This is a genomic window from Variovorax sp. MHTC-1 (assembly GCF_003984645.1).
In the GTDB taxonomy this organism is placed as follows: Bacteria; Pseudomonadota; Gammaproteobacteria; order Burkholderiales; family Burkholderiaceae_C; genus Variovorax.
This window is the reverse complement of record NZ_RWKI01000010.1, coordinates 53626-108974: the sequence shown is the minus strand read 5'-3', so window position 1 is coordinate 108974 and position 55349 is coordinate 53626. Positions and strand designations below refer to the sequence as shown.

56 protein-coding genes, 4 tRNA genes and 1 pseudogene (2 of these 61 only partly in view) are annotated in these 55349 nt (G+C 65.6%); 39 read left to right on the top strand and 22 right to left on the bottom strand.

Features of this window, described 5'->3' with window-relative positions; translation table 11 throughout:
- From petA to dsbD, 10 genes are all read left to right on the top strand, one after another.
- Positions 1-224, top strand: partial view of a ubiquinol-cytochrome c reductase iron-sulfur subunit gene (petA, locus tag EJI01_RS18215; protein ID WP_126838537.1) — the 3' end only. Its footprint begins 373 nt before the window's first position; only the last 224 of its 597 coding nucleotides appear in the window; the start codon falls outside the window, past its left edge; the stop codon is at positions 222-224.
- A gap of 15 nt (positions 225-239) precedes the next feature.
- On the top strand, positions 240-917 hold the full coding sequence (locus tag EJI01_RS18210; protein ID WP_126838536.1) for a c-type cytochrome: 678 nt from the start codon (positions 240-242) through the stop codon (positions 915-917).
- The gene (locus tag EJI01_RS18205; RefSeq protein WP_260602507.1) at positions 914-1492 is read left to right on the top strand and encodes a TlpA family protein disulfide reductase; all 579 of its coding nucleotides are present in this window, start codon (positions 914-916) and stop codon (positions 1490-1492) included. The genes EJI01_RS18210 and EJI01_RS18205 overlap by 4 nt, the downstream gene beginning before the upstream one ends.
- A 3-nt stretch (positions 1493-1495) precedes the next feature.
- Positions 1496-2245 carry an SCO family protein gene (locus EJI01_RS18200; RefSeq protein WP_126838535.1) on the top strand — a complete coding sequence of 250 codons (750 nt, stop codon included), beginning with the start codon at positions 1496-1498 and terminating at the stop codon, positions 2243-2245.
- Positions 2143-3057: a F510_1955 family glycosylhydrolase gene (locus EJI01_RS18195; RefSeq protein ID WP_126838534.1), complete on the top strand. Its 915-nt coding sequence runs from the start codon at positions 2143-2145 to the stop codon at positions 3055-3057. Before EJI01_RS18200 ends, EJI01_RS18195 begins: the two co-directional genes overlap by 103 nt.
- A complete protein-coding gene (locus tag EJI01_RS29340) occupies positions 3050-3184 on the top strand; it encodes a hypothetical protein (protein WP_260602506.1) in 135 nt (44 codons plus the stop codon). The genes EJI01_RS18195 and EJI01_RS29340 overlap by 8 nt, the downstream gene beginning before the upstream one ends.
- 41 nt (positions 3185-3225) lie before the next feature.
- Entirely contained in the window at positions 3226-3582 is a 357-nt protein-coding gene (locus EJI01_RS18190; protein WP_185878964.1) for a thioredoxin fold domain-containing protein, read from the top strand.
- Positions 3579-4106, top strand: coding sequence for a peroxiredoxin family protein (locus EJI01_RS18185; protein ID WP_260602505.1), 528 nt, complete (start codon positions 3579-3581; stop codon positions 4104-4106). The genes EJI01_RS18190 and EJI01_RS18185 overlap by 4 nt, the downstream gene beginning before the upstream one ends.
- 41 nt (positions 4107-4147) lie before the next feature.
- The gene (locus EJI01_RS29335; protein ID WP_260602504.1) at positions 4148-4699 is read left to right on the top strand and encodes a PCYCGC domain-containing protein; all 552 of its coding nucleotides are present in this window, start codon (positions 4148-4150) and stop codon (positions 4697-4699) included.
- 109 nt (positions 4700-4808) lie between these two features.
- Complete coding sequence (gene dsbD, locus EJI01_RS18175; protein ID WP_126838532.1) at positions 4809-6698, top strand: protein-disulfide reductase DsbD; 1890 nt, start codon at positions 4809-4811, stop codon at positions 6696-6698.
- A 276-nt stretch (positions 6699-6974) separates the two neighbouring features.
- Here dsbD and EJI01_RS18170 read toward each other — a convergent pair.
- Together EJI01_RS18170 and EJI01_RS18165 are read right to left on the bottom strand one after the other, a co-directional pair.
- A pseudogene (locus tag EJI01_RS18170) lies at positions 6975-7379 on the bottom strand (copper-transporting ATPase); the annotation flags it as partial.
- A gap of 65 nt (positions 7380-7444) precedes the next feature.
- Positions 7445-7657, bottom strand: a complete 213-nt coding sequence (locus tag EJI01_RS18165; protein ID WP_126838531.1) for a hypothetical protein — start codon at positions 7655-7657, stop codon at positions 7445-7447.
- A gap of 571 nt (positions 7658-8228) precedes the next feature.
- Here EJI01_RS18165 and EJI01_RS18160 point away from each other — a divergent pair.
- Positions 8229-9086, top strand: a complete 858-nt coding sequence (locus EJI01_RS18160) for a methyltransferase, TIGR04325 family (RefSeq protein ID WP_185878963.1) — start codon at positions 8229-8231, stop codon at positions 9084-9086.
- Between the two features lie 196 nt (positions 9087-9282).
- Here EJI01_RS18160 and EJI01_RS18155 read toward each other — a convergent pair whose 3' ends face one another.
- On the bottom strand, positions 9283-12651 hold the full coding sequence (locus tag EJI01_RS18155) for a galactose oxidase-like domain-containing protein (protein ID WP_126838529.1): 3369 nt from the start codon (positions 12649-12651) through the stop codon (positions 9283-9285).
- A 1011-nt stretch (positions 12652-13662) separates the two neighbouring features.
- Positions 13663-14115, bottom strand: a complete 453-nt coding sequence (locus EJI01_RS18150) for a hypothetical protein (protein ID WP_185878962.1) — start codon at positions 14113-14115, stop codon at positions 13663-13665.
- A 533-nt stretch (positions 14116-14648) separates the two neighbouring features.
- Here EJI01_RS18150 and EJI01_RS18145 point away from each other — a divergent pair.
- The 3 genes from EJI01_RS18145 to EJI01_RS18135 all read left to right on the top strand — a co-directional run bounded on the left by EJI01_RS18145 (position 14649) and on the right by EJI01_RS18135 (position 16219).
- On the top strand, positions 14649-14924 hold the full coding sequence (locus EJI01_RS18145; protein ID WP_126838527.1) for a hypothetical protein: 276 nt from the start codon (positions 14649-14651) through the stop codon (positions 14922-14924).
- A 413-nt stretch (positions 14925-15337) separates the two neighbouring features.
- Positions 15338-15787, top strand: coding sequence for a hypothetical protein (locus tag EJI01_RS18140; RefSeq protein ID WP_126838526.1), 450 nt, complete (start codon positions 15338-15340; stop codon positions 15785-15787).
- 105 nt (positions 15788-15892) lie between these two features.
- The gene (locus EJI01_RS18135) at positions 15893-16219 is read left to right on the top strand and encodes a hypothetical protein (RefSeq protein ID WP_126838525.1); all 327 of its coding nucleotides are present in this window, start codon (positions 15893-15895) and stop codon (positions 16217-16219) included.
- 272 nt (positions 16220-16491) lie between these two features.
- On the opposite strand, the gene tnpB is transcribed toward EJI01_RS18135, so the two are convergent.
- The 8 genes from tnpB to EJI01_RS18090 all read right to left on the bottom strand — a co-directional run bounded on the left by tnpB (position 16492) and on the right by EJI01_RS18090 (position 22135).
- A complete protein-coding gene (tnpB, locus tag EJI01_RS29690) occupies positions 16492-16839 on the bottom strand; it encodes an IS66 family insertion sequence element accessory protein TnpB (RefSeq protein ID WP_221885688.1) in 348 nt (115 codons plus the stop codon).
- Positions 16812-16899 (bottom strand) — tRNA-Ser (locus tag EJI01_RS18120). The genes tnpB and EJI01_RS18120 overlap by 28 nt, the downstream gene beginning before the upstream one ends.
- Positions 16900-16937: 38 nt before the next feature.
- On the bottom strand, positions 16938-17600 hold the full coding sequence (locus EJI01_RS18115; RefSeq protein ID WP_126838523.1) for a TetR/AcrR family transcriptional regulator: 663 nt from the start codon (positions 17598-17600) through the stop codon (positions 16938-16940).
- A 10-nt stretch (positions 17601-17610) separates the two neighbouring features.
- Complete coding sequence (gene hemW / locus EJI01_RS18110; protein WP_126838586.1) at positions 17611-18828, bottom strand: radical SAM family heme chaperone HemW; 1218 nt, start codon at positions 18826-18828, stop codon at positions 17611-17613.
- 38 nt (positions 18829-18866) lie between these two features.
- On the bottom strand, positions 18867-19466 hold the full coding sequence (rdgB, locus tag EJI01_RS18105) for an RdgB/HAM1 family non-canonical purine NTP pyrophosphatase (RefSeq protein WP_126838522.1): 600 nt from the start codon (positions 19464-19466) through the stop codon (positions 18867-18869).
- Complete coding sequence (rph, locus tag EJI01_RS18100) at positions 19463-20197, bottom strand: ribonuclease PH (protein ID WP_126838521.1); 735 nt, start codon at positions 20195-20197, stop codon at positions 19463-19465. Before rph ends, rdgB begins: the two co-directional genes overlap by 4 nt.
- A gap of 28 nt (positions 20198-20225) precedes the next feature.
- Positions 20226-21131 (bottom strand): PP2C family protein-serine/threonine phosphatase, encoded by a 906-nt coding sequence (locus tag EJI01_RS18095; protein WP_126838520.1) that lies wholly within the window; start codon positions 21129-21131, stop codon positions 20226-20228.
- Positions 21128-22135: a serine/threonine protein kinase gene (locus tag EJI01_RS18090; protein ID WP_093109014.1), complete on the bottom strand. Its 1008-nt coding sequence runs from the start codon at positions 22133-22135 to the stop codon at positions 21128-21130. The genes EJI01_RS18095 and EJI01_RS18090 overlap by 4 nt, the downstream gene beginning before the upstream one ends.
- Positions 22136-22226: 91 nt before the next feature.
- Here EJI01_RS18090 and EJI01_RS18085 point away from each other — a divergent pair, with 91 nt between their 5' ends.
- From EJI01_RS18085 to EJI01_RS18070, 4 genes are all read left to right on the top strand, one after another.
- Complete coding sequence (locus EJI01_RS18085) at positions 22227-23144, top strand: YicC/YloC family endoribonuclease (RefSeq protein WP_126838585.1); 918 nt, start codon at positions 22227-22229, stop codon at positions 23142-23144.
- A gap of 15 nt (positions 23145-23159) precedes the next feature.
- On the top strand, positions 23160-23780 hold the full coding sequence (gene gmk / locus EJI01_RS18080; RefSeq protein ID WP_126838519.1) for a guanylate kinase: 621 nt from the start codon (positions 23160-23162) through the stop codon (positions 23778-23780).
- 31 nt (positions 23781-23811) lie between these two features.
- Positions 23812-24015, top strand: coding sequence for a DNA-directed RNA polymerase subunit omega (gene rpoZ, locus EJI01_RS18075; RefSeq protein ID WP_093109017.1), 204 nt, complete (start codon positions 23812-23814; stop codon positions 24013-24015).
- Positions 24016-24107: 92 nt separating this feature from the next.
- Positions 24108-26363, top strand: a complete 2256-nt coding sequence (locus tag EJI01_RS18070) for a RelA/SpoT family protein (RefSeq protein ID WP_126838518.1) — start codon at positions 24108-24110, stop codon at positions 26361-26363.
- On the opposite strand, the gene greB is transcribed toward EJI01_RS18070, so the two are convergent.
- Together greB and EJI01_RS18060 are read right to left on the bottom strand one after the other, a co-directional pair.
- Positions 26360-26932 carry a transcription elongation factor GreB gene (greB, locus tag EJI01_RS18065; protein ID WP_126838517.1) on the bottom strand — a complete coding sequence of 191 codons (573 nt, stop codon included), beginning with the start codon at positions 26930-26932 and terminating at the stop codon, positions 26360-26362. The two genes, EJI01_RS18070 and greB, sit on opposite strands and share 4 nt — an antisense overlap.
- 57 nt (positions 26933-26989) lie before the next feature.
- A tRNA-Arg gene (locus tag EJI01_RS18060) sits at positions 26990-27066 on the bottom strand.
- Between the two features lie 252 nt (positions 27067-27318).
- Between EJI01_RS18060 and EJI01_RS18055 the strand changes: the two genes are divergently transcribed.
- Entirely contained in the window at positions 27319-27597 is a 279-nt protein-coding gene (locus EJI01_RS18055) for a hypothetical protein (RefSeq protein ID WP_126838516.1), read from the top strand.
- A gap of 34 nt (positions 27598-27631) precedes the next feature.
- Here EJI01_RS18055 and EJI01_RS18050 read toward each other — a convergent pair.
- Positions 27632-27708 (bottom strand) — tRNA-Ile (locus EJI01_RS18050).
- A 34-nt stretch (positions 27709-27742) separates the two neighbouring features.
- Positions 27743-28747 carry a heat-inducible transcriptional repressor HrcA gene (gene hrcA, locus EJI01_RS18045; protein WP_093109021.1) on the bottom strand — a complete coding sequence of 335 codons (1005 nt, stop codon included), beginning with the start codon at positions 28745-28747 and terminating at the stop codon, positions 27743-27745.
- A 28-nt stretch (positions 28748-28775) separates the two neighbouring features.
- Between hrcA and EJI01_RS18040 the strand changes: the two genes are divergently transcribed.
- Genes EJI01_RS18040 through rapZ form a run of 3 tightly spaced genes read left to right on the top strand, consistent with a single transcriptional unit; the run spans position 28776 to position 32228 of the window.
- Entirely contained in the window at positions 28776-29672 is an 897-nt protein-coding gene (locus tag EJI01_RS18040) for an NAD kinase (RefSeq protein ID WP_126838515.1), read from the top strand.
- A gap of 1 nt (position 29673) precedes the next feature.
- Positions 29674-31356 carry a DNA repair protein RecN gene (gene recN, locus EJI01_RS18035; RefSeq protein ID WP_126838514.1) on the top strand — a complete coding sequence of 561 codons (1683 nt, stop codon included), beginning with the start codon at positions 29674-29676 and terminating at the stop codon, positions 31354-31356.
- On the top strand, positions 31353-32228 hold the full coding sequence (rapZ, locus tag EJI01_RS18030) for an RNase adapter RapZ (protein WP_126838513.1): 876 nt from the start codon (positions 31353-31355) through the stop codon (positions 32226-32228). The genes recN and rapZ overlap by 4 nt, the downstream gene beginning before the upstream one ends.
- Here rapZ and mutY read toward each other — a convergent pair.
- From mutY to mutM, 3 genes are all read right to left on the bottom strand, one after another.
- Complete coding sequence (gene mutY / locus EJI01_RS18025; protein ID WP_126838512.1) at positions 32225-33331, bottom strand: A/G-specific adenine glycosylase; 1107 nt, start codon at positions 33329-33331, stop codon at positions 32225-32227. The two genes, rapZ and mutY, sit on opposite strands and share 4 nt — an antisense overlap.
- The gene (locus EJI01_RS18020; protein WP_126838511.1) at positions 33282-35243 is read right to left on the bottom strand and encodes a dynamin family protein; all 1962 of its coding nucleotides are present in this window, start codon (positions 35241-35243) and stop codon (positions 33282-33284) included. The genes mutY and EJI01_RS18020 overlap by 50 nt, the downstream gene beginning before the upstream one ends.
- A 70-nt stretch (positions 35244-35313) precedes the next feature.
- Positions 35314-36129, bottom strand: coding sequence for a bifunctional DNA-formamidopyrimidine glycosylase/DNA-(apurinic or apyrimidinic site) lyase (gene mutM, locus EJI01_RS18015; RefSeq protein ID WP_126838510.1), 816 nt, complete (start codon positions 36127-36129; stop codon positions 35314-35316).
- An 81-nt stretch (positions 36130-36210) separates the two neighbouring features.
- On the opposite strand from mutM, the gene EJI01_RS18010 reads away from it, so the two are divergent.
- The 8 genes from EJI01_RS18010 (at position 36211) to EJI01_RS17975 (ending at position 42529) form a co-directional block, all read left to right on the top strand.
- The gene (locus tag EJI01_RS18010; RefSeq protein WP_126838509.1) at positions 36211-38034 is read left to right on the top strand and encodes a tetratricopeptide repeat protein; all 1824 of its coding nucleotides are present in this window, start codon (positions 36211-36213) and stop codon (positions 38032-38034) included.
- An 8-nt stretch (positions 38035-38042) separates the two neighbouring features.
- Positions 38043-38522, top strand: coding sequence for a lipoprotein insertase outer membrane protein LolB (locus tag EJI01_RS18005; RefSeq protein WP_260602503.1), 480 nt, complete (start codon positions 38043-38045; stop codon positions 38520-38522).
- The gene (gene ispE, locus EJI01_RS18000) at positions 38519-39379 is read left to right on the top strand and encodes a 4-(cytidine 5'-diphospho)-2-C-methyl-D-erythritol kinase (RefSeq protein WP_126838507.1); all 861 of its coding nucleotides are present in this window, start codon (positions 38519-38521) and stop codon (positions 39377-39379) included. Before EJI01_RS18005 ends, ispE begins: the two co-directional genes overlap by 4 nt.
- 68 nt (positions 39380-39447) lie before the next feature.
- Positions 39448-39524, top strand: a tRNA-Gln gene (locus EJI01_RS17995).
- Positions 39525-39603: 79 nt separating this feature from the next.
- Positions 39604-40578, top strand: coding sequence for a ribose-phosphate pyrophosphokinase (locus EJI01_RS17990; protein ID WP_126838506.1), 975 nt, complete (start codon positions 39604-39606; stop codon positions 40576-40578).
- A gap of 95 nt (positions 40579-40673) precedes the next feature.
- A complete protein-coding gene (locus EJI01_RS17985; RefSeq protein ID WP_126838505.1) occupies positions 40674-41333 on the top strand; it encodes a 50S ribosomal protein L25/general stress protein Ctc in 660 nt (219 codons plus the stop codon).
- Positions 41334-41412: 79 nt separating this feature from the next.
- Complete coding sequence (pth, locus tag EJI01_RS17980) at positions 41413-42045, top strand: aminoacyl-tRNA hydrolase (RefSeq protein ID WP_126838504.1); 633 nt, start codon at positions 41413-41415, stop codon at positions 42043-42045.
- Positions 42046-42076: 31 nt separating this feature from the next.
- Positions 42077-42529: a hypothetical protein gene (locus EJI01_RS17975; RefSeq protein ID WP_126838503.1), complete on the top strand. Its 453-nt coding sequence runs from the start codon at positions 42077-42079 to the stop codon at positions 42527-42529.
- Here the strand turns inward: EJI01_RS17975 and EJI01_RS17970 are convergent.
- Positions 42526-42786, bottom strand: a complete 261-nt coding sequence (locus EJI01_RS17970; RefSeq protein WP_126838502.1) for a YfhL family 4Fe-4S dicluster ferredoxin — start codon at positions 42784-42786, stop codon at positions 42526-42528. The genes EJI01_RS17975 and EJI01_RS17970 overlap by 4 nt on opposite strands.
- 147 nt (positions 42787-42933) lie before the next feature.
- On the opposite strand from EJI01_RS17970, the gene EJI01_RS17965 reads away from it, so the two are divergent.
- The 6 genes from EJI01_RS17965 to EJI01_RS17940 are packed head-to-tail and all read left to right on the top strand — an operon-like array spanning position 42934 to position 49561.
- Positions 42934-43884, top strand: a complete 951-nt coding sequence (locus EJI01_RS17965; protein ID WP_126838501.1) for an ABC transporter permease — start codon at positions 42934-42936, stop codon at positions 43882-43884.
- A complete protein-coding gene (locus EJI01_RS17960; RefSeq protein WP_126838500.1) occupies positions 43881-44762 on the top strand; it encodes an ABC transporter permease in 882 nt (293 codons plus the stop codon). Before EJI01_RS17965 ends, EJI01_RS17960 begins: the two co-directional genes overlap by 4 nt.
- Positions 44763-44770: 8 nt before the next feature.
- Complete coding sequence (locus EJI01_RS17955) at positions 44771-45757, top strand: ABC transporter ATP-binding protein (RefSeq protein WP_126838499.1); 987 nt, start codon at positions 44771-44773, stop codon at positions 45755-45757.
- Positions 45754-46557, top strand: coding sequence for an ATP-binding cassette domain-containing protein (locus tag EJI01_RS17950; RefSeq protein ID WP_126838498.1), 804 nt, complete (start codon positions 45754-45756; stop codon positions 46555-46557). Before EJI01_RS17955 ends, EJI01_RS17950 begins: the two co-directional genes overlap by 4 nt.
- 51 nt (positions 46558-46608) lie before the next feature.
- A complete protein-coding gene (locus tag EJI01_RS17945) occupies positions 46609-48099 on the top strand; it encodes an ABC transporter substrate-binding protein (RefSeq protein WP_126838497.1) in 1491 nt (496 codons plus the stop codon).
- A 55-nt stretch (positions 48100-48154) separates the two neighbouring features.
- Complete coding sequence (locus EJI01_RS17940) at positions 48155-49561, top strand: amidase (protein WP_126838496.1); 1407 nt, start codon at positions 48155-48157, stop codon at positions 49559-49561.
- 24 nt (positions 49562-49585) lie between these two features.
- Here EJI01_RS17940 and EJI01_RS17935 read toward each other — a convergent pair whose 3' ends face one another.
- Positions 49586-50452 carry a LysR family transcriptional regulator gene (locus EJI01_RS17935; protein ID WP_126838584.1) on the bottom strand — a complete coding sequence of 289 codons (867 nt, stop codon included), beginning with the start codon at positions 50450-50452 and terminating at the stop codon, positions 49586-49588.
- A gap of 107 nt (positions 50453-50559) precedes the next feature.
- On the opposite strand from EJI01_RS17935, the gene EJI01_RS17930 reads away from it, so the two are divergent.
- Together EJI01_RS17930 and EJI01_RS17925 are read left to right on the top strand one after the other, a co-directional pair.
- Positions 50560-50958: a tautomerase family protein gene (locus EJI01_RS17930; RefSeq protein ID WP_126838495.1), complete on the top strand. Its 399-nt coding sequence runs from the start codon at positions 50560-50562 to the stop codon at positions 50956-50958.
- 83 nt (positions 50959-51041) lie between these two features.
- The gene (locus EJI01_RS17925) at positions 51042-52400 is read left to right on the top strand and encodes a tetratricopeptide repeat protein (protein ID WP_126838494.1); all 1359 of its coding nucleotides are present in this window, start codon (positions 51042-51044) and stop codon (positions 52398-52400) included.
- Between the two features lie 27 nt (positions 52401-52427).
- On the opposite strand, the gene EJI01_RS17920 is transcribed toward EJI01_RS17925, so the two are convergent.
- Positions 52428-52793: an SPW repeat protein gene (locus EJI01_RS17920; RefSeq protein ID WP_126838493.1), complete on the bottom strand. Its 366-nt coding sequence runs from the start codon at positions 52791-52793 to the stop codon at positions 52428-52430.
- A 153-nt stretch (positions 52794-52946) separates the two neighbouring features.
- Between EJI01_RS17920 and EJI01_RS17915 the strand changes: the two genes are divergently transcribed.
- Positions 52947-55349: the 5' portion of a transglycosylase domain-containing protein gene (locus EJI01_RS17915; protein WP_126838492.1), read on the top strand. The gene runs 603 nt beyond the window's last position; the window shows 2403 of its 3006 coding nt (coding positions 1-2403); it begins with the start codon at positions 52947-52949; its stop codon lies beyond the right edge, outside the window.

Below are 55349 nucleotides of genomic sequence, written 5' to 3'. Positions count from 1 at the left end.
TCTGCACCCACCTGGGTTGTGTCCCGATCTTCAGGCCGGAACCAGGCGCCCCCGACATCGGCGCGGCATGGCCCGGCGGCTTCTTTTGCCCCTGCCACGGATCGAAGTTCGATCTCGCAGGCCGTGTCTTCAAGAACGTGCCCGCGCCCAGCAATCTCGAAGTGCCGCCGCATCGCTACACCGGCGAGTCGAGCCTGCTTGTCGGCGAGGGCCCGGTGGCCTGATCGAGGAGGTGCCAGATGATGCTTGCCAGCTTCGGCCACATCGTTCTTCTGGGAGTCGTCGGGGGCTTCTCATGGGTCGCTCCGTCCCATGGCGCCGGAGACGTCGAGCGCGGCGCGCGGGCATCGCGTGCCTGCATGGCCTGCCATTCGTTCGCGCCAGGGCGTCACATGACCGGTCCGAGCCTGGCCGGCCTGTGGAACAGCAGGGCCGGCACCGCCGCCGGGTTCGGCCGCTATTCGGAAGCGCTGAAGCGCTCGGAGATCGTCTGGAACGAGAAGACCCTGGATGCGTGGCTACGGAACCCGGCCGCAATGATTCCGAACAACACGATGCTCTTCGCCGGCATACCGGACCGCGGCACGCGCGACGATCTGCTGGCCTATCTGCAGGCCGTGTCCGAAGGCCGGGTGCCGGCGCCGGACCGAGGGCTGCCGAACCTCAAGCGCGTCGATGCGTCCCGCGAGGTTGCCGCGATCCGCTACTGCGGCGATGCCTACCGCGTCGTCACCGGCGACGGCAAGAGCCGCGTCTGGTGGGAATTCAACCTGCGCTTCAAGACGGACGGCAGCCCCGACGGCCCGTCGGCCGGCAAGCCGGTCATCGTCGCCAGCGGCATGCAGGGAGACCGGGCTGCGGTCGTCTTCTCGCGCCCCGAGGAGATCTCGGCGTTCATTCGCAAGGAGTGCCCGTGACGATCCGAAAGCGATGGTTCGTGCTCGCCGCCGTGGCGGCGATCCTCGGTGCCTTTCCAGTGCTGCGCCTGACGCGTGACGCACGGCCCGCCGATCCCGACCTCGTGCTTCATGCGCGTCCGAAGGAGATGGCGAATCTGCGGTTCTCGGACGGTGAAGGAAAGCCGACGAGCTTGGCCGCCTTCCGCGGCAGGTTCGTGCTGCTCAACGTGTGGGCCACCTGGTGCCCGCCGTGCGTGGAAGAAATGCCGACCCTGGATCGCCTGCAGGCCACGCTGGGCGGGCCGGGCTTCGAAGTCGTTGCACTCTCGGTCGATCGCAGCGGTCTGCCGGTCGTGCGGGACTTCTTCGATCGCACCGGCATCAAGCACCTGCAGCCGTACATGGACACCTTTGGCGACACGCTGTCGAATCTCGCCGCGACCGGGGTGCCGCTGACGCTATTCATCGATCGGGAGGGGCGCGAAATAGGCCGCAAAGCCGGTCCGGCCGCGTGGGACGACCCGCGGATGGTCGAGCTGATACGCGGCCGCATGGCGGCTGATTCAGCGCCATCGCAACCAGCACGAGGATAGGCCATGGTTCTGAGAGCATTTCTTGTCGTCGCGCTGGCGTTACTCGTGGCAGCCTGTGGCGAGCGCGCGAGCGGCCCGGCATCGCCGTTCAAGTCGACCGATATTTCGAAGGTCGAATGGGGACAGGACTTTCACCTGACCGACCACAACGGCCAGCCGAGGAGCGTCGCCAACTTCAGGGGAAAGGTGGTGCTGCTGTTCTTCGGCTTCACGCACTGCCCGGACGTGTGCCCGACGACGATGGCCGACATGGCACGCGTGGTCGACAAGCTCGGCCCCGACGGCCAGCGCGTGCAAGGCTTGTTCGCCACCGTGGATCCCGCGCGGGACACGCCGCAGGTGCTTGCGAAATACGTGACCACCTTCCACCCGAGCTTTCTTGGCCTTTACGGCGACGCGGGCACAACCGCGTCGCTGGCCAAGGAGTTCAAGTTCTTCCACGACGCGCAGGCCGCCGACGCCCAGGGCCACTACATGGTTACACACGGAAGCGCAGTCTATGTCTACGACCCGCGTGGCCGCTTGCACCTGCTGATGGGCGCCGAGAGGACCGTCGACACCATGGCGGCCGACGTCGCGCGGCTGCTGCGGGGGGTGACGAACGAGCCGATGGCCGAACAACACCTTTTCATCAACATCAAGGATTCGACATGCAGTTCATCAACAAGTACAGATTTCACGCTCTCCTGCTCATGCTGGTACTCGGCGTGTCCGCGGCGATTCGTGTCCACGCCGGCGAGCCTGTCACCCTGATGCACGTTCACGGCCTGGCCTATAGCGCGGACGGCAAGCGACTCATGATTCCGAGCCACCACGGCCTGGCCGTCTTCGAGAACGGACGTTGGTCGAAGGCCGCCGGGCCGGCGCACGACTACATGGGCTTCTCGGCCACGCGCGACACGCTGTACAGCAGCGGGCATCCCGCGCCGGGATCGGGCTTGACCAACCCCTTCGGCCTGATCAAGAGCAGCGATGGCGGCAGCACCTGGCAGAAGCTCGGGCTCGAGGGCGAATCGGACTTCCACACGCTGGCGACAAGCTACGGCACCAACGCGGTGTACGTGTTCAACCACGCACCGAACTCCCGCATGCCACGAGCCGGGATCCACCACACGAGCAACGACGGCCTCAAGTGGACGCGCGCCGCAGCCAGGGGACTGGGCCGCGAACTCAACAGCCTGGCCGTACACCCCACCGACGCCAGCATCGTCGCCGCCGGTACGGCCGACGGGCTCTACCTGTCCCGGGATTCGGCCGAGACCTTCGAGCGGTTGGCCGGCGGCCAGCGCGTGCTTGCCGAGGCCTTCGATCTCGATGGACAGCACCTGTGGTTCGGCACGTATTCGGGCAAGGCGACGTTGGCGCGGATCGCCTTGAAGGCCGGCTCCAAACCGGAAGAGCTGCCGATTCCGGCCCTGACCGAAGACGCGGTGGCGTACATCGCGCAGAACCCCGTGCGGCGCAGCGAAATCGCGATGGCCACCTTCAAGCGAAGCGTGTTTCTCAGCAAGGACCAGGGGCGCACCTGGTCGCGGCTTGCACAGAACGGGGTGACCCATGAATGACTCCAAGAAAGGTATGGCGATGAAGATCGTGGTGAACGTGCTTGCCGTCATCGGCGGCATCGCGGTGCTCAGCGTCATCGGCATGGCGCTGATGCATGCCGGAGTGATGGGCGGTCCGGGCTGCTGAGGGGCCAGTGTCCCCGCAGCCACGCTACATCGGAGACCACCGTGAATCGACTGGGCGATCAAGCGGGTCAAGGGCAGTGGTGCGGGCAGGATCGCCATCTTCGAGGATCCCGACTGTCCGTACTGCAAGGCGCTGGCCATCCGGACGCGACCGCGAGGTCCAGGGCGGTCTGGTGCGCCAGAGACCGAGTCAAGGCATGGGACGAGGTCATGCGCACCATCGCGCCCGCGGCGGCGGCGGCGGACTGCGACAACCCGATCGGGAAGATCGTCGAATTTGCGAAGCGGCACCGCATCACCGGCACACCGACGACGATTCTTGCGGACGGGCGCCGACTGGTCGGCGCCGTACCTCGTGCCGAGCTGGAAGCACAGCTGCAGCAGGCGGCGAAACGATGAGCCATGACGAGGAGCAGTCGATGAACGGGTTTGCCATGGGCCGCAGGGTGCTGGCGATCATGCTCGGCATCGCGTTAGTGGCCGGCGCTGCCTACGTGTTCCTTTCCCGGCCGTTGAAGGTCGCGTACGTCACGCTCGATGGCGAGGCAACGAGCACGCGGTGTCTGCGCGGCAAGGTCGTGTACGTCGTCTTCTGGGCCACGAGTTGCGCCACCTGCATCAAGGAAATGCCGGACCTGGTGAAAACGTACGAGCGCCATGCGCCGCGCGGCTTCGAGCTGATCGCCGTCGCGATGGCATACGACCCGCCGGAATACGTTGCGAACTACACGCGCAAGCACGGGCTGCCCTTCAAGGTGGTGCTCGACAAGGACGGTTCGATCGCCGCGGCGTTCGGCGGCGTGAACCTGACTCCCACCGCAGTGCTGATCGACAAGCGCAGGAGGATCCTGAGCCGATTCGTCGGCGAGCCCGACTTCGGCGGGTCGCTCCACGCCGCCATCGAGCGCGAGCTTGCCAGCTGATGGTCACCCCCGGCACAGAACCTCATGAAGGAGACGACACCATGAAACATCGCCGCAATCTATCCAAGGCTCGATCGCCAGAACCGCGCGCTACGCAGCGACCGCGACGCCACCGCGCGGTCATCGCGGCCATGATGCTGGGACTGGCCGGTGTTCTGCTGCTGGTGATCTGGCTGGTTCCGGTCCGGCCGGCGCCGCAACAGGCTGCGAATACCGACCGCGCACAGACATTGGCCGAGTCGGGCTGGACCGTGGGCATGCTGCGCCCCGACGGCTTGCGCATCATTCCGACCGGGCGGGAAGACGCGTCGACCGTCCTTGACCCGCAACACTTCTCGCAGGCGGAGGTCCGCCACGGCTATTGGATCGCCACCCAGATCCCGGCGGTGTTGAACAAACTCTATTGCTGGTGCGGCTGCGAGAACCGTGGCGTCCATCGGTCGAACCTCCAGTGTTTCGAGGATCGGATGGCCGAGGATTGCCCCGTGTGTCTCGGGACCGCCGAGATCGCATACGACATGACGAAAAAGGGCATCACCGATGCCGCGATGATTCAGGCCGCAGTCGACGTCCACTGGGGACCGAACCGGTGAACTCGAGGTCGATAGCAGCATGACACCCGGCACACATCGGCACTGCGCAGACTCGATCGCGCCGCCGGCACCCTCTGCACCGCTACTTCGCAGTGCTTGGGCAAGTGCGATGCGTGGCCTGGTCTGGTTGATTTTTGCCGCGTCCACCGTCGCGTTTGCGCAAGGCGAAACGCCCGGCCCCGGTCCAGCGCCGCAGTCCACCACGGCGCCAGCAGCGCCGGGCCCGCTGGATTCGATCCGGAAGTGGTTGGGCGGCTCCGGCGCGCAGCCTGAGCTGCTGCCACCGGAGCAGGCGTTCCGCCTTGCGGTGCGGAAGAAGGATGCGAACACGCTCGTCGCAGAATTGACGCCAGCCAACAACTACTACCTCTACCGCGATCGCATCAGCTTCAGCATCGCGGATCCCCCAACGGTATCCGTCTCCAGCGTGTCGCTGCCGAAGGGCGACCCGAAGGCCGATCCGACGTTCGGGACGGTGGAGGTGTTCCACCGCTCCGTCGAGGCCGTCATCGCCCTGAGGCACGCACAGGGTCAGGTGAACCTGGTCCAGTTGCGCGCCACGTATCAGGGCTGCAACGAGCCGCTGGGCGTCTGTTATCCGCCGATCGAGAAGACCGTGACGGTGGCGCTATCCAGCGCGACCGCCGCCGGGGGCTCTTCGACGGGGCAGCTTGCCGATGCAGCGGCTTTGCCAACGGCGGATATGTCGGACGAAGGCCGCATTCGACAATTGTTCGCGCGCGGCGGGACCTGGGCGCTGGTGGCGGCGTTCTTCGGCTTCGGGGTTCTGCTCGCGTTCACGCCGTGCATGCTGCCGATGATTCCTATCCTGTCCGGCATCATCGTGGGCCAGGGGCAGCAACTGACACGGCGCCACGCCCTCGGCCTGTCGGCGGTCTACGTGCTGGCGATGGCGATCACCTACGCGCTGGCCGGCGTGGCGGCCGGGCTCGCCGGCACGCTGCTGTCGGCCTACCTGCAGAACGCATGGGTGCTCGGCAGCTTTGCAGCCATCTTCGTGCTGCTGGCACTGTCGATGTTCGGCCTTTACGAACTGCAGTTGCCTGCCGCGATACAGAACAGGCTGGCCAACGCAGGCAGCCGGCACAAGGGTGGCAGGGTGGCGGGTGCGTTCCTGCTTGGCGTGTTCTCGGCGGTGATCGTGGGGCCCTGCGTTGCCGCCCCGCTGGCGGGGGCCTTGCTGTACATCAGCCAAACGCGCGACATCGTTTTGGGCGGCACGGCGTTGTTTGCGATGGCCCTCGGCATGGGTGCGCCGCTGCTCGTGGTCGGCGCCACGACCGGAACCTTGCTGCCCAAGGTCGGCCCGTGGACGGCGTCAGTCAAGCGGATCTTCGGCGTGATCATGCTGGCGGTGGCGATCTACACGATGTCGCCCGTGATTCCGGTCGTCGTGCAGCAACTGCTTTGGGCGGCCTTGCTGATCGTGCCCGCCATCTACCTGCACGCTATCGATCCGTTGCCCGCCGATGCGCCGGGGCATAGGCGCCTGTTCAAAGGCGCGGGCGTGCTGGCGCTGGTGACTGGCATCGCTATGTTGGTCGGGGCGCTGTCGGGCCATCGCGAGATCCTGCAGCCGCTGGCCGGCCTTCGCGGCACAGGCAGCGTTGACCGCCGAGAACTCGCGTTCCAGCCCGTGAACAGCGTCGCCGATCTGGAGAATCGCCTGGTTGCGGCGCGAGGCCGGACAGTCATGCTGGACTATTGGGCCGAGTGGTGCGTGTCGTGCAAGGAAATGGACAGGTTCACATTCAGCGATCCGCGCGTCCAAGCCCGATTGAAGGACACGATGCTGCTTCGCGCCGACGTCACCGCCAACACCGCGGACCATCGCGCCTTGCTCGAACGGTTTTCGCTGTTCGGCCCACCCGGCATCGTGTTCTTCGACAAGACAGGCGAGGAGGTCGCGTTCCGGGTGATCGGATACCAGCAGCCGGAGAAATTCCTCGCATCGTTGAACCGGGCGCTTGCGCCGTGATCGCGAAACGCCTGCAGGACAAGCAGTAGGGCTTGGTCGCGGCGAGTGCTGCTGCGCCAAATCGATTGGCGTGGGACGGCATGTGTCAGCGCGAGCCCCTCGCGACGACGTCTCATCGTGCTGTCGTCGCGTTGATGTCTGGGAGCTTCTGCCTTGGCCAGGCATGCTGGCCAGCGTGTCGGGGTGGAATGTTGCGTGCTGGAGCGATATCCCACGCTGTTCCCGCCACCGGTGCATCAGCGCAAACGCAGCGCGAATACGGCCATCGTCCAGGCTTCACGACGTGTTGACCGCGCCCGACACCTTGGCGCGACTGCCCTTCAAACGCAACGCATTGGTGATGACCGATGCCGAACTCAAGCTCATGGCCAATGCCGCAATCATGGGTGACAGCAGCCGACCCGTCAGGGGGTAAAGCAGCCCGGCAGCCAGAGGGATGCCCACGGCGTTGTAGACGATGCGAACCCGAGGTTCTGCTTCATGTTGTGGATCGTGGCCTCCGAGATCGCGCGCCTGCGCGATGCCTCGAAGATCGCCTTTCACGAACGTGACCTGTGCGCTGTGCATTGCCACATCGGTGCCCGTTCCCACGGCGACGCCGACATCGGCTTTGGCGAGTGCGGGTGCATCGTTGATTCAGTCACCGGCCATCGCAACGACGCGACCCTCTCGTTGCAGGCGTTCGAATGGGCGCCGATTTGTAGCGCGTTAGCGTGAAAAGCCTAACATTGAGTAGCTCTTTTGTATTACATCCGACTACAATCGGTCCAAATCTGCACGCAATCGGTCATACAACACACGACGGATGAAAGATGCGCCTTCGGCTTGTCCTTCTGCTCCTCATGGCGTCGGCCCTCGCGCAGGTCTTCGTCATCGGTGGCCGGGCCAGCGCATTCGGTGAATCGAAAGAAACCACGCACGCGATGCTCCATTGGCTGGGCCTGGCGCATCACCATCACGACGACGGCTCCGTCACGCAGGATGATTCCGAAGAGTCGTTACAGCACGTCGTCGCGGACGGCGTATTGAGCGCATCCGCCATTTGGTTTGTGGCTCCCGTTTCATTGCCTTCCGGTAAGGCAGTACGTCCTATCGCCACCGTCCGACTCGACGCACCTTGGCCGCATCTCGCCGGTCCTAGACGACCTCCACGACGCACGACCTGATAACGCTGCGGCTCGCCCGCTCGCGCAGGTAGCCCGTTCTCAGTTTGGCGAACGCTTGGGTCGGACGACCCGCGCCTTGGCTAGCCCATGGCGTGCCCTCGCAAGGGGGAGCTTCTTGAGTTCATTCCTTGTCTTGCGGACTGCTCATGCAGGCCGCCTTCGGGTGCGCTTTGGCGCGGCGGACGCGCAAGCGCTCCAGCGGGCTGCTCAGTCCAGTGGAAGCGGAACGCCAGGAAACTTTGGGACCAGCATGTCCCAAGTCGCAGCCCCTTCGTCGTCGAAGCGCTGCGCCCAAGTTCCGGCTGAGGGAGCGATTCGGCTCCGCTCAGACGGAATCACTAACGAAAGCAATGAGGAGCCAAAGATGTCTTCCTTCAGCCCAGTCGAAATCGTCCGTCGAATCCTTGATGAACCTTTAGTCCGACCTGCGCACTTGCAGTGGCGGCGCCGGCAGTTCCTGTCCCGAGATGGACACGGTTCCCATTTCGGTGTGTTCGACAGCTTCAAGGCCGCGCGCGCCTGGCTGCCCCCCAGTCCGGAGTTCGATCACCCGGCTTTGGCCGCTGAGTACGTGGACGTGCGGACGAAGAAGGTGTTCTCTTACGACTATCCGGTCATGTGGTGGCTCGACCGCGCCCTGCGTGACGGAGCGAGCACCGTTTTGGATATCGGCGGCTCTGTCGGCGTTCACTACTACGCCTACGGGCGGTACTTCCATATGCCAGATGCGCTGAGATGGCGGGTCGTAGAGGTGCCGACAATGGTCTTGATAGGCAAGAACCTGGCGGCGCAAACCGGCACTGCGGCCTTGAGCTTCAGCGAGAACCTTCATGAGTCCGTCGGGACTGCCTCTGACGACGTCTGGATCTCTGCGGGCGCAATTCACTACTTTGAGGATGGACGGCCAGACCAGCTTCTCAAAAAGTGTGTACGTCGGCCACAGCACATCCTGTTGAACAAGCTCCCGCTCTACAACGGGGAGGACTTTGTCACCGTACAGAACATCGGTGAAGGGGCCTTCGCTCCATTGCATGTCTACAACCGCGCTCGGTTCATTCAGGACATCAAGGCGCTTGGATACACGCTCTGGGACAAATGGGCCGTTCAGGAGCGCTCCATGGACCTGCCTGGCTATCCCGAACGCTCATTTCCAAGTTTCACCGGCTTGTATTTCGTGGATAGCGCAAGAATGTTCAAGGGATCCAAACCATTGCTTTCTTGATGGGCCCAATCCAACGCGGGCCTGGCTTCTAACCAGCGTCGCGCTAGCCATCGAACGACGCGGTCTCCCGAGCCAGCGGAGCAGCGCCAGCGGGGTCGCGCCACCGCCGGTTCACCTATGGCCAGGTCAACTCTGGGGACCACTTGGTCTTAGATCAAAGACAAAGTGCTAGCGCAGGGTCGACAGCTCAATGGAGTCACGCGGTTACCCGCACCCAGCGACCCATCGATGGAACGCGACTGGCGTTGAGAATGAACAGCAGATACCAACCCGGTGGAGCTAGGTTGGCGTTCGGTGGCATGTCCACGTTGATCACCCCAGCGCCCATGCCGCTCACGACGCACTCGAGGCCGCGCTGTGACATGTTGAAGCCGTGCGTCACCGTACCGGAGCGCAGCAGAACAACCTCGGTTACGTCGGCAGCGTTGGGCGTATCGATGTTGAACGTGATGCCATAGTTGAGGGTCGCAGGCGCGGCTGAGATCACCGGGCGAAGCATGTCGAAGTAGTCCGGGAAGAAGCGCTCGTGCGGCGTCGGTGCACCGCCGGCTTGCGGATCGCCACCTCCGAGGATGCTGCCGTCGGCGAGAAGGATGAATGAGGAGTGATACGTCCGGATGTACTTCATCGGCGGCCCGATCACCCAGCCCGCGCCGGGGTTGCGAGGATCGAAGATTTCGCAGACGCCGCCGTCGGCGCCGCCGCTTACTCCGCCTGCGATGAACACGCGCCCGTCGGGCAGCAGCGTGGCGGTGAGCTGCTCTGCTCGCGGAATGCTCAGATCGGGCAGCGCAGTCCATGCGGGCACCGCAGCAGCCAGATCGATCATTTCCGCCGTCTCCTGGGCTGCTGGAGGGTTTCCGCCAATGATGTAGACGACGGGCTTGTAGTCAGGAGGCCGCATCATGAGCAAGACCGAGGTGCCTTTTTCGCCACCGGTGCTGCGATTCCCGTGGATGGTTGCATAGGACTCGGCAGCAGCTGGCGCACCCAGGTCGAAGCGATGCGTTGGATCGTGCGGCCCGGCAATGAACAGGCGGCCGTCCGGCAAGACGTAGGTCCAGGGGTAGTACTGATGGTGGTTCATGCCTGCCGGCATGGCAATTGGCGCCGCCCATCCTGCTCCCTGCGTGTACAGCTCGATTGATTTTGACGCCGACCCATAGAGCGTTGCCGCTTTGCCGTCTGTCAGCGTCAGCGTGGTCGAGTAAAAGCGGTCGTGGGCAGTGTCCTCCACGCGAGTCCAGGCGAGTGTGGCCGGTTCGAAGATGAACGACTTGTTCGGCGAGAAACCCCCATGGATCAGCACAGTGCCGGCCGGCGTGTCGAGCACGGTGTGCTCTGCCGACCACATATTCGAGGTGTTTACGTCCAGCCCCGGGTCGTCTGCGGGCTGATTGGCAGGCAGCATGTAGCTTCCAGCCGGTGTCGAGTAGTCCCAAACTCGCGATTGATCGGCTCGGGTGTAGCCCCAGTAGAGCACCCGCTGGGTGTTCGGCAGCAGCACCGAATGCATGAACGCGACTTCCGGCGTACCGGTCACTTCTTCCCAGCGCCCCGTGCCATGCCCATGGCACGGGTGCGGATCGACGTCCGGACACGAGTTCGTGCCATCGTCCAGAGGCAGCCCGGTGCGATGGCTGATCTCGTGCGCCATGTCATCGGTCAACCATATGCTCTGTCGCGCGCGCACCAGGCCCACCATACCGTTCATCATGTGATGGTGCACATGGCAGTGAAAGACGAAGTCGCCTTTCAATCTGCGCAGCGTCGCCCCGGGCGGGCGGTGTGCCGGATCCTGCGCCTTCTCCTCATCGGCGTTGAGTAAGAGCACCGGAGGGATCTCGGATTCGACAATGAACGACTCGGCGGGCCCAATGCTGCGGATGTCCATGTTCTGGCCCCCAAACCGCCAGCGCATCGCGTGCGGATGAAAGTTGTGCCAGTTCAGGCTTGTGTCGAGGTTGAACACATACCAGCGGATGCGCTGGCCGCTGCGGCCCACGATGGTCGGTGAGTTGCCGACGAAGCCGCGCCCATTGATGCAATGCGTGGCTATCGCCGCGCCCTCCTTGGACGTGGCGGTATGGTGAAAATCGCTGTCGTTGATCCACTTGACGGTTCCACCCACCCCTACCGTGATCTCCGCAGGGCTGAAGGCCATGGGCGGGCCGCCTGTGATGGTGACGGTTACCGGGTCGGGCCCGCCGGGAACCACGTGGACCACGCCGGTCATCTCCGGGTGGTGGCGACAGAAGTACTCGTAGTCGCCTGCCGTGTCGAAGACGATGTCGGCTTCGCCACCGAGTTCTTCGATGTCATCGGTGTCGAACACCGGTTTGCCCTCGGGGTTGGCCATGACGTGGAAGAACACCGGCACGTGATCGGTGTTGATCACGGGCCGCGGCAGCGCGAGTTCCTTCAATGTGAACTCCTCCAAGAACTCGAGATGCTGCTCCAACAGTTGACGCGTCTCTCCCTTGAGCCGCCGTAGGTGAATGTGCGGTGCGACTTTGATGATGGTCTCTTCGTCGAAATCGAGCTTCTCCGGCACGCGCTGGTCGACCAACACCGGGAGCCGCTCGAGCCGTTCGATGTCGAGATAGATCGGTCGCAGCAGGTGCCAAGGGAAGCGGAAGCGGCGCGGCGGGCGGTCGCAAGGCCCAAGCACTACGATGCCCCCGAACAGCCCCTGGTCGATTTTCGTGTCCATGGGGTGCGTGTGATCGTGGAAGGGCCAGGCCCCAAGTGCATCGTCGGGGACTTCGAAGGTGTAAGTCCAAGTCTGGCCCGGACAGATCGCGTCGGAGCGCCCTCCATGGTGGGCGGCCTCTGTGCCGAAGGGCCATGAACCATCCGAGTCGATGCCGTAGCGCAAGCCGTGCACGTGCAACGAATGCGAGACGTCATCGGTGTTCCACACATGAATCTTCAGCAGCTGGCACGGGCGCGTGTAGATCACTGTGCCCGGGACGCGGTGCGAATAGGCCGGTTCGTTGATGTCCGCCGCAATGAGCTTGTCGGGCTTCGGAACCAGGTAGCCCGAATCGAGATACTCGCGATACACCACGGCCGTCAACGTTCTGGCATCGATCTCGGCCTGCGGGATCAGGGCATTCTCATGGCCGTGATTGCGCATGCAGTCGCGCCCGTACTGCACTGGCGGCACCACTTTGTCTTGTGGCTTGACGGGGCAGTAGTTCTCGATCCGCTCGATCTTGAGATAGATGTGCCGTTCGTCGCACACCGGCGGACTGGGCAGGGATGCATTGATCTCCACGCCCGTCTGCGGGTTGCGTACGTTCCAAAGTACCGAGCCTTCGGTGGACGCGAGCAACTCGTTGTAGCAAAAGACCTTGAAGTAGAGATCTGGCCAGTTGTCGAAGAACACGTCGCGGAACGCGCTGTCGTCGAAGGGGATCGAGAAGGCTCCGTCACTGATCGTCGTGGCCGAACCCAGATAGTCGTCGAGCAGGAAATCCTTGTCCCAAGCTTCGACCCGAACCCCGCCGATCCCATCGCCGGTGAATTGATCGATCACGCGTCCTCTGATCATGTAGCGCATGGGAAGCCTCCCTCATTGAGGGTGAGAGGCCGGACACTATCGCCTCCGGAGGAACGCCGAAAGGGCGCCGGCCTGCTTGCTTCAGTCTAGGCATTTGCGGTTCGCGCGCGTCCCTCATTCGGTGGATTTGGCAAGGCATTCGATCTATGCCACCTGTCGCGATCGTTGGGTCATGCTGCCCGCGCACTTGCAAAGAAACGCTCCCGATGTCTTCTCGGCGCCGGCACCATGATGCCGATAATCATGGTGCTGACGCGAACGAGGCTCCAAAGGCGCTGCAGCAGCAGCTGGGCCTGGCATTGGCGTCGCGGAGGACGGCTATGTGCCAGTCGCAGCACGTCTGACCGGGAGCGGCGACTACTACATCAATTCAAAGGATGGACCAGGCGACCCCCTCTACCGCGTTTATCACGACGCAGTGGATGAACGTGGCTACCAACCTGATGAAGCGATAGCGCTCGCGCTGAAGTCATACGAGGGATTGCTCGCTCATCGCGCTTCATAAGAAGCGCCGGTCCTACTCCACCACGTACCTCACAGGCGCAATCCGGCCAAGGCGACGCTGGGCGGTCAAGTCCTCGTGCTGCGCAGGCGAAAGAACGAGATGTCGGGCATGCCGCCGGCAGCACTGCTGGCCTGCCTAGGCCCGCGTGCCTCAATCTTCCTGTGGACTCGATCTTGACACCGTGCAGGACTGGCATCCGTCGGGCTGCCGCTATAAGCCATGAACAACGAGCGTGTCATTCGAGGTGGGGACGAATAGGGACGTCTCCCCGACTCGGCTGAATCGATATTCTTTGCCGTTGATCACAATGGATCTCATGTTCGTCCATACCCGGTATTCGTAACCGCCCGCGATGGGCATCGCTTGAAGGACCCTGAACGCCGGCGGCACATTCACCTGAAAGCTGAGATGGCCTGTTGCACGACCGGCTCTCACGCTCGACTCCGCCGCGCAGAGCAAGGGCAGCAGGAGCATTGTGAAAAAAATCCTCTTCACGTCGGCATAGCCTATGTACCGCGCGGGGGCGCACCGCCTCGACCTCCGGGGCCCTCATTCGCAGCAGGATCTGAAAGAACGAGCGCCGCGCGGTAGGCGGTGCGACCTGCTATCTTGGCGTCAGAGGCCAGCTTCCTCCACCGCCGGTCACGTTCGCTCGGCGACTGGTTCGGTGGTTGTTCAATCAGTGACTGACAGATGGCGAGCATTGCCATGGACGATGTCAGGCAGAAATGGATGGCCGAGAGCGTGGGCCGTGTCCGATAGCTTGCCTGCTCCTTGCTGCGGATGCGCTCTTCTTCATTCGGACTAAGAGAAAGCAGATCGGTCGGTGCAGTGAACGGTACATCGGGCTCGCTGTCCAGAATATCGTGGGACGCCTGCTCAATGGCATTCACCGCCTTTTCCAACAACACCAACGAGCTCGAGGATGTAGCCATGAGTTCCTTACCCTTGTTCGTCAAGGAATCGTGAGCCCTTGATCGGGTCCACCGCAACCGCTCAGAATTTTGCGAAGCACCCCTTCAGTGCCTACTCCAATTCGATGAGACCGCTCTCGATCCAGACCTTGCCTTCTTCATTCAAGGCGAAGAAGAGCGCCTTCTCTCAGGAGAGCTTCGACCATCGACTCGGGAGCGCCCGCGCCACCGTTCCTGCATCCAAATCGTGGGGCACCATTTTCAGCATTTCACTGCGCTTGCTCACGCTTCAACTCGCTCCACGTTCCCGTTCGAACGTAGGCCTTATCGTACGGCTTTGATGGGCGGCACACCTGTATTTGGGGTTTCGGTCCTACATTGAAAACGTGTGTTTCTGGCGAAGTTGGCCATGATCAGCGCGCATGCTCGGAGGGCCGCATGCTGGCATGAAGTCCAAAGTCCTCAGATCAATCGACTCCAGCTGAGGCGGCCCATCGAGTGGCTCAAGCCGCGGGTTGCGCTCAGTAGAGAAGCCTGCAGAATGAGTTTCCTGAGCACCAGAGTGAGTCCTGCCGACCATGACCGTCACGAGCGATGAGATCACGGCTCTGAGAGCTGACTTCAAGCGATCACACCGCCGGCCAGCGCGAGCCCTGGCCGAGCTACTGCTGCTCGGCAATGCCGTTCTGGAAGATCATGAGTTGCTTGAAGGCGAATTGGGAAATGCTTTCGAGCGGTTTATCTTGGAGTCCTTAAGCCAGCAAGGCGTCGAGGCAGGTGAGTTCGCAGCGGCGGTGCTTGCGCTCGGCAAGCTTCGCGCGACCCTTGCCGAGCTTCAGAGCATTCCCGACTAAGTGTGCAACCATGGCCCTGATCTTCAACAACTGCGACGAGGAAAAGGGCCAACGCAATGGCATTACGTTCATGAAGATGCTGTTGGCGCACGGATGAGCGAAATACAGAGCCGCGGCGCGCGTTCCTACAGTCCTGATGGGTTGACGAACCATGCTTCAGCTCGGCAGCTCGACAGCACGCCGGCGCTGGTAGAGGTGCTTCACGGCCCGCTGAAACTCGGCGGTTCCTCGATGCCGGCGGCTGTCGCTATGTCATCGGCGGTTCTCCAGTCCAAGACTTTGGCGCAATTCCGCGCTCACGCGTCGTTCGTGGGATGACGTCCTAAGTTTCTAAATTGGCCTTCAGTCCGCAAAGAGGCGAACCTTTTACGTAGGACGATTTCACAGAATTTGGCAGCGTCTACTTTGATTCCTTGCTCTCCGATATAAGGAAGCATCCCGGATGCGATCAACCTTTCTGGGCCAACATTGAAACGGCTAAGAAGATGGACGAAACCGATACTGCAGGAGATTTGATTCGGGCTGCAATCGCAGCCGTCGAGAGGGCAAGGGAGCATGTCGTCGGCGGGCGTGGAGGTGTTCCGTTTTTCAGCCCGACCGATCTGGGTGCATTGACGCCTGCCGCCCAGGACGAAGCGTTGCGCCTCGAGGCGAGAGCCCATCGGGCGCGCCCAGAATGGGTAGCGATCGAGTGCTGTCTGACCTCATCAAGTCAACTGCTCGAGGTCAGCCGCTCGCTCCTTCACGGACCCGCCGCTCGCCCGCAGGAGCAGATCGGCCATCGCAAGAAGTTGGTGAACGAGGTCAAGGTGGCGGGCCGTGGAGCCTACCGCGCTGCACTCATCCTGTCCGGCACGGACTGAGTTCAAGATGCAATCCAAGTCCATGCCGCTCGTTGACAACGGAATCAGCATCCACGAGCGATCTGACGCAACGCATGGGCGGGTGTTCGGCAGGAGGAGCCAACAATGACCATCGAGAGGTTGTCAGCTCTGAGGGCCTACCTCCAACTGGTGCTGATGAGCGCACCCGACAATTTTCCGAAGTCGGGGCCGTTCACCAGCAATGCCCCACTGGACTTGGCGCATGCGTTCCGAGACCTTCGGGGAGCGGTTCGGCACTTTGAAGCCGAATATGGTGCCGAGCGCATAGAGATCGTCGACGCCCTGCTGGGGGCAGCTCATGAGTGCTACGCGGCAGGAGAGAAAGGCAAGGGCGTGCGGCTCCTGCGAGACGTCATTGAGATCCTGTTCCCGAAGCGCTTTGCGAAAGAGGATACGCCGAAGGAGGCGTGAGGATGCGATTGCCTTACTGCGATGGACCTTCAGCCACTTGGCTGTTAAGCACTCAACGGTCAACCGCCCCCGAAATTCGCGTGAGACTTATCAAGGGCTCGCAGAGGATGCTGGGGTACTGGCGCCGGGAGCGCCGATCTCAGATGAGCTCATGGCCTTCGCCGAAGCCATCGGTCGGCTATACAGAGAATGGGAACGGCGTGAACAGCAGAAGGGTTGGGCCTCACCCATCTGACCGCTTCTGCTGATGCCAGTGCCGCACGGTTTCAAGATCAAGTCCACAGGAGGAAGATTCGGGCACGCGCGGCGCAGGCAAGCCGAGCACCAGCGCGTTGAATTGATCGCGCGTGAGGGTGAGCTGGATACTGGATACTGGATACTGGGTACTGGGTAGTCGCGCTCGTTGCTGGCCAGGCGAAGCGGCCTTCATGCAGGCGCCGCGCGCACAGCCAGAGACCGATCCCGTCGTGGACGAGGATCTTCATCCGATTGGCGCGTCGATTCGCAAACAGGTAGGCCTGATGCGCTGCGTAGCGCCGAACACCTTGACCACTCTCGCCAGCGCCGAGCGTCGATGAGAGACATCGACAACTGGCGGAGAGTGTGAGATTCGAACTCACGGACGGTTGCCCGTCGGCAGTTTTCAAGACTGCTGGTTTAAACCACTCACCCAACTCTCCGGACTGTCTTCGGCTTGCGCGAAGGCATGCGGGCGATTTTAGTCGCCGGGCGAAGTCGGGGCCCAGCCGCGCATCACCAAGTCGACGATGCCCTGTGCCCACGCGCGGCGCTCTTCGGGGCCGGCGAGCGGCTTGGAGATGAAGAAACGCACGCCACCGAAGGCCAGCGTCGATAGCTGCACCGCCGCCAGCTCGGGCGCGGGCACATGCAGCTTTCCGGTGCGGTGCGCCTCGGCCAAATAGTCGACCACCGGCGCGAGCACATAGCTGTTCTCGGCATAAAGCGACTTCGCAAGTTCGGGAAAGCGCACCGCCTCCGCAATCACGAGGCGCAGCAACGCCAGCGTCTTCGGCTCGGTCGCGCCGAGGTACATGCGCTCGACCAGGTCGAGCAGAACCTGCTTCTCGTCGGCGTCGTGCCGCACGAGAGTGGCCTGCATCGTCTCGCGCGCATTGCTGACGGCACGGTGCACGACCTCCCGGAACAAGGCTTCCTTGTTCTCGAACTGCCGGTAGATGGTGATCTTGGCAACGCCCGCATCGCGCGCGATCGCCTCGATGCTGGTGGCGGCATAGCCGTTCTCGAGGAAGGACGTCAACGCAGCGGCAAGGAAGGATTCGCGCAGCGCCGCCGCCTGCTCGGGGCTCGGCCGTCCGCGCGATCTGCGCTGCGTCTCTTCCGGGGATATTCGGTTCGGCATGGCTTTCCGCTCAGGCCTGCGGCAGGAAGATGGCCTGCAGATCGCTCAGGAAGTCGAAGCCGCGCGCCGTCGGCCAGACGCGCGCGAGATCGCGCTCGATCAAGCCCTTGCGCTCGGCTTCTTCGAGCCCTTTCTGAATGGCAGTGACGGCCAGCCCGGTGCGTTCGCCGAACTGGGCCAGCGTGAAGCCCTCCTTGAGGCGCAGGGCGTTGAGCATGAATTCAAAAGGCAGTTCGGCCAGGCCGACCTCGTCGCTCTGCGCGGTCGCCCGGCCGGCGAGCGCATTGTCCATATAGAGACGCGGCTCCCGAAAGCGGACCTGCCGCACCACGCGGTGCGCAAAACTCAGCTTGCTGTGCGCGCCGGCGCCGATGCCGAGGTAGTCGCCGAACTGCCAGTAGTTGAGGTTGTGCGCGCAGGCGTGGCCCGCGCGCGCATAGGCCGAGATCTCGTAGCGAGCTAGACCGCTCTGCGCGGTGCGCTCGGTGATGCGGTCGAGCATCGCATAAGCGGCGTCGTCTTCCGGCACCACCGGGGGGAACTTGGCGAAGTAGGTGTTGGGCTCGATCGTCAGGTGATAGACCGAGAGGTGCGGCGGCGCCAGCGCCAGCGCCTGGTCGAGGTCCGCGTCGAGGCCTTCCAGGGTCTGGCCCGGCAGCGCGTACATCAGGTCGAGGTTGAAGGTGTCGAACGCGAGGGCCGCCTCCTCGGCTGCTGCGATGGCTTGCACTCGGTCGTGAACGCGGCCGAGCGCTTTCAGGTGATCGTCGTTGAAGCTTTGCACGCCGACCGACAGCCGCGTGACACCGGCCGCCCGGTAGGCACGGAAGCGATCGCGCTCGAAGGTACCGGGGTTGGCCTCGAGAGTGATCTCGCAGTCGGGCGCGAGCTTGAGCCGGGCGCGCAGGTCGCCGAGCAGGCGGTCGATGGCCACCGGCGAAAACAGGCTGGGCGTGCCGCCGCCGATGAAGATGGTGTGCACGCTGCGGCCCCAGATCAGGGGCAGCGCAGCGTCGAGGTCCGCGATGAGCGCGTCGAGGTAGCGCGCTTCGGGCAATGCATCGCCGTCGCCGCCGCGCCACTCGTGCGAGTTGAAGTCGCAATATGGACACTTGCGCAGGCACCAGGGCAGATGGACGTAGAGCGACAGCGGCGGCAGCGCCGACAGCTGCAGCGGCCCCGGCCGCATCATGTGTAGCACGTCGTTGGCATGGGCCGCGCCGTCCATGCGCTCCTGCACGCCGCTCGCGATCGGGACGACGAGGCTCACAGCCACCGCTCCCGCATCAGGTCCAGCATCGCCCGCGCTGCTTGCCCGCGATGGCTGTTGGCGTTCTTCACTTCGGTGGGCAGTTGGGCAAAGGTCTTGCCGAACTGCGGCAGCCACATGACCGGATCGAAACCGAAGCCGTTCTCGCCGATGGGCTCGCGCGTGATCTCGCCGGCGGCGCGGCCCACTGCGATCAGGGGCTCTGGATCGTCGGCGCGGCGCAGCGCCACCAGCGTGCTGACGAGCGCGGCGCGGCGGTCGTCGACGCCGGCCATCTGCTCGAGCAGCGCGCGCACGTTGTTGGCGTCGCCCTTCTCGTAGCCGAACTGGGTGGCGTAGTAAGCGGTGGCCACGCCGGGCAACCCGCCGAATGCCTCGACGCAGAGGCCGGCATCGTCCGCGACGGCCGGCAGCCCGGTCGCCGCCGAGGCGTGGCGCGCCTTGGCCAGCGCGTTCTCGACGAAGGTGAGGAAGGGCTCCTCGGACTCGCCGACCTGGAGTTCCGACTGCCGCACCAGTTCGACGCCGAGCGGCGCGAACAACACTTGCAGCTCCGCGAGCTTGCCGGCGTTGTTGGAGGCCAGAACCAGTTTCATCCGTTCGACAATGCCTGCGCCTGCAGCGCAGTCAATTCGGCGATACCCTTTTCGGCCAGCAGGAGCAGCGCATTCATCTCTTCGCGCGAGAAGGCCGCGCCTTCGGCCGTCCCCTGCACCTCCACGAAATGGCCGGCGCCGGTCATCACGACGTTCATGTCGGTGTCGCAAACCGAGTCCTCGATGTATTCGAGATCCAACAGGGGCATGCCTTCCACGATGCCGACGGAGACCGCGGCCACGTGGCCTCGAATGGGCGAGGCCGCGATCTTGCCAACGGCCAGCAGCTTGTCGACTGCATCCTGTGCGGCCACGAAGGCGCCCGTGATTGCGGCCGTGCGCGTACCGCCATCGGCCTGCAGCACATCGCAGTCCAGATGGATCGTGCGCTCGCCCAGCGCGGCGAGGTCGAACACCGCACGCATGGAGCGGCCGATGAGTCGCTGGATCTCCTGCGTGCGGCCGCTCTGCTTGCCGCGCGCCGCCTCGCGATCGCTGCGCGTGTGGGTGGCACGCGGAAGCATGCCGTACTCGGCCGTGACCCAGCCCTCGCCGCTGCCGCGCTTGTGCGGCGGCACCTTTTCCTCGACCGAGGCGGTGCACAGCACGCGCGTCTGGCCGAACTCGATCAGCACCGAGCCCTCGGCGTGAATCGTGAAACCGCGCGTGATGCGCACGGGACGCAACTGGTCGGCGGCACGGCCGCCGCTTCGTACGAAAACTGTCGTCATGTGGAGCGAAAAAGGAAGGAAGAAAGAATCAGCCCTTGCGCGCAGCGGAGCGCTTGATCGCCTCGTTGATCTCGGCGATCGAGCGTTCGATGGCGTCCTCGTCGAGGTCGTCGAGTTCGCTGTCGGAGGGCATGCCGGCCTGGATGGTCGAGGCGAACACGCCGTCGCTGATGCTGTCGGTCGACACGCCGCGGCCCTGCCCCGCCGCGTCGGGCATTTCCCACTCGAGCGCGATCAGCGTCACGTTGTCGCTGTGGGTGCCGCCGTTGCGCAGCGCCATCTCGGCCAGGTCGGGCGCGGCATCGGAGACGGGCTTGCCGGACGAAAGCGTTCGCACGATCAGGCCTTCGTCCAGCACGCCCCAGAGGCCGTCGGAGCACAGCATGATGCGGTCGCCGCGTTGCAGCTGCAGCGGCGCCGAGACGTCGAACAGCGGCGTGGTCGGGGAACCCAGGCAGGTCAGCAGCAGGTTCCGGTTGACGATCTCGGGGCCGGCGTTGGCGCGTGGCCGCTCGGCGTGCGAGTGGTCGCGCGTGCGGGTCAGCAGCTCGCCGTCGCGCACCACGTACAGCCGCGAGTCGCCGCAATGGATCCAGGTGGCGGTGGTTCCCTGCAGAACTGCTGCGACCACCGTGGTGCGCGGCGTGTCGAGCATGCCCTTGTTGCCCGCGTAGCGCATGATCTGCTGGTGCGCGGCCATCACCGACGCGGTCAGGAATGCCTTGACGTCCTTCACGATCGGCCGCGCTTCGCGCTGGTACAGCGCCGCGATGGTCTGCAGCGCCAGTTGGGCCGCCACTTCGCCTTCCGGATGCCCGCCCATGCCGTCCGCCAGCACGAAGAGGCCCGATTCGCGCGTGTAGCAGTAGCCCATGCGGTCTTCGTTCTTGAGGCGGCCACCTTTTCGGCTGACCTGGAAGACTGAGAATTTCATGCCGGACGTGTCGTCGGTGCGGCGGCCTTGGGCAGGCCTTTCTTTTCGAAGGACCGCATGTTGTCGATCGACAGGCGGACCTTCTCGCTCACCGTGAGCTTGGTGTAGCGGCGCTCGCCTTCGCGGCTCAGCTCCTTCTGCAGCGCGAAGACCGACTGCGGGCGCGAGAGCGGGTCGAGCGACATGCACCACTCGACCACTTCGATCAGGTTGTCCGAGTAGATGCCGCGCAGGCGCGACAGGGACAGGCCGAGCCGGTCCTTCTCGATACGCTGTGGAGCGTCGTTCGGGGGATAGCCCTGCATGCAGGCATAGATGCAGGCGCCGATGGCGTAGATGTCGGTCCAGGGGCCCATCGACGAATCGCGGCGGTACATCTCTGGCGCCGCGAAGCCGGGCGTGTACATCGGGCGGATGAAGTTGCCTTCCTTGGAGAGCACTTCGCGCGCGGCGCCGAAATCGATCATCACTGCCCGGTCGTCGTCCGTCACGAAAATGTTGGCCGGCTTGATGTCCAGGTGCAGCATCTTGTGCTGGTGCACGATGCGCAGGCCGCGCAGGATCTCGTCGAACAGCGAGCGGATGGTGGACTCGCGAAAGACCTTCTGTTTCTTGAGGTCCCGCGCGGTCACGATGAAATCCTGCAGGGTGGCGCCCTCCAAGTAGTTCATGACCATGTAGACGGTCTCGTTCTCGCGGAAGAAGTTGAGCACGCTGACCACCGAGGCATGCGAGATTTGCGCGAGCGAACGCCCTTCCTCGAAAAAGCTCTTCAGCCCGAGCCGGTAGAGCGAGAGCTTTTCGGGCGGCACCTGGGGTGCAAGTTCGCCGGTGCCCCGGGTTGCCAGCGAGGAGGGAAGGTATTCCTTGATGGCCACCTGCTGGCCGCTCTGGTCGACGGAGAGGTAAACGACACCGAAACCACCGGCAGAAAGCCGACGCACGACGCGATAACCGCCGATGACCGTATCAGGCAGCAGGGGCGAAGGTTTGACCTTTGACATAATCCGGGAGTTTCGCCCGAAGGCGATGGTGCGGCAAGCGAACGCTGTGCCGACGTCTCGGTGCGTACACACAAATTCACAGCGAGGCGCAATGCCAGTTTACAGCATGACCGGCTATGCCAGCGGCCAGAACGCCCCCGCGGGCAGTCACGCCGACACCGAGTCGCGGGCCCATGGCGCCGGCCGGCTCGGGGTCGAGATCCGCTCGGTCAACAGCCGCTTTCTCGACCTCAGTTTCAAAATGCCGGAGGAGTTGCGTCAGCACGAGCCGGCCTTGCGCGAACTGCTGACCGGGCCACTCAAACGCGGCAAGGTCGAGCTGCGCGCGTCGATCGAGAGCACCAGCACCGCGGGCATCGGCGAACCTTCGGCCAAGCTGCTGCAACGCCTCAATGGCGTGCAGGACAGCATCAAGTCGTGGCTACCGGGAGCCCGGGACCTCAGCGTGGCCGACGTGCTGCGCCTTGCCGCAGGCGACACGCTGACAAAGGGCGATTGGGGCCCCGAGCTGACCGAGGTGGCGGAGAAGACGCTCAAGGCCCTTCTTTCGGCGCGCGAGCGCGAAGGCGCCCGCCTTGCCCGGATGCTGCAGGATCACCTTGCCCAGCTGCGCAAGCTGGTCGAGCAGGCTCTGCCGCTGGTGCCGCAACTCGTCGAGCAGCAGCGCACCCGCTTTCTCGAGCGCTGGCAGGAGGCCATGGGCCTCGCCGCCGGCGGCACGCCGCCGGAAGCGGCGCAGGACCGGGCGATGACCGAAGCGACGGCCTTCGCGATCCGCATCGACGTCGCCGAAGAACTGACGCGCCTCGGCTCACACCTCGACGAGATCGAACGGCTGGTCAAGAAGGGCGGCGAGATCGGCAAGCGCCTCGATTTCCTGATCCAGGAACTGCATCGCGAAGCCAATACCCTGGGCTCCAAATCGGCAACGCTCGAACTCACCCGCATCGGCGTCGACATGAAGGTGCTGATCGAGCAGATGCGCGAGCAGGTCCAGAACATCGAATAGACAGAGAACAAGCGAATGGACTACCCCGGCAACATTTTCGTGGTCGCAGCGCCGAGCGGCGCAGGCAAATCAAGCCTGGTCAAGGCCCTGATGGAGCTCGATTCCGCCGTGCAGCCATCGGTGTCGCACACCACCCGCCCCCCGCGCGGCCAGGAAAAGCACGGTCGCGAGTACTTTTTTGCCTCGCCTTCGGAGTTCGATGCGATGGTCGCCGCCGATGCCTTCGTCGAATGGGCACACGTGCATGGCCAGCGCTACGGCACCTCGAAGAAGGCGATCGAAGAGCGGATCGCTCAAGGCGCGGACGTCATCCTCGAAATCGACTTCCAGGGCGCGCTCCAGATCCGGAAGACCTTTGCCAATGCGGTGACGATCTTCATCCTGCCGCCGAGTTGGGAGGAGCTGCGGTCCCGGCTCGAGCGGCGAGGAGAAGACAGCGCCGCAGTCATCGAGTTGAGGCTGCAGAACGCCGCCGAGGAGATGGCACGCGCCAGCGAATTCGACTTCGTTATAATCAATGAGTTATTTGAGCGCGCGCTTTTTGACCTCAAGGCGATCGTCCACGCTCAGCGGCTCCGGTATTCCGCACAGCGCCGCGCGCGTGCCGACACTTTCGCCGCGTTGAACATTCCCTGATCCCGCTCACCCTGTAAGTCGAAAGAACCACATGGCCCGCATCACCGTCGAAGACTGCCTGCAACACATTCCGAACCGCTTCCAACTCGTGCTGGCCGCCACCTACCGCGCGCGCATGCTGAGCCAGGGCCACGCGCCGAAGATCGAGAGCAAGAACAAGCCTGGCGTCACGGCCTTGCGCGAGATTGCAGAGGGCAAGATCGGGATCGAGATGCTCAAGAAAGTGCCCGGCTGAGTTGACGCACGCATGCAACAAAGAGCACCGCCTTGCGGTGCTTTTTTTATGCCCGAACGCGTCGAATCGGCTGCCAGGCTAAAGTGGAAGCCATGAGCGTGGTTGTCAAGTCCCAGTCAGATGCCCCCCGAGGCACGCCACGGCCGAGTCCGGCGGCGTTGAACGCGGCTGCCGCCAGCTTCGCTGCGCTGACCGACCGGCTCGACTATCTGAGCGCCGAGGACGTCGAGCAGGTGCGCCGCGCCTATCGCTTCGCCGATGAGGCGCACCTGGGCCAGCTGCGCAACAGCGGCGAACCCTATATCACGCATCCGATCGCGGTGGCGGCGCAATGCGCCGAATGGAAACTCGATGCGCAGGCGCTGATGGCCGCGCTGCTGCACGACGCGATCGAGGATTGCGGCGTGACCAAGTCGGAGCTGATCGAACGCTTCGGCGCCCCGGTCGCTGAACTCGTCGACGGCCTCACCAAGCTGGACAAGCTTCGGTTCAACACGCGCGAGGAGAACCAGGCCGAGTCTTTCCGCAAGATGCTGCTCGCCATGGCGCGCGACGTGCGGGTCATTCTCGTCAAGCTGGCGGACCGAACGCACAACATGCGCACGCTCGACGACGCGCCGCGCGAGAAGTGGGCCCGGATTTCGGGCGAGACGCTCGAGATCTATGCGCCCATCGCGCATCGACTCGGGCTCAACCAGACCTACAGGGAACTGCAGGACCTGTCGTTCCGCCATCTCCGGCCCTGGCGCTATGCAATCCTCGCGAAAGCGGTCACCAAGGCCCGCGGCCGACGCCGCGACTTGATTCAGAAGGTGCAGCAGGAACTCGAAACCGCCTTTGCGGCGGCCGGCATGAGCGTGCGCATGGCAGGTCGCGAGAAGACCCTCTATTCCATCTACCGCAAGATGGAAGAAAAGCACTTGAGCTTTGCGCAGGTGACGGACATCTACGGCTTTCGCCTGATCGTGCCGACAGTGATCGCCTGCTACACCGGGCTCGGCATCCTGCACCAGATGTACAAGCCCTTGCCCGGCAAGTTCAAGGACCACATCGCGATCGCCAAGCTCAACGGCTATCAGTCGCTGCATACCACGCTGGTGGGTCCGGCCGGCGTCAACGTCGAATTCCAGTTGCGCACCGAGGCCATGCACGTGGTGGCCGAGTCCGGCGTGGCGGCGCATTGGCTCTACAAGGCCGCCGAGCCCAGCGCGGCGACCAGCGACCGGCTGGGTGCCAAATGGCTCCAATCGCTGCTCGACATCCAAGATGAAACGCGCGATGCCGCCGAATTCTGGGATCACGTCAAGGTCGACCTGTTTCCCGACGCGGTCTACGTGTTCACGCCCAAGAGCCAGATTCTGGCGCTGCCCCGCGGCGCGACCGTGGTCGACTTCGCCTATGCCATCCACAGCAACATCGGCGATCACACCTCGGCCGCACGCATCAACGGCGATCAGGTTCCGCTACGCACCGAACTCAAGAACGGCGATGTAGTCGAGGTGATCACGGCGCCGGTGTCGACGCCGAATCCCGCGTGGCTCGGCTTCGTGCGTACCGGGCGGGCGCGCTCCAAGATCCGCCACTACCTCAAGACTCTGGCGCATGCGGAATCCGAGGGCCTGGGCGAGAAGCTTCTGGCCCAGGCGTTGCGTGCCGAGGGCCTCGGCAACCTGCCGGACGAGGACGAGGAGCATCAGCAGATCTGGGAGAAGCTGCTCCGATTCACAGGCAATCGCACGCGTTCGGAATTGTTGACCGACATCGGCCTCGGCAAGCGCATCGCCAGCATCGTTGCCAAGCGGCTCATGGCGCTTCTGGCAGAACGCGGCGAGAAGCCCGACGCGCTGATGCTGAGCCGCGAGCGCTTCACCGCGCACGAAGCCGTTTCGCAAGGGGCCGTCACGCTGGACGGCAGCGAGAACTCCTCGGTGCGTTTCGCGCTCTGCTGCCGCCCCATTCCGGACGACCCGATCGTCGGCTACCTCGGCCACGGCGAAGGACTCGTAGTGCACACCGAAGCGTGCGGCGTCGGTCAACGCTTGCGCCACAAGGACAGCGAGCGGTTTTTTGCCGTGGAATGGGCCGACGATCCGGTCCGGACCTTCGAGACCGGCATCGTCATCACCGTGCGCAACGACAAGGGCGTGCTGGCGCGCGTCGCCGCGACGCTGGCAGACGCGGAAGCCGACATCACCCACGTGGAGATGGCCGACGAGACTCCGCAGGATTCCACCGATCTGCGTTTCGTGATCGCAGTGCGCGACCGGACGCACCTCGAGGCCGTACTGCGGGCTGCGCGGCGCACGCCATCGGTGCTCGCGGCCGCGCGGACGGTCCCGGCTCCTTAAGCCACAGCGGGCGGCGGATAGCTCACCGCCAATACCTCGATCTCGTGCGCGCCACCCGGCGTCGCAAGTTTGACCACATCCCCCTCCCGCGACTTCAGCAGCGCTCTTGCGATGGGAGAGATCCAGCTGACCTGCGCGTGTGCGCTTTCAGCCTCGTCGATGCCCAGGATGGTCACGACGCGCTCTTCACCGGTCTCGTCGGCGTAGCGCACGGTGGCGCCGAAGAAGATCTGGTCGCGACCGTGGTGGACCGAAGGGTCCGTCACCTCCGCCACCTCGAGCCGCTTGGTGAGAAAGCGGATCCGCCGGTCGATCTCGCGCAGCCGCTTCTTTCCGTAAAGGTAGTCGCCATTTTCCGACCGATCGCCATTCTTGGCCGCCCAATGCACGGCCTCCACGACCTTGGGCCTCTCGACGTCCATCAATTCGAGCAATTCGGCACGCAGGCGCGCGTAGCCCTGCGGGGTGATGTAGTTCTTGCTCCCAGCGGGAAGCGGCGGCGCGACGCCGGCGGTACCGTCGTCATCGTCATCGCCTGCATCGTTTTCTTTGGTGAATGCCTTGCTCATCGCAGAAAGCTCCAAATGAAAAAAGCCCGCAACTTTCGTTGCGGGCTTTCCTGATGATGGTGCGGCTGGCAGGAATTGAACCCACGACCCCTTGGTTCGTAGCCAAGTACTCTATCCAACTGAGCTACAGCCGCACAGCTTGCGATTATAGCATCCTCGCAACACCCGATCGCTCGGCAGCGAAAGAAAGAGACCAGTCGACGCGATGGGCGCGAGCCATCGATCAACCGCATGCGAGTCTACGTCGAACCAAGTGTGCGTCAAAGTCTTAGCGGAAATGTGAACTAAATCATGACATCCAGCTTACATGGGCACTGCACCTACAGCGCCAATTGGTCGACTGGCGCTAAAAACGGTTCTCATTGGTTTATTGGATGGAGGTCCCGATGTTCAGCTTTTTCCAGCCCAATCGAAACGGCCATCTCAGGCGAGTCATGGCGCTCCTCGAAGAAGCCCATCTCGCACGTATCGAGCATCAGGCAGCCGCCGAACACCACGGGGCCCTGGCCCGGATGTACTCCGAGCGCGCCAAGAGACTGGAGCGCGAGCTCTACGGCTCGGCGCAGATGCCGCTCGGGGATGCATCCGCCAAAGGCCAGGACGAGAAAGCGGTCCTCTATGCCTTGGATCCAAGTCGCCGGATCGAGACACAAGCAAAGGCTTGAGGACGGGCCCGCGACTGCGGGCGCCAAGGCGTGGTGGTAGGCCGTGATGGGCTTGAACCATCGACCAACGGATTATGAGTCCGCTGCTCTAACCAGCTGAGCTAACGGCCCGCACATCAGGGATTCTAGTGGGCGCCGGGCACCGCTATTTGCGATGGCTCAGCGCATTGGTGACCAGCCGCGACGTGATGTCGACGATCTGGATCATGCGCTCGTAGGGCATGCGCGTCGGACCGATGACGCCAAGCGTGCCCACCACCTCGCCGTCGACCTCGTAGTTCGCGCTCACGATCGACAAGTCGTCGAAGGGCACCACCTGGCTTTCCCCACCGATGAAGATGCGCACGCCGTCTGCCTTGCTCGACACGTCGAGCAGACGCATCAGTTGGGCCTTCTGCTCGAACAGCTCGAACGCGCGACGCAGGTGGCTCATGTCGCTGGAGAAATCGGTGACGGCCAGCAGATTCCGCTCGCCCGCGATCACCACTTCGTCCTGGGCTTCCGTCAGCACCTCGGAACTCACCTGGACAGCGGCTTGCATCAGAGCAGCGATCTCGCCGCGCAATTGCTCCATCTCGGACTGAAGCCGGTCGCGCACCTGCTCGATCGACAGACCCGCAAAGTGCGTGTTGATGTAGTTCGATGCCTCGACCAGTTGCGACTGCGAATAGTCGACCTCGGGGAAGATCACCCGGTTCTGCACATCGCCGTCGGGCGACACGATGATCACGAGCAGGCGGCGATCGGAAAGGCGAAGGAACTCGATCTGACGAAAAACGGATGCGCGGCGCGGCGCCATCACCACACCGACGAATTGCGACAGGTTCGACAGCAGGTTCGCTGCGTTCGCGATCACCTTCTGCGGCTGGTCGGGTGCAAGGCTCGGCGGCGTGAACTGCTCGCGCTGGGCAGTCAGCATGGTGTCGACGAAAAGCCGGTAGCCGCGCGCAGTCGGAATGCGGCCTGCAGAGGTATGCGGACTGGCGATCAGCCCGAGTCCTTCGAGGTCGGACATCACGTTGCGGATGGTCGCAGGCGAAAGCTCCAGCCCCGAAGCGCGGGAAAGCGTGCGCGAGCCCACCGGCTGGCCCTCGGCGATGTAGCGCTCGACCAGCGTCTTGAGAAGCAACTTGGCGCGATCGTCCAGCATCGACTGATTTTAATGTTGTAATTTGTGCATGACATCCAGCTTTCGGCACGTGGCCCTGATAGGTAAATACCAGGCTTCGGGCGCGCGGGCGCAGGCCGGCGCGCTGGACGAGGTCATGGAGGGCATCGGCGCTTTCCTGGAAGCGCAAGGCTGCGAGGTCTTTGTCGAACAGCCGCGCGACGGCGAGTGCGGCCAGGCCCGCTACCCCGCGCTGACTGTCGAAGAGATCGGCCAGCGATGCGATCTGGGCCTGGTGGTCGGCGGCGACGGAACCATGCTCGGCATCGGGCGCCAGTTGGCCTGCTACGGCGTTCCGCTGATCGGCATCAACCGCGGCCGGCTCGGTTTCATCACCGACATTTCCCTCGACAACTACCAGGCGACGCTGATCCCGATGCTGGCCGGCGAGTACGAGGAAGACCACCGCAGCCTCATGCATGCGCAGGTGATGCGCGACGGCGTCGCGGTGTTCGATGCGCTCGCCATGAACGACGTGGTGGTCAATCGCGGCGCCACCTCGGGCATGGTGGAGCTGCGTGTTTCGGTCGGTCGCCATTTCGTGGCCAATCAGCGCGCCGACGGCATGATCATCGCCTCGCCCACCGGCTCCACCGCCTACGCGCTGTCGGCCGGCGGTCCGCTGCTGCACCCCGCGGTGCCGGGGTGGGTGATGGTTCCCATTGCGCCCCACACGCTCTCGAACCGACCGATCCTGCTGCCGGATGCGGACGAGGTCCTGATCGAACTGGTCGGCGGGCGCGACGCGAGCGCCAGTTTCGACATGCAATCATTGGCTTCGCTTGCCATCGGCGACCAGGTCGTGGTGCGCCGCTCCGACTACCGGGTGCGTTTTCTGCATCCGAAAGGCTGGAGCTACTTCGACACGTTGCGCAAGAAGCTGCACTGGAACGAAGGAGGTTCCTGACATGGCATTGCGCCGCATCGCCCTGCGCGACTTCGTGATCGTGCGCGCGCTCGAACTCGATCTCTCCACGGGCTTCACCGTCCTCACCGGCGAAACCGGCGCGGGCAAGTCGATTCTGATCGACGCGCTCCAGCTGGCGCTCGGCAACCGTGCCGACGCCGGCGCCGTGCGCGAAGGCGCCGAGCGCCTGGACGTGAGCGCGGAGTTCGACACCGATCCCGCGCTGGCCGCCTGGCTGGACGACGGTGGCTTCGAAGCGGGCGATGTTCTGCTTCTGCGCCGCACTGTCGACCTTCAGGGGCGCAGCCGCGGCTGGATCAACGGCAGCCCCGCCACCGCGACCCAGCTGCGCGAGCTCGGCGACCAGTTGCTGGACATCCACGGCCAGCATGCATGGCAAAGCCTCACCCGGCCCGAAGCCGTGCGCGGCCTGCTCGATGCCTACGCCGGTGTCGGCACTGCCGTGCTCGACAACGCCTGGCAGAACTGGCGGCAAGCGCTCGCTGCGCTCGACAAGGCGCGCTCGGCGCAGGATTCGCTGCAACGCGAGCGAGAGCGACTGCAGTGGCAGGTGGGCGAGGTAATGAAGCTCGCGCCTGGCACCGATGAGTGGGAGGAACTTTCGGCCAGCCACACCCGCATCTCCAATGCGCAGGCGCTCATCGATGCCGCCGAGGGCGCATGCAGCGCCCTGGAAGACGATGACAGCGGCGCCCTCGCTGCATTGAGCCGTGCCGTCACGCTGCTGCAGAACTGCGAGCACATCGAGCCGGAGTTCAAGGCGCTGGGCGAGGTTCTGGCCTCGAGCGTGGCGCAGGCCTCGGACGCTGCGCACTCGCTGCACGGCTACCTGCGCCAGGCCGACACCGATCCCGAGCGACTCGCCGAATTGGACGAGCGCATGGGACTCTGGATGTCGCTGGCCCGCCGCTACAAGCGCACGCCGGCTGAACTTCCGTCCTTGCTGGCAGGGTGGCAAACCGAGTTGCAGGCCCTCGACGCGCAGAGCGACCTCGAAGCCCTCGAACGTGCCGAACAGACGGCACAGCAGGCTTACATGAAGGAAGCCAAGACACTGGGCAAGGCACGCAAGCAGGCGGCACCGCGACTGGCGCAGGCCGTGACACAGGCCATGCAGGGTCTCGGCATGCAAGGCGGCCGCTTCGAAGTCGCGCTGGAGCCGCTCGCCGAACCGGGCCGCGCGGGGCTCGAAGACATCGCCTTCCTCGTGAGCGGCCACACCGGCAGCACACCGCGCCCCATCGGCAAGGTGGCTTCGGGCGGCGAACTCTCGCGCATCGCGCTGGCGATCGCGGTCACGACCAGCCAGCTCGGCACGGCCCAGACGCTGATCTTCGACGAGGTCGATGCAGGCGTCGGCGGCGCCGTGGCCGAAACCGTCGGCCGCCTCATGAAACAGCTCGGCCGCGACCGCCAGGTGCTGGCGGTCACCCACCTGCCGCAGGTGGCGGCCTGCGCCGACCACCACCTGCTGGTCGCCAAGCACCAGACCAGCGCCAAGAGCCAGGACGGCATTCGCACCGAAAGCGGCGTCTCGGTGCTCGACGACGACACCCGTGCGCGCGAGATCGCACGCATGTTGGGCGGCGAGCGCGTTTCGCAGACCTCGCTAGCACACGCGCGCGAAATGCTCGGCAAGAAGACGCCGGAGACCTCATCGTGAGCCTGGAACTGGTGCTGATCACCGGCATGTCCGGCTCGGGAAAGTCCGTCGCACTGCATGCCCTCGAAGACGCGGGCTACTACTGCGTCGACAACCTGCCGCCCGAGTTGCTTGCGCCCTTCATCGCGCTGCAGCGGCAACAGCAGACGCCGCGCGTCGCGATTGCCATGGACGTGCGCAGCGGCGTGTCGTTGCCGCTCGTTCCCCAGCAGCTCGACGGCCTGCGGCGCGACGGCATATCGCTGCGCTCGCTGTTCCTCGATTCGACCACCGACGCGCTGGTGCGCCGCTATTCGGAGACCCGGCGGCGCCATCCGCTGTCGCGCCACGAAGGCCGGACCGATTCCCCCGATCAGCAGCGGGCGCTGATCCAGGCCATCGAACTCGAGCGTGAGTTGCTGGCCGATCTGCGCGACGGCGCCGACGTCATCGACACCAGCATCATCCGCCCGGCCCAATTGCAGAGCTACATCAAGGCGCTGATCGCGGCGCCGGAGAGCACGCTCACGCTGGTGTTCGAATCCTTTGCGTTCAAGCGCGGCGTGCCGCTCGATGCCGACTACGTGTTCGACGTGCGCATGCTCCCCAACCCGCACTACGTGCCCGCGCTGCGACCGCTGACCGGGCGCGACGCGGCCGTGATCGACTGGCTGCGCGAACACGACGATGTCGCACGCATGTACAGCGACATCGAACAGTTTCTCGATCGCTGGCTCGATGCGCTGGCCCGCGACCATCGCAGCTACGTCACCGTGGCGATCGGCTGCACCGGCGGCCAGCACCGCTCGGTCTTCCTCGTGGAGCAGCTGGCACGCGGCTTCGGCGCACGCTGGGCGGCGCTCAAGCGGCACCGCGAGCTCGACAGCGTCTAGGTCGTCAGCAGTTTGCGCACGGGCGCCGGCAGGCCGAGCGCCGACCATTGGCCGGCTTCGAACCATCGGCCGGCATCGTTGAGAAGCCGCTCGGCGACGCATTCGACCGACACGGGATGCAGGTGCAAGTCCTTGTGCGTGAGCACGTGCACGAAAGCCGCGTCGTCGCGCGCGGTCCGGCGATCGTCGGGCGCCAATTCGTCCAGCAGCGATTCCCGGCTCTCATAGACCGGCAGGCAATAGAGTCCCGCCCAGATGCCGCGCGAGGGACGTTTCTCGAGCCACACGCGGCCGTGCGCATCGCGCGCCTGCAGCATCCACAACGACTGGGCGCTGCGCCGAAGCTTGCGCGTCTTGACCGGAAAGCGCTCGGGCTCGCCCTCGCGCCGCGCCGCGCACAGGTCACTAACCGGACAGATCATGCAACTCGGCTTGCGCGGCAGGCAGACGGTGGCCCCCAGATCCATCAGGCCCTGGGTATAGCGTGCGATGGTGCGCCGCTGCGTCGCCGGCGGCAGCAGCTCCGTCGCCATGGCCCACAAAACCCGCTCCTGCGCAGCGGACGAAAGATCGCCCTCAAAGGCCAGCATTCGCCCAAGCACCCGCTTCACGTTGCCATCGAGAATGGCGACGCGCTCGCCAAAGCAGAAGGCAGCGATCGCCGCGGCCGTCGAACGGCCGATGCCCGGCAAGGTCTGGAGTTCGGCGGCGGTGCGCGGAAATGCGCCGCCGAAGCGCGACACGACCTCTTGCGCGCAGCGGTGCATATTGCGCGCACGGCTGTAGTAGCCCAGGCCGCTCCACAGGCCGAACACCTCGTCCTCAGTGCCGGCGGCGAGCGCTTGCACCGTGGGGAACCTTTCCAAGAAACGCGCGAAATAGCCCAGCACCGTCGACACCTGGGTCTGCTGGAGCATGACCTCGGAGAGCCAGACGCGGTAGGGCTCGTGCGTGTTCTGCCATGGCAGCTCGCTTCGCCCATGGCTGCGTTGCCAATCGACAATGCGGGCGGCGAAACTCGACGCCAGCGCCTGCTGTGCTCCGCCCGGAGCTTCAGGCAGCACTGAGTTCGTCGCGCGCCGCGACAGCAGTGGGCGCTTCATTACTCGTCAGCAGACCGGTGAATTCGCGCAGTCGCGCGTGGAGCTCGGTGAGGCCGCTTTCTTGGGCCGCGAGTTCGGCGAGGCGCTCGTCGAGGTTGCCTGCGGCGCCCTGGATGCGCTCGACCGCCTCGATGCGCTTGGTGAAGTTGCGGCGGCGTTCCTTGAGCTGCGCATCGAGCTGGGCGCCGGCGCCCTTGCTCCAGCGCTCCACCTCGGTCATGGCGGCTTCGTTGACCACGCGCAGCCGACTTGCCAGCGCGCGAACGAGCTTGTCGCAGAAGTCCGGTTGCGCCAGCTTGAGCAGGTTGCTGATGCCGAGGTAGTGGATGTGGCTGCGCTCGATCTGGCTCAGTTGCTGTTCGAAGCCCAGCAGGTCTGGCTCCGCCGGCGCCTGCAGCGCGAAGCCGTGTTCGGCGTTGAGCTGGCGAAAGGTGGCGTGCAGCATCGACTGAATTTCGGCCGTGGTCGCCTGCACCTCGCGCAGGTTGTTGCGCAACGAGTCGAAGGTTTCTCCGTACACCTTGCGCACGTTGAACTTGATGCCGGGGCGCTTGAGCGCGGAGGCCAGGCGGCCCATGTCGGCCTTGAGCGCGGTGCTGCCGAGCACCGCGTACACCTCGCGCAACAGCTTGCCCTGCACCGAGCGCAGCGCCAGGATGCGCGCGTTGCTGCCCTCGAACTCGGTTTGCTCCTGCTCGATGCGGCTTCGCATATGGCGGATGACCGACACGTTCTTGCCGCGCAGGCCCTGCAGTTCCAGCGCCTGCTCCGAAAGATCGCGTTGGCGCACCTTGAGGATGCGCGCCGCTTCGGCCTGCAGGGCCGCGATACCGGCGTCGACGGCGAGCCGCAGCATCTTTTCGCGCTTGCCGAGCAGTCCCTCGCCCAGCACGGCTTCGAGCGCGGGAAGCCGGCTAGCCTGCAGCAGCGGCACGTCGCGGCGGATCTTGGCCTGCAATCCTTTTTGCGCCGACACCGGCAGCACCTGCGGCAGCGGCACGCCGAGCAACTCGGCAGCGCCCTTGCGCTGGCGCTGGATCTGCGCGTCGATCTGCGCCGGCGTGCTGAGGGTGTCCCACATGGTGTCGATCTTGTTGAGCACCACGATGCGAGTTTCGCCTGCTTCGCTTTCGGTGATCAGATGCTCGCGCCAGATGGCGAGATCGGAGCGCGTCACGCCCGTGTCCGCGGCCAGGATGAAGACCACGGCGTGCGCCTGCGGGATCAGGCTCACGGTCAGCTCGGGCTCGGCGCCGATCGCGTTGAGTCCGGGCGTGTCCAGAATCACCAGCCCTTGCTCGAGCAGCGGATGCGGCATGTTCAGCACCGCATGGCGCCAGCGCGGAATTTCGACGCGCCCCTTGGCATCGGGCACCGGGTTGTCCTCAGGCGCGTCATCGCTCCAGAAGCCCAGCGAACGTGCTTCGGCCATCGGCACCCATCGGACCTCCGCCACCTTGTTCATCGTCTGCGACAACTGCTCGGCGTCCTCGACGTCGATCGGAATTTCGGTCCAGTGCTCGGGCTTGTCGCGCCAATGGGCGAGCGAATACGGCTCGAGCCGGGTTTCGATGGGCAGCAGCCGCAGGCTGGGAAGATAGGTCGTGTCGTACCCCAGTTCGGTCGGGCACATCGTCGTGCGACCCGCGCTCGCCGGCATGATGCGGCGCCCGTAGGCGGCGAAGAAGATCGCGTTGATCAGCTCGGATTTGCCGCGCGAGAACTCGGCAACGAAGGCCACCATGACCTTGCTGGTGCGCATCTGCGATTCCAGGTCGCGCAGCCGTTCGGCCACGCTCTGATCGAGTAGCTCGTTCTCGTCCAGCCAGCGCGAAAGCCATTTGAGGCGATGCGCGAAATTGCGTCGCCAGGCGCCATGCTGGTCGAATTGCTGATTGAAAGAACGTGTCAAGGGTGATGTAAAGGTTGCTTACAAAATATAGCACCCACTTGGGCTTCGCGCCTCATCTGTCTCAGAGCTTTCAATGCTTTTGGCATTTTGGACAGAAATAGGTAGATCGCTGGCCTTGGCGCATTTGCCTTACAAGTGTCGCGCACACACGGCATGGTTCCCCGGCACGTCCGTAAACGGTTGCTTCCAGCTGGAAATATCCGCTCTGGCCGTCGATATTGGAGAAGTCGCGCAGGGTGCTTCCCCCGCGTTCCACGGCTCGCGCAAGGATTTCCCGCACTGCGGCATGCAAACGCACCGCGCGCGGCCGGCTGATGCGCGAGGCAGGCATTGTCGGACGGATACCGGCAAGAAAGAGCGCCTCGGAGGCATAGATGTTGCCGACACCCACCACCACGTCGCCAGCCAGCAGCACCTGCTTGATCGACGCCCGGCGCTGTCGCAGCCCTGCGTAAAAGCGGTCGATGTCGAACGTCTCGCCCAGGGGTTCCATTCCCAGGCCGCCCAACAGTTTGATGGCCAGCGGTGCAGCCTCGTCCTCGGCATAGACCACCGCGCCGAAGCGCCTCGGATCGTTGAGGCGCAGCGTGCCGCGGCTGGTCACCAGGTCGAAATGGTCGTGCGTACCGGGCGAAGGCAAGGCCGCATCGAAGCGCAGGCTGCCCGACATGCCCAGGTGCATCAGCAGCAGTCCGGCATCCAGGTCGATCAGCAGGTACTTGCCGCGCCTGCGCACCGCACGCACGGTGCGCCCCACCAGTTCAGCCGGCTCGACGGCCAGTGCCCAGCGCAGCGGCTTGCCCACGCGCACCGCATCGATGCGCGCGCCGGCAATCCGATCGGCGAAGCCGAGCCGCGTCACTTCGACTTCAGGTAGTTCTGGCATCGACGAAGGCTGACATGAAAAGAAGCCGAGGCCGAAGCCCCCGCATGACCATCGTTCAAAAGCCTGGATTATTATGGTTCGATGACCCCATCGCTCCGCCGATCCCGCCTTGCGGCGGCCGCGTTCTTGACCCTGGCCGTGCTCGCTGCGCAAGCGCAGCCGCAGGCGCCCGCCCCCGCAGCCCCCACCAGCCCGGCCCCCATCATCGAACCGGCGGCGCCTCCCGTCACTACGGCGGCCGCCGCAGCCCAGCGCCAGGATCAAGCCCGAGCCTCGGCGCTCACGGCGGAGCTGTTCTACGAAGTTCTGATGGGCGAGCTGACCGCGCGCACCGGCGATCCGGGCTCAGGCTACGCGCTGGTCCTCGATGCCGCGCGCAGGTCGCGCGACGGCAAGCTGTTCCAGCGGGCGGTGGAGATCGCATTGCAGGCGCGCTCCGGCGATGCCGCATTGGCCGCCGCCCGCGCCTGGAAAGAAACGCTGCCCGAATCGCGCGAGGCACGGCGTTTCGAGCTTCAAATCCTCATCGCGCTGAACCGCATCAGCGAAACCGCCGAACCGCTGCGGGCTGAACTGGCCGCGACGCCACAGGTGGAACGCCCCTTCCTTATGGCCGTGATCGCGCGCAACTACGCGCGAGCCACCGACAAGAAGCTTGCCGCTTCGGTGGTCGAACAGGCGCTGGCCGACGAACTCAAGAGTCCCGCGACGGGCGGCGCGGCCTGGAGCACGGTCGGCCGCCTTCGCCTAGCAGCAGGTGACCCCTCGGGTGCGCTCGAGGCCGCGCGAAAAGGTCAGGAAGCCGATCCTTCCTCGGATGGCCCGGCCATGCTGGCGCTGGAGCTGATGGACCCCGGCCAGCCGCTGGCCGAACCGCTGGTGAAGCGCTACCTCGCGGGCCCCAAGGCGCTGCCGGAACTGCGCGTCGCCTACGCGCGGGTGCTGGTGGAAGGTCGCCGCTATGAGGATGCCAGCGCAGAACTCGCCGCGCTCACCGTAGCCCGTCCCGAATTGGCCGAACCCTGGCTGCTGCTCGGCAGCCTGCAAACGCAGGCACGCCAGGATGCTGCGGCCGAAAGCTCGCTCAAACGCTACATCGGCCTGGCCGATACGCAGCGCGATGCCGAAGCACGCAGCCGCGGCCAGACCCAGGCCTTCTTGCTGTTGGCGCAACTGGCGGAGCGCCGCAAAGATTTCACGGCTGCCGAGCACTGGCTGGGCCGCATCGACAGCACCGACGATCTGATAGGCGCACAGACGCGCCGCGCGGCGCTGCTGGCGCGCCAAGGCAAGCTGCCCCAGGCACGCGAGCTGGTCCGCAGCCTGCCCGAACGCACCGCGGACGAGAAGAAGCAGAAGTTGCTGGCCGAGGTCCAGCTGCTGCGCGATGCCAAGCAGTACCAGGCCGCCTACGACATGCTGACCCAGGCCAGCGCGGCCGCGCCCCAGGACACCGACCTGATCTACGACCGGGCGATGGTGGCCGAGAAGCTGAACCGTCTCGACGAGATGGAACGCCTGCTGCGCCGCCTCATCGAGCTCAAGCCCGACAACCAGAACGCCTACAACGCGCTCGGCTACTCGCTGGCCGATCGCAAGGTCCGGCTGGAAGAGGCGCGCACGCTGATTCTCAAAGCCGTGCAGCTGGCGCCGGAAGATCCGTTCATCGCCGACAGCCTCGGATGGGTCGAGTTCAGGCTCGGCAACATCGACGAAGCCATGCGCATCCTCGAAGCGGCCTACAAGCGCCGGCCCGATCCGGAGATCGGCGCGCACCTCGGCGAAGTTCTCTGGGCCAAGGGCCAGCGCGACCGCGCGCTTTCCATCTGGAAGGAAGCGCACCTGGTCGATGCCGACAACGAGACGCTGCAGGAGACGCTCAAGCGCCTGCGCGTGAAACTTTGAACCGTCGATTGGCATTGAGCGCCGGCGGCGCCGGCGTGTTGCTGCTTGCGGGCTGCGCCAGCCGGGTCGGCCCGACCGGCACAACCGGCACCGAAGCCTGGAGCGGCCGGCTGTCGCTGCGCATCGACAGCGAGCCGGTGCAAACCTTCTCGGCTCTGTTCGAGCTGCGTGGTGCGCCGCGGGCCGGCGAACTGACGCTGACCAGCCCGATCGGCAGCACCCTGGCCCAACTTCACTGGGCGCCCGGCGAAGCGCTGCTGAAGGACGGCAGCAAGACGCGGCGTTTCGACTCGCTCGACGCGCTCATCGAGGCGGCGACAGGTGCCGCCATTCCGGTAGCTGCGCTGTTCGGGTGGCTCGCGGGTCGTGAAGAACGCGTGCCGGGTTGGCGGCCAGACCTGTCGCAGATCGGCACTGGACGATTGCAGGCCACCCGCGACGCACCGCAGCCGCGGGCCGATCTGCGCATTGTCTTCGAACGCGCATGAAGGCGATCTACGACCTTCCGGCGCCGGCCAAGCTCAACCTCTTTCTGCACATCACCGGCCGGCGTGCGGACGGCTACCACCTGCTGCAGTCGGTGTTCATGCTGATCGACTGGTGCGACATCCTGCATGTCGAAATGCGCAGCGACGGCGTCATCACGCGCGAAGACCTGACGACCGCGCTGCCTCCCGACGACCTGGTTGTGCGCGCCGCGAAAGCGCTCCAGGCTTTTGCCCAAACGCCGAAAGGCGCCCATATCGGAATCGCCAAGCAGGTGCCGGCCCAGGCCGGCATGGGCGGGGGCTCCTCGGATGCCGCCACCTGTCTCCTGGCGCTCAATCGGCTGTGGAGGCTGAATTTGCCGCTATCGAAACTGGAGCAGATCGGTCTCGCGCTGGGCGCCGATGTGCCCTTCTTCCTGCGCGGACGAAACGCCTGGGTCGAGGGAATCGGCGAAGAGATCACGCCCATCGAGCTGCCGCCGGGGTGTTTTGCCGTCGCCAAGCCGCCCGAGGGGCTCGACACCCGTCTGATTTTTGCAGCGCCCGATCTTCAGCGCACCACACCCGCTGCTATAATCTCGGGCTTTGCTGCACACAGCGAGGCTGGAGCCACAAGTTTCGGCTTTGACTTCGGTCATAACGATCTGCAGCCGGTTGCCGAGCGGCTTTGTCCCGCGGTCACCGAAGCCATCGAATGGCTCGGTCGCCAAGGACTTCAGGCCCGGATGACCGGTTCGGGGAGCTCGGTGTTCGCAGCGATGCCGCACGAAGCGGAACTCGCCACGGCACCCTCGGGCTGGCAGGTTCGCAAGTGCAGCAATCTGGCCGTTCATCCTCTCATGGGTTGGGCAGGCTAGAAGATCAGAGCGCTTTTGTGATCTGATGCGACATATAACGGTTGACGACCTCGGTCGTCGACCCGTGTAGGGGAGTCGCCAAGCTGGTTAAGGCACTGGATTTTGATTCCAGCATGCAAAGGTTCGAATCCTTTCTCCCCTGCCAAATCTTCACTGACACGTAGATTGGCGGCCCCCTCAAAAGGGCCATTTCGCATTGCCGGATGCATTTTGCCGGGACGCTCATGCAGGTTCACCACCCTGATTTCATGGTTTTCACCGGCAATGCCAACCCGGGCCTTGCCGCAGAGATCGCGCAACATCTGGGCACCTCGCTGGGCGCGGCCCGCGTCGGTCGCTTCTCCGACGGCGAAGTCACCGTCGAGATCAACCAGAACGTGCGGGCGCGCGACGTGTTCGTCGTCCAGTCGACCTGCGCGCCGACCAACGAGAACCTGATGGAGCTGCTCATCATGGTCGACGCGCTCAAGCGCGCTTCGGCCGAGCGCATCAGTGCGGTGATCCCCTACTACGGCTATGCGCGCCAGGACCGTCGCCCGCGCTCGAGCCGGGTGCCGATCTCGGCCAAGGTGGTGGCCAACCTGCTCGAAACGGTGGGCGTTGCCCGCGTGCTGACCATGGACCTGCACGCCGATCAGATCCAGGGCTTCTTCGACATCCCGGTCGACAACATCTATGCGTCGCCGGTGCTCCTGGGCGATCTGCGCCAGCAGAACTACGAAGACCTGATCGTGGTCTCGCCCGACGTCGGCGGCGTGGTTCGCGCCCGCGCCCTGGCGAAGCAGCTGAATTGCGACCTGGCGATCATCGACAAGCGCCGTCCGCGCGCCAATGTGAGCGAGGTCATGCACGTGATCGGCGAGATCGACGGCCGCAACTGCGTGATCATGGACGACATGATCGACACGGCCGGCACGCTGGTGAAGGCGGCCGAGGTCCTGAAGGAACGCGGCGCCAAGAAGGTGTACGCCTATTGCACGCACCCGATCTTCTCGGGTCCCGCCATCGAGCGGATCGCCCAGGGCAGCGCGCTGGACGAAGTGGTCGTGACCAACACGATCCCGCTGTCCAGCGTCGCGACGGGCTGCACCAAGATCCGCCAGCTCTCCGTGGCGCCGCTGATCGCCGAAACGATCCAGCGCATTGCCAAGGGCGAGTCGGTGATGAGTTTGTTTTCGGACCAGGAAAATCTCTTCTAGAGCACCTGGCCTGAGCAAGAAGCCGGGCTCCCTTCGAGGAGCCCATTTTGAAACCGGAGTCGCACTGGTCGCGGTCGACTTCCACAGGAGTAGTTATGAAATTCGTCGCTTATGAGCGCGCAAAGCAGGGCACGGGTGCGAGCCGCCGTCTCCGCATCACGGGCAAGACGCCCGGTATCGTCTACGGTGGTGAAGGCCAGCCGCAGCTGATCGAGCTCGATCACAACGCGCTGTGGCATGCCCTCAAGAAGGAAGCCTTCCACTCGTCCATCCTCGAGATGGATCTCGCCGGCGCCACGACCAAGGTCCTGCTGCGCGACGTGCAATACCATCCGTTCCGTCCGCTCGTGCAGCACGTCGACTTCCAGCGCGTCGATGCCCGCACCCGCATGACCGTCAAGGTGCCCCTGCACTACAAGGGCGAGGAAGAGTCTACGGCCGTCAAGCTGGACCACAACCTCGTGAACCACGTGATGACCGAAATCGAAGTCAGCTGCCTGCCGGCCGACCTGCCCGAGTTCATCGAAATCGACCTCTCCGGCCTGACGAAGAACGCCACGCTCCACGTCAACGACATCACCCTGCCCAAGGGCGTGAAGTTCGTGAGCCACGGCAAGGTCAACCCAGTGCTGGTGTCGGCCGTGCCGCCGCTGGTGGCTGAAGAAGTCGCACCGGCCGAAGGCGCTGCCCCGGCAGAAGGCGCCCCGGCTGCCGCCAAGACGGACGCCAAGGCTGCGCCTGCCAAGAAGAAGTAATTCTTCCCGCGCCCTCCAGCCAACGGCCCGCTTCGCGCGGGCCGTTTTTCTTTGGGCGAGCCACGGATAATCCGGCTCCATGATCAAGTTGTTCGTCGGCCTGGGCAACCCCGGCCCGGAGTACGAAGCCACGCGGCACAACGCGGGCTTCTGGTGGATCGACGCGCTCGCGCGGGAGCGCAAGCTCGCGCTGGCGCCCGAGCGCGCCTACCACGGCCTGGTCGCGCGCATGCAGGTGGGCGGACAGCCCGTGTGGCTGCTCGAGCCGCAGACCTTCATGAACCTCTCGGGCAAGTCCGTCGCCGCATTGGCCCGCTTCTTCAAGATCGAGCCGAGCGAAATCCTGGTGGTGCACGACGAGCTCGACGTGGCGCCCGGCCAGGCCAAGCTGAAGCTGGGCGGCAGCCATGCCGGGCACAACGGCCTGCGCGACATCCATGCGCAGCTCGGCACCAGCGATTACTGGCGGCTGCGCCTGGGCATCGGCCATCCGGGCGTGAAGTCCGAGGTGGTCGGCTGGGTGCTGAAGAAACCGCTCAAGGAGCAGCGCGAGGCGATCGACGACGCGATCGCCCGCACGCTGCATGCCTTCCCGGCGCTGGTGGCCGGCGAGATGGACAAGGCGACCCTGCTCATCCACACGAGCAAGCCGCCGCGCCCCAAACCACCGCGGCGCGAGCCGGGCGACGGGGGTGAACCCGCCGCGGGCTAGCGGAAAGCAAAGCAAGGGAGAGAAGGAAAAAATGAGACTGTCACACGCACCGATCGCCGCCCTCCTCGCGGTAGCCTGCGCTCAGTTGGTGCCGCCTGCAGCCCACGCAGGCACGGAAACCTGGCGTTGCGGCAACACCTATACCGACCAGCCGTGCCAGGGCGGCAAGGCGATCGATCTGGACGACGCGCGCGATGCAACGCAAAAGCGCGAGGCCGACGGCGCCACGCGCGAGGCCATGGCTGCCGCCGACCGGCTGGAACGGGAACGTGTCCGGCTCGAATCCGCACAGGCCCGCCGCGCACCAGCGCTGATCGACAATAGGCCACTCAATGCGAAGCTGGATTCATCGCAGGGCGCGGACGTTGCGCAGAAAAAGAAGAAGAGCAAAAAGGAATCCGACTACTTCAGCGCGCATGACCCGGTCGCAACGGCGAAGAAAAAGGCCGCGAAGGCCGGCAGCAAGAGCGCGGCTAAAAACTAGGAAGCCGCTTTTTCGGCAGTCAGCCGCTGGAACTTCTGCCACAGGGTCTCGCGCGTCTCCAGATGCGCGGGATTCTTCGGGATGCAGGCCACCGGGCACACCTGCACGCACTGCGGCTCGTCGAAGTGGCCCACGCATTCGGTGCACTTGTGCGGGTCGATCTCGTAGATCTCCACGCCCATGTAGATCGCGTCGTTGGGGCACTCCGGCTCGCACACATCGCAGTTGATGCATTCGTCGGTGATCATGAGGGCCATGGCAACAATTATCCGCCGGCCGCTGCTGGGCCGCTCCCAGACGGCCGAAGCCCCCACGGGGGCAGTGAGGACGCGAAGCGCCGAACATGGGCGCAAACAGGTTAGGCATGGTCGTTGCGTCCACCGGGTTATGCTGCGCCCCGCCCCATGAGTCTCTTCCTGTTCAAGCGCTTCGTGACGCTGATCGCCACTTTGATCGGCGCTTCCGTCATCGTCTTCCTCGTGCTGGAGATCCTGCCCGGCAATGCCGCGCAGATGCTCATGGGCCCGGACGCCTCGCCCGAGGCGGTGGCGGCGCTGGCCGCCAAGCTCGGGCTCGACCAGCCGGCCTGGACCCGCTACTGGCACTGGATCGGCGGTTTGCTGACTGGCGAGCTCGGCGACAGCTACGCCTACAGCTCGCCGGTGCTCGACCTGATCCTCGAGCGCCTCGCGCTGACCGTGCCGCTGGCGCTGCTCGCGATGACCCTCACCACCGCTCTGGCGCTCATCGTGGGCGTGACGGCGGCGGCGCGTCACAACAAGCTCGGCGACGTCGGCCTCATGGGCCTGACGCAGGTGGGCATCGCCATTCCCAACTTCTGGTTCGCGATCCTGCTGATCCTCGTTTTCTCGGTGCAACTGCAATGGTTCTCGGCCGGCGGCTTCGAAGGCTGGGAGGAAGGCGTGTTCGCCGGGCTCAAGGCGCTGCTGCTGCCTGCCCTCTCGCTCGCGGTGGTGCAGGCGGCGATCCTGGCGCGCATCACGCGCTCGGCCGTGCTCGAGGTGATGCGCGAAGACTTCGTGCGCACCGCGCGCGCCAAGGGCGTCTCGCAGCGGGCCGTGCTCTGGACCCATGTGCTGCGCAACGCGCTGATCCCGGTGATCACCGTGATGGGCATGCAGTTCTCCGAGCTCTTGGCCGGCACCATCGTGGTGGAGAACGTGTTCTACCTGCCGGGCCTGGGCCGGCTGATCTTCCAGGCCATCAGCAACCGCGACCTGATCGTGGTGCGCAACTGCGTGATGCTGCTGGCGGCGATGGTCGTCATCGTCAACTTCGTGGTCGACGTGCTCTATGCCGTCATCGACCCGCGCATCAAGGCCTCCGACATATGAGCGCCGTTCCTGCTCAAGTACCCAGCGCCGCCGCCTTCAAGGTGCCCGGCTTCTGGCGCCGTGCGCTGCACCACCGCAGCTTCACCATCGGCGCTGTGCTCACCTTGATGCTGCTTCTCGCGGCCGCCGTCTCGCTGGTCTGGACGCCCTGGTCCCCCTACGAGATGGACATCGCCAACAAGCTCAAGCCGCCGAGCGGCGCGCACTGGCTGGGCACCGACACCTTCGGCCGCGACGTGGCCTCGCTGCTGCTGGTGGGGGCGCGCGCGTCCATCCTGGTCGGCATGATCGCCGTCGGCATCGGCCTGCTGGTGGGCACCGCGCTCGGCCTGCTCGCGGCGGCGCGGCGCGGCTGGGTGGAGGAAGCGATCATGCGCTTCACCGATTTCTCGATGGCCTTTCCCGCCATCCTGTCGGCCATCATGATGACGGCGGTGTTCGGCGCCGGCATCGTCAACGCGATCATCGCGATCGGCATCTACAACATCCCGACCTTCGCGCGCATCACGCGCGCATCGGCCAACGCGATCTGGTCGCGCGAGTACGTGGCGGCCGCGCGCGCCTGCGGCAAGGGCGCGTTCGCGATCACCATGCAGCACGTGCTGCCCAACATCTCGGCCGTGCTGATCGTGCAGATCACGATCCGCTTCGCGATCGCGATCCTGGCCGAGGCCGCCCTCTCCTACCTCGGCCTCGGCACGCAGCCGCCGCAGCCCTCCTGGGGCCGCATGCTCAGCGAAGCCCAGACCATGATGTTCCAGGCGCCGCTGCTCGCGGTCTTTCCGGGCATGGCGATCGCGCTGGCCGTGCTCGGACTCAACCTGCTGGGCGATGGCCTGCGCGATCTGCTCGATCCGCGCCTCGCACGCGCCCGCTGATCTCGACCATGCCTCTGCTCGAAGTCGACAACCTTCACGTCCAGCTGCAGACACAGCGCGGCCCCGCCGAGGCCGTGCGCGGCATCGGCTTCACGCTCGAGCGCGGCGAGACGATGGGCATCGTCGGCGAATCGGGCTGCGGCAAGTCGATCACGGTGCAGTCGCTGATGGGGCTGCTGCCGGCCAGCGCCGAGGTGACGGGCAGCATCCGCTTCGACGGCACCGAACTCGTCGGCCTGCCCGAGCGCGCGATGTGCGAAATCCGCGGCAACCGTATCGGGATGATCTTCCAGGAGCCGATGACGGCGCTGAACCCAGTCCACACCATCGCGCGCCAGGTCGGCGAGCCGCTCCGGCTGCACCGCGGCCTCTCGAACGCCGACGCGCGCAAGGAGGCGCTGGCGCTGCTCGAACGGGTCGGCATCCCCGATGCCGCAGCTCGGCTCGATGCCTACCCGCACCAGTTCTCGGGCGGACAGCGCCAGCGCATCGGCATCGCGATGGCGCTGGCCTGCGGGCCCGATCTGCTGATCGCCGACGAGCCGACGACCGCGCTCGACGTCACGATCCAGAAGCAGATCCTCGAACTGATCCATAACCTGGTGGCCGAGCGCGGCATGGCGCTGATCCTCATCTCGCACGACCTGGGCGTGATCGCGCAGAGCGTCTCGAAGATGCTCGTGATGTACGGCGGCAGCGTGGTCGAGAGCGGGCCGACTGCGGCCGTGTTCGCCGAGCGCGCCCATCCGTACACGCAGGGCCTGTTCGCCGCTCGGCCCGCGCTCGGCGCACCGCGCGGCCTGAAGCTCGCGACCATCAGGGGCAGCGTGCCCGAGCTGGTCGACCTGCCGGCGGGCTGCCCCTTCGCGGGCCGTTGCCGCTTCACGATCGACGACTGCCATACGACGCGTCCGCCGCCCACGCAGATGCCGCACAACCACCAGGTGCGCTGCATCCGGCTCGACGACGTGATCGCCGAAGGAGCGACTGCGTGACCGCACTGCTCGAGGTCAGCGACCTGGTTCGCCACTACACGCTGCCGCGCGAGCGCCTCTTCGGCCCGCCGCCGACAGTCGAGGCGCTCAACGGCGTGAGCTTCAGCCTGCGCGCGGGGCAGAGCCTGGGCATCGTCGGCGAATCGGGCTCGGGAAAATCGACCATCGCACGGCTGGTGATGGCGCTCGACAAGCCGACGTCGGGCACGGTGAAGCTGCTCGGCCGCGATCTCCACGCGCTGCCCAGGGGCGAACTGCGCGCCGCGCGGCGCGACGTCCAGATGGTGTTCCAGGACCCGTACGGTTCGCTTGACCCGCGCCAGACCGTGGCGCGCATCGTCGCCGAGCCGCTCGAGGCGCAGGGCGAGACCAGCCGCGCGGAGCAGCGCGAGCGCGCCGGCGAATCGCTCGCCGCCGTCGGCCTGCGCTCCACCGACCTCGGCAAATACCCGCACGAGTTCTCCGGCGGCCAGCGCCAGCGCATCGCGATCGCGCGGGCGCTGATCACGCGGCCCAAGCTGATCGTGGCCGACGAGCCGGTGAGCGCGCTCGACGTCTCGGTCCAGGCGCAGGTGCTGAACCTCATGCAGGACCTGCAGCAGCAGTTCGGCATCAGCTACCTGCTGATCAGCCACGACCTCGCGGTGGTCAACCACCTGTGCGACGAGGTCTGCGTGCTGCACCGCGGATTGGTGGTCGAGCGCGGCACGCCGCAGCGACTGTTCGCGCATGCGGAACACCCCTATACCCAAGCCTTGCTCGCTGCGGTACCAAGGGCGGAGCCTCTGGCCATGCCCTAGGCCGATGTCACGATTGTTTTCTTCTTTTCAGCTTTTTCTGGAGCCCTGACCATGTTGAAACGCCGCACCCTTCTGACCACCGCCGCACTGGCCACCGTGCCGCTCGCACTGCCGCAAGCCGCGCTGGCGCAGGGCCGCAAGGATTCGATCGTGCTCGGGATGGCGCTGGAACCACCGGGCCTGGACCCGACCGCGGGCGCCGCCGCCGCGATCGCCGAGATCGTGCAATACAACATCCTCGAGACGCTAACCAAAATCAATGCCGACGGCAGCGTCACGCCATTGCTCGCCGAAAGCTGGGAAGTTTCGCCGGACCTGCGCACCTACACCTTCAAGCTGCGCCAGGGCGTCAAGTTCCAGAACGGCGAGCCCTTCAATGCGCAGACGGTCAAGTTCTCCTTCGACCGCGCCGGCGGCGAGAAGAGCACCAACAAGGACAAGCGCACCTTCGCCAACATGTCGACGCAGGCGGTCGACGCCAACACCGTGGTCGTCATCAACAAGGAGATCGACCCCGACCTCCTATTCGTGCTGGGCCAGGCCACGGCCGTCATCGTCGAGCCCAAGAGCGCCGACACCAACGCCACCAAGCCGGTCGGCACGGGCCCGTACAAGCTCGACAGCTGGAGCAAGGGAAGTTCGGTCGTGCTGAGCAAGTGGGAGGGTTTCCGCAATCCGGGCGCGGCGAAGCTTCGCAAGGTGACCTTCCGCTTCATCTCCGACCCGGCCGCGCAGGCCGCTTCGCTCCTGGCCGGCGACGTCGACGCGTTCCCGCGCGCAGCGACACGCATCGTTCCGCAGTTCAAGAACAACCCGCAATTCCAGGTGATCCTGGGCGGTTCGCGCGCCAAGACCATCCTGGCCTTCAACAACAGGAAGAAGCCGCTGGACGACGTGCGCGTGCGGCGCGCGATCTCGGCGGCCATCGACCGTAAGGCCGTCATCGAAGGTGCGGCCGACGGATTCGGCGTGCCGATCGGCAGCCACTACGTGCCCGGCGCCACCGGCTTCGTGGATACCACCGGCGTCAATCCCTTCAACATCGAGAAGGCCAAGGCCCTGCTGGCCGAAGCCGGCGTCAAGACGCCGCTCGAACTCACGATGACGCTGCCGCCCCCGCCCTATGCGCGCCAGGGCGGCGAGGTGATCGTCGCCCAGCTGGCCAAGATCGGCATCACCGTGAAGGTGCAGAACGTCGAATGGGCGCAGTGGCTGAGCGGCACCTATGGCAACAAGGACTACGACCTCAGCATCGTTTCGCACGTCGAGCCCTTCGACCTCGGCAACTACGCCAAGCCGGACTACTACTGGGGCTACCAGTCGAAGGAATTCAACGCGCTGTTCGACAAGATCAAGACCACGTCCAACCCGGCCGAGCGTGCCAAGCTGCTGGGCGAGGCGCAGAAGCTGCTCGCCGCCGACGCGGCCAACGGCTTCTTGTTCCAACCCCAGTTCCCGACCATCGCGAAGAAGGGCGTGAAGGGGCTCTGGAAGGACATGCCGATCTTCGCCAACGACCTGTCGGCGCTGTCGTGGTCGTGAGCCGCCGGGCCGCCCCCAAGGCGAACGCCGCAGCGGGCAGCGCGGGGGCGGCCGAGTGAGCCGTCACCTTCACGAGCTGTCCGTCCAGGAACTCGCCGCCGCCTACCGAGACGCCAGCCTTTCGCCGGTCGAAGTCACGCAGGCTGTGCTCGACCACATCGCGCGTTGGGAGCCTCATCTGCAGGCCACTTGGCTGCTGCGCCCCGAGGCCGCGCTCGAACAGGCGCGCGCCTCGGAAGCACGCTGGCGGCGTGGCGAGCCGCTCGGCCCGCTTGACGGCGTGCCGGCGACGATCAAGGAAAACATCGCGACGCGCGGCGATCCGATGCCCGCCGGCACGGCCGCCGTCGAGCTGCGGCCCGCCGCGGCCGACGCGCCGCCGGCCGCACGCCTCAAGGAGGCCGGCGTGGTGATCGTGAGCAAGACCACCATGCCCGACTACGGGATGCTGTCATCCGGCCTCTCGAGCTTCCACACGCTGGCGCGCAACCCCTGGGATCTGCGCAAGACCCCGGGCGGATCGAGCGCCGGCGCAGGCGCCGCGGCAGCGGCCGGCTACGGCCCGCTGCACATCGGCACCGACATCGGCGGCTCGCTCCGGCTGCCGGCCGCCTGGTGCGGCATCTTCACCCTCAAGCCCAGTCTGGGCCGGATCCCGATCGATCCGCCCTACATGGGCCGCGCCGCCGGTCCGATGACGCGCAGCGTTGCCGATGCTGCTTCGATGATGCAAGCCTTGGCGCAGCCCGACGCGCGCGACAGCATGAGCCTGCCGGCGCAGAACATCGCGTGGTCCGAGTTCGATGTCGCCGCGGACCACCTGCGCGGCCTGCGCGTCGGCTTTCTGCTCGACGCCGGCTGCGGCCTCGCGGTCGAGCCCGAGATCCGCGCGGCGGTCGAGCATGCGGCGCGTCTCTTCGAGCAGGCCGGCGCCATCGTCGAGCCGATGCAGCCCTTCATGACGCAGGCCATGCTCGACGGCATGGACCATCTGTGGCGCATGCGCTCGCTGGTGGACATGAACGCGCTCCCGCCCGAGCAGCGCGCGAAGGTGCTTCCTTACATCCGCGAATGGGCCGAGAGCGCAGCAGGCTTCAGCGGCGAACACGTGTTCCGCGCCTTCAGCCAGTTCCACGCGACGCGCGTCGCGGCGGTAGCGGCCTGCGCAAGCTTCGATTACGTGATCTCGCCCACCGCGCCGAACTCGCCGGCAGCCGCGGAACTGCCCTCGCCCACCAACGACCCGCTGCGGCCGCTCGAGCACATCGGCTTCACCGTGCCTTTCAACATGTCGGAGCAGCCGGCAGCGTCGATCAATTGCGGCTACACCAGCGAAGGCTTGCCGATCGGATTGCAGATCGCGGGGCAGCGCTTCGACGATCTGGGCGTGCTCAAGGTCTCGCGGGCGTTCGAGCTGATCCGCGAGCCGCAGCGGCCCTGGCCGGAACCGCCCGGCGCCTGAAACTTGGCGCTGCCGGCCCGCATCTCAGACGAGGTGCGAAGCCAGCAGTTCACGCGCACGGGCGACGAATTCGGATTCGCCACGCCGCGCCGGCAGGAAATGAAAAGCCACGCGCGGCAGCGCCGGCAGGCCGTGCGGCGGCGGCAGCCGCGCCACGCCCTCGCACAGCGCCGATTCGTTGAGGCAGGCCACGCCTAGCCCGGCCGCCAGCGCCGACTGCAGGCCCGCAACGCCCGAAGCCACGTGGGCCACCGCATAGGGCACGCGCCGCTTCTGCAGCAGTCGCACCGTGAACTGGTGCAGCGAGCAGGTGTCGGGCAAGACCAGGAGCCGCAGCGGGTCGCCGCGCGCGATGCGCAGGCCGGCTGCGCCCATCCACGCCAGCGATTCGCGGCGCAGCACCGGCGCATCCGGCTTGGCCGCAGCACCCGCCTCGCCGGCGATGCGCATCGACAGGCCCACATCGAAGTCGCCCTTCGCATACCCGGCCTCGATCGTGCCGCTTTTGAGGATGCTCACGTGCAAACGCACCTGCGGATAGCTCTCGCCGAGACGGCTCAACAGCCGGGTCAGGTCGCCCGGCCTGAAGTAGTCGGTGACCGCGAGCCGCAGCTCGCCTTGCAGCGTTTCGCCGCGCAGATCCCGAAAGGCCTCGTCGGAGAGCGCCAGGAGCCGATGCGCATACGCGAGCAATCGGATGCCCGCCGCCGTGGGTGCCACCCCGGCCTTGCTGCGCGTCAGCAGCGATTGGCCGGCCCGCTCTTCGAGCTTGCGCATCTGCTCGCTCACGGCGGATTGCGACAGGAAAACCTGCGGCGCCGCCGCCGTGAGGCTGCCTGCTTCGGCGACGGCGACGAAGGTCCGGAGTTGCTCGAGATCGAAGGTCTGCACGGCGTAATCCATTCGTAAAATAGATGACAAGCATCATATCTTCCCGCTTTTCCGATGTCATCGATCTTTCCACAATGAGCGAACCAATCACCGAAAAGGAAAACGCCATGCCTCACATCGTCATTCACCTTTCGGGCCAGCCCGACGCCCAGCTCACCCGCCGGACCGTCGATACGGTGGCCGAGCTGACGCAGACCGTGCTCGGCAAGAAGCTGCCGGTGATCGCCGTCGCGGTGCAGTACATCGCGGACGACGCCTGGTTCATCGGCGGCCGATCGCTGGCCGAACTCGGCAAGTCGGCCTTCCATCTGGACATCAGCATCACCGACGAAACCAACACCAAGGCGGAGAAGGCGGGCTACCTGCGCCAGGTCTACGCGGCCATGGCCGCGCTGCGCAAGAACCTGCACGAGGTGTCGTATGTGCACCTGATCGACGCGCGCGCCGCGGCCTACGGCTACGGCGGCCTGACGCAGGAGTACCGCCACCAGCAGGCCGGGGTGTAGGAGCTCCCGGCGCTTGCCACTCCGTTTCGCCCCCCGAGGGGGAGGCGCGGCCTGGCGGCGCCCGCGACGGCAAAATAGGCTTCATGCAAGACAGCCTCGGCAACCCGGTCAGCCTGACAGACGCCGCCAGCCTGCGCGCGGTCAACGACTTCGTCGAAGGCTTCATCGCCTGCGAGGCGCGCGCAGTCGATGTCCTGGCCGCCGCTCAGGACGAGAGCCCGATCGTGCAGGCCTATTGCGCAACGCTGCACCTGTTTGCCGAATCGCGGGACGCCGCCTCCAACGCGCGCCCCTTTCTCGAGCGCGCACAGGCCGACGCAGCCCGCACCAGCTCGCGCGAGCAGCGCTACATCGCGGCGGTCGCGGCCTGGGCGGATGGCGATATCGCCCGTGCGATCGCGCTGCACCAGGAGCAGGCGCGCGAACATCCGCGCGACCTGGCCTCGCTCAAGCTCGGCCAGTACCACTGCTTCAACACCGGCGACTGCCCCGGCATGCTGCGGCTCGCAATGGCGGCGCTGCCCGCCGCCGCCGACGTGCCCTACCTGCACGGCATGGCCGCCTTCGGCTACGAGCAATGCCACCTGATGCACGAGGCGGAAGCCAGCGCGCGGCGCGCGATCGCGATGGAGCGCAAGGAGCCCTGGGCGCACCATGCGCTCGGCCACGTCATGCTGACCGAGGGCCGGCTCGCCGAGGGCCTGGCCTTCATGCAGGAGGTGAGCGGCACCTGGGTCGGGCTCAACTCCTTCATGGTCACGCACAACTGGTGGCACGTGGCGCTGTTCCTGATCGACCTGGGCAGGGACGACGAGGCACTCGCCGTCTACGACCGGCAGGTGTGGGGCGTGGTCAAGGACTATTCGCAGGACCAGATCGGCGCAGTGTCGCTGCTCGCGCGCTTCGAGCTCGCGGGCATCGATGTGGGCGAGCGCTGGCAAGACCCTGCCGGCTACCTCGCGCAGCGGCTCGCCGACCACGTGCTGCCCTTCCTCGATTTGCAGTACCTCTACGGCCTGGCCCGCGCCGGACGGCCCGAGGCCAAGGCTTTGCTGCGCAACATCGAGGCCTACGCACCGCATGCGCCGGCCTCGACGCGTGCCACCTGGGAGCGCGTCTGCGTACCCGCAGCGCACGGACTTCTTGCCCATGCGCGCGGCGACTTCGGCGCGACGATCGAATCGCTGGGGCAGGCGCTGCCGCGCCTGATGGAGATCGGCGGCAGCCATGCGCAACGCGACCTGTTCGAGCAGGTCTACCTCGACGCGCTGGTCCGCAGCGGCACCGAGGCCGCGCTGGCCGGCGCCCAGGGCATCCTGCAGCAACAGGTCAACAGGCAACCGGAGTCGCTGCGCCTGCGCCGGCAGGCCGATGCGGTCTACACCGCGCTGGGCTTGCGGGCGGCGGGCAGCTGGGCGCCGGCGGCGAAAGATCCCGCCTGAGCGCTATCCGCACGCGGGGTCACCCCGTCAGTGCGCGGTCCGGTCGTGCCACCAGCGGCTGTAGTCCTTGTCGGTCAGCAGCGTCCACAGCGCCAGCACCAGGACCACGAGGCCGGTAATGACCGCCGTGAGCATGGCGTCGCCATGGGCGTTGAAGCCGAGCACCCAGGGGGATGCCATCAGCCAGAGCCCCAGTGCCGCTTCGACCCATTCTTCCCAAGCCTGGGGGAGCAGCATGGCGCCGAAGGCCGCGGCGATGAGCGCCACGCCGACGATCACTGCGTTCGGCATGGCAGAAGCCGCGCCGGTGTAGCCCAGGATCCAGGGCGAAAGAGCCAACCAGACACCCAGCGCACCGTTGACCGGGTCTTGCCAATGCTTGAGTTGCATCATGGTCTGTACCTCCAGCCGGCAATAGGCGCCGGCATGCGTTGGAGCCGTGCTTGGCAGCCGAGTTTCCGGCCTAGGGAGCTATGCCAAATAGCGCGGGAGGGAGCATCATTCATGTTGACGAACCCACGGTACGGGCTCATTGCGAGGCAGAGCGTGGCAAGGTTCAGAACGGTCTTCTGGCTCGGCGCGGCGCTCGCCGGGGTGGTTGCGCTCGTCGCATTCGCGGTGGACGAGCTCAAGACCTCGCGGCTGCAATCGGCGCTGTGGCATGGCTACGCGCGCGACGCGCGCTTCAGCGTCGATGCCGGCGCCAGCGATGCTATCCGTTTTCCCCAGAGCGGCCCCTACGACGAGCGCCTCGGCTACCGCCAGCTGCCCGACTACATCGAGCGCCTGCAGGCCCAGGGCTATGTGCTGACCCGCCAGGCGCGCATGTCGCCGCGGCTGATCGAGCTGCACGAGCGCGGGCTTTTCGGACCTTATCGCGAGAAGAACCAGGCCGGCCTGACGGTGCGCGACTGCCGCGCCCAGACGCTGCTGCGCACGCGCGTGCCGCAGCGCGTGTACGAACGCTTCGAGGAGGTGCCGCCGCTGCTGGTCAATGCCCTGCTTTTCGTCGAGGACCGCCATCTGCTGGATGCCCAGCCGGCGCAGCGCAATCCCGCGATCGATCCGGAGCGCTTCGCGAAAGCCGCGCTCGAGCAGATGCACCGGGCGCTCGACGCCACGCGCCCGGCCTCCGGCGGCAGTACGCTGGCGACCCAGATCGAGAAGTACCGCCATTCGCCCCAGGGTCGGACGGCCTCGGTCGGCGACAAGCTGCGCCAGATGGCGTCGGCCTCGCTGCGCGCCTACCAGGACGGCGACGATACGCTGGCACGGCGCCGCCAGATCGTCGTCGACTACCTCGACACCGTGCCTCTGGCCGCACGCCCGGGGTTCGGCGAGGTGCACGGCCTGGGCGACGGCCTGTGGGCCTGGTACGGGCGCGATCTCGGCGAAGTCAATCGCCTGCTGGCCGATACCGGCGAAGAGGCGGCCCCCTCGGACGAGGCGCTGCGCCGCCAGGCCGAGGCCTTCAAGCAGGCGCTGTCGCTGATGATCGCGCAGCGCCGGCCGTCGCAGCACCTGCTCGGCAAGGGCGAGGGCCTTGCCCGGCTGACCGACAGCTATCTGCGGCTGATGGCCGATGCCGGCCACATCGCACCCGCGCTGCGCGATGCCGCGCTGGCAGTCCCGCTGCAGAGGCAGGCCGAATTGCCGACAGCGCCGCGTCCGGACTTCGTGCAACGCAAGGCGGTGAACGCGTCGCGCACCCATGTGGCCACGCTGCTGGATGTGCCGCGCGCCTACGACCTCGAACGCCTCGATCTCGAAGCGGAAACCAGCCTCGACAACGAGGCCCAGGCTCTTGCCACGAACGCGCTGACCCGGCTGCGCACACCCGCCGCAGCGAAGGCTGCAGGGCTCGTCGGCGATCACCTGCTCGATCCGGGCGCGAATCTCGATCCCGTGATCTACAGCTTTACGCTGTACGAACGCGGCGCGCACGCGAACCTGCTGCGCGTCCAGGCCGACAACATCGACCAGCCCTTCGACGTGAACCAGGGCGCCCGGCTGGATCTCGGCTCGACGGCCAAGCTGCGCACGCTGGTCAGCTACCTCGAATTGGTGGCCGAGCTGCACGAACGCTGGTCCGGGCTCGACGCGCCTGCGCTGTCGGCATTGAAACCCAGCGATCGCGATGCGCTCGGCTCGTGGGCACGGCAGTACCTTCTGCGCGCCAAGGATCGCAGCCTTGCGCTCATGCTGGAGGCGGCGATGCAGCGCCGCTACTCGGCGAGCCAGGGCGAAGCCTTCTTCACGGGTGGCGGCCTGCATCGCTTCGAGAACTTCGATCGCGCGCACGCAGACGCTTCGATGACCGTGCAGCAGGCCTTCAAGCATTCGGTCAACCTGGTGTTCATCCGCCTGATGCGCGACATCGTGCGCCACCGGATGTTCGGCAGTGCCGACGACGGCCAACGCCTGCTGCAGGACCCGGCCGACCCGCGTCGCCGCGAGATGCTTGCACGTTTCGCCGACCGCGAAGGCTCGGCTTACCTCGCGCGCTTCCATCGCAAGTACAAGGGCAAGTCGGCGGCCGAGGCCGAAGCGCTGCTGCTGCGCAGCGTGCGTCCCTCGGCGCCGCGGCTCGCGAGCGTGCTGTTCACGATCGAGCCCGAAGCCGGCGATGCGCAGCTCGACCAGTTGCTCGCGCGCAAGCTCGGCCGCGGCGCCGGCTCGCCGCGCGCACTGCGTGCACTGCGCAACACCTATGCCGGTTTGTCGCTCGCCGACCGCGGCTACGTGGCCCGCGTGCATCCGCTCGAGCTCTGGCTGGTCGGCTACCTGCGGCGCCACCCGGACGCATCGCTGGCCCAGGCGCTCGACGCCAGCCCGCGCGAGCGCCAGGAGGTCTATGCCTGGCTCTTCAAGACGCGTCACAAGAGCGCGCAGGACCGGCGCATCCGCGAGTTGCTCGAGCTCGACGCCTTTGCCCAGGTTCATCGCTCA

Bases quoted from the DNA above. Each gene is read 5' to 3' on its own strand.
- EJI01_RS18155 (WP_126838529.1), bottom strand. From the start codon at position 12,651: ATGCGCTACATGATCAGAGGACGCGTGATCGATCAATTCACCGGCGAT.
- EJI01_RS18095 (WP_126838520.1), bottom strand. From the start codon at position 21,131: ATGAAATTCTCAGTCTTCCAGGTCAGCCGAAAAGGTGGCCGCCTCAAG.
- EJI01_RS18200 (WP_126838535.1), top strand. From the start codon at position 1,496: ATGGTTCTGAGAGCATTTCTTGTCGTCGCGCTGGCGTTACTCGTGGCA.
- pth (WP_126838504.1), top strand. From the start codon at position 41,413: ATGATCAAGTTGTTCGTCGGCCTGGGCAACCCCGGCCCGGAGTACGAA.
- EJI01_RS18160 (WP_185878963.1), top strand. From the start codon at position 8,229: ATGTCTTCCTTCAGCCCAGTCGAAATCGTCCGTCGAATCCTTGATGAA.
- ispE (WP_126838507.1), top strand. From the start codon at position 38,519: ATGAAGGCGATCTACGACCTTCCGGCGCCGGCCAAGCTCAACCTCTTT.
- EJI01_RS17955 (WP_126838499.1), top strand. From the start codon at position 44,771: ATGCCTCTGCTCGAAGTCGACAACCTTCACGTCCAGCTGCAGACACAG.
- rdgB (WP_126838522.1), bottom strand. From the start codon at position 19,466: ATGAAACTGGTTCTGGCCTCCAACAACGCCGGCAAGCTCGCGGAGCTG.
- EJI01_RS18055 (WP_126838516.1), top strand. From the start codon at position 27,319: ATGTTCAGCTTTTTCCAGCCCAATCGAAACGGCCATCTCAGGCGAGTC.
- EJI01_RS17925 (WP_126838494.1), top strand. From the start codon at position 51,042: ATGCAAGACAGCCTCGGCAACCCGGTCAGCCTGACAGACGCCGCCAGC.
- EJI01_RS17975 (WP_126838503.1), top strand. From the start codon at position 42,077: ATGAGACTGTCACACGCACCGATCGCCGCCCTCCTCGCGGTAGCCTGC.
- rph (WP_126838521.1), bottom strand. From the start codon at position 20,197: ATGACGACAGTTTTCGTACGAAGCGGCGGCCGTGCCGCCGACCAGTTG.
- EJI01_RS18185 (WP_260602505.1), top strand. From the start codon at position 3,579: ATGAGCCATGACGAGGAGCAGTCGATGAACGGGTTTGCCATGGGCCGC.
- EJI01_RS18135 (WP_126838525.1), top strand. From the start codon at position 15,893: ATGACCATCGAGAGGTTGTCAGCTCTGAGGGCCTACCTCCAACTGGTG.
- EJI01_RS18010 (WP_126838509.1), top strand. From the start codon at position 36,211: ATGACCCCATCGCTCCGCCGATCCCGCCTTGCGGCGGCCGCGTTCTTG.
- hemW (WP_126838586.1), bottom strand. From the start codon at position 18,828: ATGGACGGCGCGGCCCATGCCAACGACGTGCTACACATGATGCGGCCG.
- dsbD (WP_126838532.1), top strand. From the start codon at position 4,809: ATGCGTGGCCTGGTCTGGTTGATTTTTGCCGCGTCCACCGTCGCGTTT.
- EJI01_RS17930 (WP_126838495.1), top strand. From the start codon at position 50,560: ATGCCTCACATCGTCATTCACCTTTCGGGCCAGCCCGACGCCCAGCTC.
- EJI01_RS17960 (WP_126838500.1), top strand. From the start codon at position 43,881: ATGAGCGCCGTTCCTGCTCAAGTACCCAGCGCCGCCGCCTTCAAGGTG.
- EJI01_RS17990 (WP_126838506.1), top strand. From the start codon at position 39,604: ATGCAGGTTCACCACCCTGATTTCATGGTTTTCACCGGCAATGCCAAC.
- greB (WP_126838517.1), bottom strand. From the start codon at position 26,932: ATGAGCAAGGCATTCACCAAAGAAAACGATGCAGGCGATGACGATGAC.
- EJI01_RS18195 (WP_126838534.1), top strand. From the start codon at position 2,143: ATGCAGTTCATCAACAAGTACAGATTTCACGCTCTCCTGCTCATGCTG.
- gmk (WP_126838519.1), top strand. From the start codon at position 23,160: ATGGACTACCCCGGCAACATTTTCGTGGTCGCAGCGCCGAGCGGCGCA.
- EJI01_RS18085 (WP_126838585.1), top strand. From the start codon at position 22,227: ATGCCAGTTTACAGCATGACCGGCTATGCCAGCGGCCAGAACGCCCCC.
- EJI01_RS17985 (WP_126838505.1), top strand. From the start codon at position 40,674: ATGAAATTCGTCGCTTATGAGCGCGCAAAGCAGGGCACGGGTGCGAGC.
- hrcA (WP_093109021.1), bottom strand. From the start codon at position 28,747: ATGCTGGACGATCGCGCCAAGTTGCTTCTCAAGACGCTGGTCGAGCGC.
- EJI01_RS17945 (WP_126838497.1), top strand. From the start codon at position 46,609: ATGTTGAAACGCCGCACCCTTCTGACCACCGCCGCACTGGCCACCGTG.
- EJI01_RS17920 (WP_126838493.1), bottom strand. From the start codon at position 52,793: ATGATGCAACTCAAGCATTGGCAAGACCCGGTCAACGGTGCGCTGGGT.
- EJI01_RS18070 (WP_126838518.1), top strand. From the start codon at position 24,108: ATGAGCGTGGTTGTCAAGTCCCAGTCAGATGCCCCCCGAGGCACGCCA.
- EJI01_RS18090 (WP_093109014.1), bottom strand. From the start codon at position 22,135: ATGTCAAAGGTCAAACCTTCGCCCCTGCTGCCTGATACGGTCATCGGC.
- EJI01_RS18040 (WP_126838515.1), top strand. From the start codon at position 28,776: ATGACATCCAGCTTTCGGCACGTGGCCCTGATAGGTAAATACCAGGCT.
- rpoZ (WP_093109017.1), top strand. From the start codon at position 23,812: ATGGCCCGCATCACCGTCGAAGACTGCCTGCAACACATTCCGAACCGC.
- mutY (WP_126838512.1), bottom strand. From the start codon at position 33,331: ATGAAGCGCCCACTGCTGTCGCGGCGCGCGACGAACTCAGTGCTGCCT.
- EJI01_RS18210 (WP_126838536.1), top strand. From the start codon at position 240: ATGATGCTTGCCAGCTTCGGCCACATCGTTCTTCTGGGAGTCGTCGGG.
- recN (WP_126838514.1), top strand. From the start codon at position 29,674: ATGGCATTGCGCCGCATCGCCCTGCGCGACTTCGTGATCGTGCGCGCG.
- EJI01_RS18145 (WP_126838527.1), top strand. From the start codon at position 14,649: ATGACCGTCACGAGCGATGAGATCACGGCTCTGAGAGCTGACTTCAAG.
- EJI01_RS17965 (WP_126838501.1), top strand. From the start codon at position 42,934: ATGAGTCTCTTCCTGTTCAAGCGCTTCGTGACGCTGATCGCCACTTTG.
- EJI01_RS29335 (WP_260602504.1), top strand. From the start codon at position 4,148: ATGAAACATCGCCGCAATCTATCCAAGGCTCGATCGCCAGAACCGCGC.
- mutM (WP_126838510.1), bottom strand. From the start codon at position 36,129: ATGCCAGAACTACCTGAAGTCGAAGTGACGCGGCTCGGCTTCGCCGAT.
- EJI01_RS18115 (WP_126838523.1), bottom strand. From the start codon at position 17,600: ATGCCGAACCGAATATCCCCGGAAGAGACGCAGCGCAGATCGCGCGGA.
- EJI01_RS17970 (WP_126838502.1), bottom strand. From the start codon at position 42,786: ATGGCCCTCATGATCACCGACGAATGCATCAACTGCGATGTGTGCGAG.
- EJI01_RS29340 (WP_260602506.1), top strand. From the start codon at position 3,050: ATGAATGACTCCAAGAAAGGTATGGCGATGAAGATCGTGGTGAACGTG.